Genomic DNA, 53,271 nt, shown 5'->3' on the forward strand with positions numbered 1-53,271 from the left:
CGCTCCTCAATCTGGTGAACGGAATCACCACCGTGCGGGACATGGGCAACGACGACGCCGTGCTCGACAGGCTGGTGGAGCGCATGGAGGCCGGCGAACTGGCCGGGCCGCGCGTCGTCCGCTCGGGCTTCATCGAGGGCAAGAGCAAGACCAATGTGCAAAATGGCGTGGTGGTCGACAACCAGGCGGACGCGGTGAAGGCGGTTGCCGACGCCGCGAAACGCGGCGTCTTCCAGATCAAGATCTACAGCAGCATCGATTCGCAATGGGTGCCGGCGATGATCGCCGAGGCGCACCGGCAGGGGCTGAAGGTGGCGGGGCACATCCCCGCCTTCACCACGACCGACGCCATGCTGGAGGCGGGCTATGACGAGATCACCCACTCCAACCAGATGATGCTGAACTGGGTGCTGAAGCCCGAGGACGACACCCGCACCCTGCTGCGGATCACCGCGCTCAAGCGATTCGCCGACCTCGATCTCGACAGCGCCGCGCCGCAGAAGACGCTGGCGCTGATGGTGCGGCACAAGGCGGCGCACGACCCGACCCTCATCATCATGGAAACCGCGATGCGCGGCCGGCCGGGGCAGCTTCCGCCGGGCGCCGAAGCCTGGGCCGGCCACATGCCGGTCGGCACCCAGCGCGACCTGAAGCAGCCGATGCTGGCCATCGAGACGCCCGAGGACGACGCGGCCTATTCCAAAGCCTTTGACGTGACCCGCGATTTCATGCGCCGCCTGCACGAGGCCGGCGTGCTGATCCTGCCCGGCACCGACATGGGCGGGCATTTCTGGTATCACCGCGAGCTGGAGCTCTACACCGGCATCGGCATGTCCAACGCCGAGGTGCTGAAGCGCGCCACCTACGACAGCGCGAAATATATGAACCGCGACGACCGCTTCGGCGCGGTGAAGCCCGGCCTCGTCGCCGATCTGGTGCTGCTGCCGGGGGATCCGGTCGCCGACATCAACGCCATCCGCCAGGTGGCGATGGTGGTGAAGGACGGCACCGTCTATTTCCCGACCGAGGCCTATGAGCGGCTGGGGATCAAGCCCTTCACCGGCCTTCCCGCCGTTTCCGGCGCGGGCTTCGCCGGCCGCTGATGCAGCGGATCGTCATCCTGACGGGCGCCGGCATTTCGGCCGAATCCGGCGTGCCCACCTTCCGCGGGCCGGACGGGTTGTGGGAAGGCCATCGGGTGGAGGATGTCGCCACGCCCGAAGCCTTCCGCCGCGATCCGGTGCTGGTGCAGCGCTTCTACGACCTGCGCCGCGAAGCGCTCGGCCGGGTGAAGCCGAACGCCGCCCACAAGGCGCTGGCCCGGCTGGACGCCGAATGGCCGGGCGAGCTGCTGCTCGTCACCCAGAATGTCGACGACCTGCACGAGCGCGCCGGCTCGACGCGGATGCTGCACATGCACGGGCAACTGAAATCCGCGCTGTGCCCCGCCTGCGACGGCCGTTTCCGCTGGGAAGCGCCCTTGAGCGGCGAAACCCGCTGCCCGGCGTGCAGCGCTCCGGACACGCTCCGCCCCGACATCGTCTGGTTCGGGGAAATGCCCTACCATATGGACGAGATCGACCGGGCGCTGCTTTGCGCCGATCTTTTCATCAGCATCGGCACTTCGGGCAATGTCTATCCGGCCGCTGGCTTCGTCGATCTGGCGCGCCACGCCGGCGCCCGCTGTCTCGAACTCAACCTCGACCCGTCGATGACCAGCGGCCGCTTCCATGAAAGCCGTCTGGGGAAAGCCGGCGATCTGGTGCCCGAACTGGTGGAGACGCTGCTGGCGGGCTAGGCTGTCTGCCATGATTCGCAATGCCCTTGCCGCAGCCCTGCTGCTGACCGCCGCTCCCGCCTTCGCGCAGGAAACGCCCGCCGTGCCGGTCGCGCCGGAACAGCCCGCGCCCCAGTATCAGACGGCGAAGGTCCGGCTGGAAACCGCCGACGGCCCGATCGTGATCGCCGTGGAGACGGAGCGCGCGCCGGTCACCAGCGCCAATTTCCTGAAATATGTGGAGCAGAAGAAGTTCGACGGAACGAGCTTCTACCGCGCGCTGAACTTCCCCGGCCGCCCCGATCTGGGGCTGGTGCAGGGGGGCGCCAAGTCCGACCCGAAGCGGATGCTGCCGCCGATCGCGCATGAGCCGACGACGAAGACCGGGCTTTCCCACAAGGAAGGCGCGGTTTCGATGGCGCGCGGAGCGCCGGGCAGCGCGCAGGGCGATTTCTTCATCATCCTCGGCGATCTCTCGACGCTGGACGCCAATCCGGCCGCCCAGGGCGACAACGCCGGCTTCGCGGTGTTCGGGCATGTGGTGGAGGGGATGGACGTGGTGAAGAAGATCCTCGCCGCCCCGGTTTCCGCGACCGAAGGCGCGGGGGCGATGAAGGGGCAGATGATCGAGAAGCCGGTTCCCATCCGCTCGGCGCGCCGCCTGCCGGAGTGAGCGACACCGATCCGGGTGCCGCCTTCGAGGATGGCGCCCTCGTCTCGCGCCGCTTCGGGGATGTCTATGCCGCGCGCGCGGGCGCGCTGGCGCAGAGCCGTGCGGTTTTCCTCGCCGGCTGCGGCCTGCCGGAGCGCTGGGCTGGGCGCAAGCATTTCACCGTGGCGGAACTGGGGTTCGGAACGGGCCTCAACATGCTGGCGTTGCTGCACCTCTGGGCGCAGCATAAGCCGGCGGACGCCACGCTGCACCTGTTCTCGGTGGAAGGCTATCCGCTGCGCCGGGAAGAGGCCGCGCAGGCGCTGGCGGCCTTTCCGGAACTGGGCGACCTTGCTGCGCCATTGCTGCGGCAATGGCCGCAACAGCGGCATGGCTGGCACCGCTTCGATTTTCCGGCGCTGGGCGCCACGCTCGATCTGGCGCTGATGGATGTGAGGCCGGCGCTGGCCGGCTGGCAAGGCCGGGCGGACGCCTGGTTCCTGGACGGATTCTCTCCCGCCAAAAACCCCGCCATGTGGACGGACGAGGTGCTGGCGCTGGTGGGCGCGCGGGCGGCTGCAGGCGGGCAGGCGGCAACATGGAGCGCGGCCGGTGCCGTTCGCCGGGGGTTGGCGGCGGCCGGCTTCGCCGTCGAGCGGCTGCCGGGCTTCACCGGCAAGCGGGAGCGGATTGAGGCGCGGATGCCGGGTGCGCCGGCCGATCCGGCAAGCCCGCGTCTGGCCATCGTCGGCGCCGGAATCGCCGGGGCTTCGCTGGCTCGGGCGGCGCGGCGGCTGGGGTTACAGGCGCGCATCTTCGCGCATGGGGCGATGGCCTCCGGCAATCCGGCGGCGCTGGTTTCGCCGCGTCTGGCGGCCGGAAGCGGGGTTCCGGCACGGCTGCACGCGCAGGCCTTTCTCCGCTCCGTCGCGCTGGTCCGCCGGGAAGCGCCGGAGGCCGTCATCGCGGAAGGCGCGATCCGCCGGCTGAAACCGAATGAGATTGCCCGTGCCGAGGCGACCATCGCTTCCGGCCTGTTTCCGCAAGGCTCGCTGCGGTTGCAGGGCGATGCGCTGCACATGGCCGACGCGCTGGTGATTTCACCCGGGCGCCTGCGCGCCATTTGGCTGGGCGAGGTGGAGGAAGGGCCGGTAGAAGCCCCGCGCCACATGTCCGATGGCTGGTGGCTGGGCACGGAGGGCCCTTTCGACGCGCTGCTGCTGGCCGCCGGTTACCCGACCGCCGCGCTTTCTGGCCTGCCGCTGCGGCCGATTCGCGGCCAGGTCAGCACCGCCGCGCTGCCACCGGGCGCGCCGCCGACAAGCTGGGGCGGCTATCTGATCCCCACCGAGGAGGGCCTGCTGTTCGGCGCCACCCATGGGCGCGGAGACGCCGACCCATCCATTCGGGCGGATGATCAGGCCAGCAATCTCGCCGGGCTGGCGCGGGCGATGCCCGATGTCGCGGCGCGGCTGGAGGGTGCGGCATTGGGTGCCGCCGCCGGGGTTCGCGCCGCCGCCGGGGACCATCAGCCGATGGCGGGCACGCTGGGCAGCGGGCGTTTCGCGCTGACAGCGCTGGGCGGGCGCGGCTTCGCGCTGGCGCCCCTGCTCGCCGAGCAGGTGGCGGCATTGGCGGCCGGCGTTGCCCCGCCGCTGGCGGCGGATTGCGCGAAGCTGGTCGACCCGCGCCGATTCGATTCGAATTAGGGCTTGAGGGCGCGCGCCACTTCCGCCCGCGCCAGATCGCGCTGCGCCTGATACACCGGATCGGCCTGCAAACGCGCGAAGGTGGCCGAGGCGATCAGCCGGCCCGCTTCCACATCGCTCTTCCAGTGGACCCGGCAGATCACCCGGCTCTGGCCGAAGTCGTAACCGCGCTGCAGCAGTTCGTTGGTCTTCTGCGGCGCGAGGTCCGTCAGCACCAGCGCGATGATCCAGCCGATGGCGGTGTGGCCGCTCGGGTAGGAACCGTCGTTGCGCAGCGCCGCTTCATCCCCCGGCGTGCAGCTCGGCACATTCTTCAGCGCGAAGGGGCGGACGCGGTTGTAATGGGTTTTCGCCCGGTAGGTGGAAAGCCCGGCGTCGGCCATCGCCCGCTGCAGCAGCATCGCCGTGTGCGGGGTGGTCTGCCCGGACACCGGGGTGCCGAGGATCGCCTCATAGGAAGAAAGGACATGCGGCCAGTGCAGGTCCGCATCGGAAGTGGCCTTCTGGAAGCGGTCGGCGGGGGCTTGCAGGGCGTTCGCCAGCGCTTCCTCGTCGGCCGCGAAGGCGGACGTGCCCGCGGCCGGTGGCGCCGGCAGAAGCGCGAGGCTGTCGGGCAGGGCCTCGGGCGCCAGATAGCCCTTGGCGAAGCCCATGCCGGGGCGAAGCTCGCCCACTTCGGCGAGGCTGGTGGGCGGAGCCGGAACCGCTTTCGGCGCCGGCGAGGAGGCGCAGGCCCCCAACAGTCCCAGTGCCAGAATTGCGCCGAAACCAACCTTGTTCGAAGCCATCCGCCCCTCCGCTTCAATAGAGCACAAGGCCTAAGACCCCGGCGAGCGGGTGACAAGCGTGTGTGGCCCGTTTCGGGGCATGGGCGCGATCAGGCGGTTCCGCTCACTTCTTCTTCGAAGGCCCGTAGCGGCTTTCCAGAAAGCGCCCTTCGGTTTCCAGCGCCCGGATACGCTCGCGGGCGAGGTCGGTCGTCAGCCGCTCCAGCTCGCTGCCCACCACTTGCAGCCCCTCGCGGAAATGCGCCTGCGCCTCGGCCGTCGCCCGGTGCGTCGCCGGCACTTCGGCATAGCTTTTCACCAGCCGCGGCAGATGGTCCGATAGCAGGCGGCGGGCGTCGTCGGCCTCCGCCGTCGCCGGGTCGAGCTGCTTCAGCTCGGGGGCGAGGCGATTGAGCTGCATCATCACCATGTCCACCTCGCGCGCGGCGGGCGCGGGCAGGGCCGGGCGCTGGGCTTCCAGCCAGGTCTCGATCTTGGCGGGCAGGGTTGCGAGCGGCGCTTCGGGCAGCTTTTCCAGCCTGGGGGCCTTCGGCGCCGGCCAGGAGGCGAACAGCACCATCACCCCCAGCACCGCCACCAGCGTCAGCATCAGCCCGACGAAGCCCAGCGGCGCCACCAGATTGCCATAGAGGAAGGCGCCAAGCACCACCGCGAACACGCCGAAGATCATGTTCCTGAGGCGGCGCCCCACGGAGCGGGCCGACCGCTCCAGCCGGCGCGCCTGCGCCGCCATATGGTCGGGCGACTTCACCGTGCGCGCCAGCCAGGCGTCGTAGCGCGCCAGCGCGTCGCGCGTTTCCGGCAGCATGGCCATCACGTCAGGACCCGACCGGCGAAAGCGGCGGCAGCGCCGCCTGGGGCCCGCGCCCTTCGATCTGCGCCATGCCTTCGGCCCGGGCGATATAGCCCTTGGATTTCTCCACTTCCTCGCTCAGCACATTCACCGTGGACTTCATCGATTCCAGCGCCTGCGCCTTGAACTGGTCGATCGAATCCATCGTCTGGTAGATGTTCTGGAAGGCCGATTTCAGCGTCTCGATGGGAATGGTGGAACTGGCCGCCTGCTTGTGGATCTCGCCCGTCTGGGTGCGCAGCATCACCCCGGTCGCCTCGATCACATTGGCCGTCGTGGTGTTGAGGGCGGTGATCTGGTCCAGCACCAGCTTCTGCCCGGTCAGCGCCTGCGCCACCGTCACCGCCGTGCGCAGCGCGGACACGGTGGTGGTGGACGCCCGGTCCACGCCCTTCAGCAGCTCGACATTGTTCTTCTTCACAAGGTCCAGCGCCAGATAGCCCTGCACCGACACCGCCATCTGCGTCAGCAGATCTGTGGTGCGCTGGCGGGTGTAGAACAGCGCCGTCTCGCGGATGGCCTTGGCCTTCATCGGGTCGGCGGTATCGAGCTCGATGGCGGCGGCTTCCAGCTTGCCGTCCAGCAGCTTCGACATGTGGATCATCTGCTCCAGCTTGCCCATCGATTCCCACAGCGCCTTGCGCTCGGTGTCGATCGCCGCATTGTCGCGCAGCAGTTCGTCCTTGCCGTTCGACAGGCTCTTCAGGATCGTCGAGATATGCCCCTGGGCGGACTTGTAGCTGTCGAAATAGTCGCGCGCCTTGTCGCCCCAGGGGATCACCCCGAAGATCTTCTTGCGCGTGGTCAGGCTGCCGCGCTTCGACGGGTCCAGGTCCTCCACCGTGCGGCGAAGCTGGCTGAGGTCAGCGCCGATTCCATTTTCCTTCTCCATCGCCCGCACGGGCCGGTCGAGGAAGCGGTTGGACTGGCCGGCGGCCTCGGCGATCTGCTGCTGGCCGAGATTGGCGAGGCGATCCACCTGCTTGCCGAATTCCGGGCTGTTGGCATCCTGCGCGACGAGGGCGGCGATGAAGCCGTCCACCCGCGTCTCCAGTTCGCTCTTCACACCTTCGGACAGGGGAACAAGACCAGCCGCCGCTTCCGGCGCCACCGCCGCCACCGGCTCGGGCGCGTCCAGCTTCAACTTCGTTTCTGTTGCCATCTCAGCTTTCTCGTCAGCAGGAGGGGTCTCTCTCGCCCACAAGAATGGCCCCGGCACCGCCGCTTCGCAAGGGCAAGCCAGCGGGCTTGCGTGCGCCCACGCGCGCGGGCATGCATTTTTTCATGGCTGAGACACGCGACTTCGCCGGATTCGACGGCACCCGGCTTGCCTGCACCGAGATGGGCGAAGGCCCGGCCATGCTTCTGCTGCACGGGCTGTTCTCCAGCGCCCGGACCAACTGGGTCCGCTATGGCACGGCGAAGCGGCTGGCCGACGCCGGCTACCGCCTGATCCTGCCGGATTTTCGCGGCCATGGCGGCAGCGACACCCCGGCGGACCCCGAAGCCTGGCCGGCCGACGTGCTGGCGCAGGACATCGAGGCGCTGATCGCCCAACTGAACCTCGGCACCGATTTCGTGCTGGGCGGCTATTCGCTGGGCGCCCGCACCTCGCTCCGGCTGCTGGCGCGGGGGCTTCGCCCGCGCGCCCTCATGCTGGGCGGCATGGGGCTGGCCGGAATTACCGGCGGCTCCGAACGCGGGCAATGGTTCATCCGCATGATCGAGGGGCGCGGCACCTGGGCGCGCGGCACCGCGGAATTCACCGCCGAGGCCTTCATGAAGGCCAGCATCGAAAACCCCGACGCGATCGTCCACCTGCTGCAAGGCCAGCAGAGCACGGCGGAGGCGACCCTCGCCGGGCTCGCCCTGCCGACGCTGGTCGTCTGCGGCGCGGACGACCGGGACAATGGCTCGGCCCCCGATCTCGCCGCCCGCATTCCCGGCGCCCGCTACGTGGAGATTCCCGGCAACCATATGTCGGCCGTGACCCGCCCGGAGCTGGGCGAAGCGATGCTGGCTTTTCTTCAGGATTTATAAGGCGCGGAAAGACAGGCCGCACCAGGAGGGGGCATATGCGGAACGGAAAAGGCATCAAGGCTGGCCTGATCGCGGTTCTGGCGCTGCTGGCCGCCTGCAACCGCGGCGATCCCGGGGCTCCACCGCGCGTGGAGGAAAGCGCCGAAGTGCCGGTCGTCACCTCGCGGGTGGTGGTGCCGGTGAAGGCCAGCCTCTCCGATCTGGAAGCCGAGCTGAACCGGGAAATCCCGGCGACGCTCTATTCCATCGACCAGCAGGAAAAAGTCTGCGTTCCGCCGGCCCGCATCACCGTCTGCCTGAAGCATGAACGCCCCTGCAAGGGGGAGGAATGCCGCGACGTGCCCTGCAAGGTGGGGCGGAAGAATGCCGCGATCACCCCTTCGATGAGCTGCCGCATCGTCGGCACCGTCACCCGCGGGCCGATCCGGCTTTCCGGCAACGGCGACATGATCCATCTGCGCATGCCGGTGTCCGGCCATGTCGAGGCGCGCGACGTGGGCCGCGTCCTTTCGGAAAGCGCCGATGCCGATGCCGAGGTGCGGGCGAACATCCGGCTGGGCATGACGCCCGACTGGCAGCCGACCGCGAAGGTGACGATCGATTATGACTGGACGAAGAAGCCCGGAATCGAGCTGCTGGGCAGGCGCTTCACCTTCGCCGGACGCGCCGACCCGGAATTGCACAAGGTCATCGAGCGGCTGGAGGCCTCCATCCCCGGCCACTTGCGCAAGCTGCAGCCGCGCGCGCAACTGGAACAGGCCTGGGCCAAAGGCTTCACCTCGCTGGAGCTGAATGCGAAGAACCCGCCCGTCTGGATGCGGCTGACGCCCAAACAGTTGAGCTATGGCGGCTATCATGTGAACGCCCGCGATCTCGTGCTGCGGCTGGAACTGGAATCCGGCGTCGAGACGTTCGTCGGCAACCGGCCGCCCGACCCGATCGCCACCCCGCTTCCGCCTTCAGGCCGGATCGACGGGCCGACCGGATTCCGCGTGATAGCCCCCGTCATCGCCGATTACGCCCAGCTGGAGCCGGTGCTGGAAAAGGCGCTGACCAGGCTGGCGGCGAAGCCGATCCCGGTGCCGGCCATCGGCGACGTGAAGGCCGGATTCGGCCCGCCCACCATCTACGCCACCGAAGGCGGGCGGCTGGCGATCGGCCTGCCGATCGAGGCGCAAAGCGCGAAGTTCGGCGTGCCCACCAAGGGCAAGGTGTGGCTGACGGGCGTGCCTTGGAACGAGCCAAGCTCCCCCGTCGTAAAGGTGCGGGATCTGCAGGTGGCCGGCAGCGCCGACCGGATGGCGGGCAATCTGGTGCTGGCCGTCGCCCAGTCGCCGGCCGTGATCGCGGAAATCGAAACCGCCCTCACGCAGAATTTCGCCAACGACCTCAACAAGCTCAAAGGCAAGATCGACAAGGCGCTGACCGCCAAGCGGCTGGGCGATTTCGTGATGGACGTCGAGATGACCGGGCTCAGCTACGGCGTGGTGAAGCCGCTGGGGCAAGGCGCCTACCTGCCGGTCGAAGTGACGGGGCACGGCGCATTGCGGTGGCAGCCGGAAATCAAGGAGAAGAAATAGGGTTTTCGCCTCCGGCGGCCAGGGCTTTGCCCCCCCCCGTCGCCGGATGGCCGACACTGAGATGTCCGAAGGGGCTTTGCCCCTTCACCCCAGCAGGGAAATGATTTCCCTGCACCCTCTTTTGGTTTGCGTGAGTGGATTGCACCCGGCCTTGTGCGCGTGATGCCGGGTGACTGCCTGCGGCGCTAGGGAGTGCACGACAAGTCCGCTCCCCACTCCGTCACCCCGGGTCAAGCCCGGGGTGACGGGATAGGGAAGAGCCGCCCGCCTACAGGAAGCGCTTGAACCATTGCGTCGCATCGGCCCAGGCCGCCTTGGCGGAAGCCTCGTGGAAGCTCGGCCGGTAATCGGCCAGGAAGCCATGGTCGGCGCCGGGAAAGACGCGGATATGGCTCTTCGAGCCGGCCGCCTTCAGCGCCGCGTTCATCTTCTCCACGTCCGCCAGCGGAATGCCCTTGTCCAGCTCGCCATAGAGGCCGAGCACCGGCGCCTTCAGATCCGCCACCACGTCGATCGGATGCTTCGGCTGCAGTTCGTTCGGCTGGCCCAGCAGCCGGCCATACCAGGCGACCCCCGCCTTCAGCCCCGGATTGTGCGCGGCGTAAAGCCAGGTGATCCGCCCGCCCCAGCAGAAACCCGTCACCCCCAGCCGCTTCGCATCGCCGCCATCCTTGCCGGCGAAGGCCGCCGCCGCATCCAGATCGGCCATCACCTGCGCGTCCGGCACCTGCGAGACGATGGTCTTGACCAGCGTCTGCACGTCCGGCGCGGTCGTCGGGTCGCCCTGCCGCTGGTACATGTCGGGCGCGATGGCGTAATAGCCCAAGGCAGCGAAGCGGCGCGTCACGTCGCGAATCCATTCGTGCAGGCCGAAAATCTCCTGCACCACCAGGATCACCGGCGGGTTCTTCACCCCCTTCGGCTTCGCGCGATAGGCGTTCATCTGAAATCCGCCCGCGGCCGGGAAGCGGATCATCCCCTCCTCCAGCCCCTCCGCCGGCGTGCGGGTCGCCGCCGCGCTGACCGGCTGCGCCGCCAGCGCATAGCCGAACGCCGCCGCGCCGCCGCCCAGCGCCGCGCGCCGGCTGACGCCCGACATGCGGACCCAATTCTCGGTTTCGGGCAGGCGGTCGGTCATATCGGCTTTCCTTTCACTTGGCGCCACAGGCCGTCGGGCGTTAGGAGCATAGCATGCTGCTCATCCTCGGACAGGGTTATTCCGGAACCTTCATCGCCAACGCCGCCCGGGCCGCCGGCCTTTCCGTCACCGGCGTGACGCGCAGCGGCGGGCCGGGCCTGATCCGCTTCGACAGCCCCGACCTGCCGGACCGCATCGCCGCCGCCACGCACATCCTCTCCTCCGTCCCGCCGGAATCGGAAACCGCGGACGGCGACGACCCGGTTCTCGCCCGCTTCGGCGGGCAATTGCGCGCCCATGAAGGCTGGCTCGGCTATCTCTCCTCGACCGGCGTTTACGGAGACGCCGGCGGCGCCTGGGTCGACGAAAGCGCCCCCGTCGGCCACGGCCGGCGAACCGCCCGCACCGCCGCCGACCTGCGCTGGCAGGAACTGGGCGCGGCGGTGCTGCGCCTGCCCGGCATCTACGGCCCCGGCCGTTCCGCGCTGGAGCAGGTGCGCGCCGGCACCGCCAAGCGCGTGCTCCGCCCCGGCCACCGCTTCAGCCGCGTGCATGTGGAAGACATAGCCGGCGCCACACTGGCCGCCATCGCCGCCGACTGGCGCGGCCCGCTGAACATCGCCGACACGCACCCGGAAGAACCCGCCCGCATCACCGAATACGCCTGCGCCCTGCTCGGCGCCCCACCACCGCCGCTTCTGGCGCTGGACGACGCGGCGCTGTCCCCCATGGCGCGCCGCTTCTGGACGGAGCGCCGCCTCGTCTCCGGCGAGAAGCTGCGCCGCGCGCTCGGCTACCGGCTGCGGCACCCGGACTACAAGGCCGGCCTGACGGCCATCCACGAAAGGACGATCGCCCGATGAACCGCTGGCTGCTGAAATCCGAACCCGACGTCTACAGTTGGGCGCAACTGGTCGCCGAAGGCGAAACCGTCTGGAACGGCGTGCGCAACAACGCGGCCCGCCTGAACCTCCGCGCCATGAAAGTGGGCGACGAAGCCTTCTTCTACCACTCCAACATCGGCAAGGAGGTGGTGGGCATCTGCCGCATCAGCCGCGAAGCCTACCCCGACCCCACCGACGAAAGCGGCAAATGGGTGGCGGTTTCCGTCCAGCCCGTGCGCAAGCTGCCGCAGCCGGTGACGCTGGCGGCCATGAAAGCCGAACCGGCGCTGGCCGACTTCCAGCTGATCCGCCAGTCGCGGCTGTCCGTCGTGCCGGTGCGCGATGCGGAATGGGAGCTGGTGTTGCGGATGGCGGGGTCGGTCTGAGGTTTTTTGTTTTTGCCTCCGGCGGCCAGGGCTTTGCCCCCCCGTCGCCGGATGGCGACACTAAGATGTCCGAAGGGGCTTTGCCCCTTCACCCCAGCAGGGAAATGATTTCCCTGCACCCTCTTTTGGTTTGCCTGGGTGGATCGATTGCGGCGCTGTGCCGATGAAGGGATCGATTGCCTGCGGCGCTTTGGAACTGCTGCATTCGTCACCCCGGGCTTGACCCGGGGTCCAGCTGTTTTTGCCCGCCATTCGGGCATGATCGGCGAACCTTAGCGCGCGCGGAAGCTGGACCCCGGGTCAAGCCCGGGGTGACGGTGGAGATGGCGGTTGAAACTCCATAGAGTCCGCGCCGCAGGCAATGAATCCTGCCCCCAGCCCGACCTCGCCGCCTTTAACCGAGAATCGGGGGTGCAGGGGCGTCACGCCCCTGCTGGGTCCAGGGCAAAGCCCTGGCCGCCGGAGGCAAAACCCCTTACCAGGCCGCTTCCTTCTCCGCCGCCCGCCGGTCCAGCTCCGCGCGGCTTATCTTTTCGGACGAGCTTTTGAGCTGCCCGCAGGCGGCCATGATGTCCCGGCCGCGCGGGCGGCGGATGGGGGCGGAGATGCCGCCCTGGTAGACGATGTCGGAGAAGCGCTGGACCTGCCGCTCGTCCGAGGTTTCGAAGGGGGCGCCGGGCCAGGGGTTCCAGGGGATCAGGTTCACCTTGGCGGGCAGGCGGTATTTCTTGATGAGGCGGACGAGTTCGTGCGCGTCCTCGTCGCGGTCGTTCTTGTCCTTCAGCATCACATATTCGAAGGTGATGCGCCGGGCGTTGTTGGCGCCGGGATAGTCGGCGCAGGCCTGCAGCAGTTCCTCGATGCCATATTTCCGGTTGAGCGGCACGATCTCGTCGCGGACGTCCTTGGTGACGGCGTGCAGCGAGACGGCGAGGTTCACGCCGATCTCTTCCCCGGCGCGCGCCATCATCGGCACGACGCCCGAGGTGGACAGGGTGATGCGCCGCTTGGAAAGGGCGAGGCCGTCGCCGTCCATCACGATCTTCAGCGCGTCGCGGACATGCTCGAAATTGTAGAGCGGCTCACCCATGCCCATCATCACGATGTTGGTCAGCAGCCGGCCATCGGGCTGGGAGGGCCATTCACCCAGGCTGTCGCGCGCCAGCATCACCTGCCCGACGATTTCCGATGGGGTCAGGTTCCGCACCAGCTTCATCGTGCCGGTGAAGCAGAATCGGCAGTTGAGCGTGCAGCCCACCTGCGAGGAGACGCAGAGCGTGCCCCGGTCGGCGTCGGGGATGAACACCATTTCATATTCCTCGCCGGCGGAACGCAGCAGCCATTTGCGCGTGCCGTCCGTCGAGACATGCGCTTCCACCACTTCCGGGCGGCCGACGACGAAATGGTGCGCCAGCCCTTCGCGCAGCGGCTTCGACAGGTCGGACATATGGGCGAAGTCGGTGGCGCCGCGGTTGTAGATCCAGCCCCAGATCTGCTTGGCGCGCATCTTTGCCTGCTTCGGCTCGGCGAGGCCGGCTTCCAGCAGCAGGTCGGCAATGGCGGCGCGCGGCAGGCCGACGAGGTCGGTCAGGCCGTCGGCGCGCGCGGGCGTGTCGCGGGGCACGGGAACCGCTTCCGCGGCGCCCGGAATGGACATCAGTTCGGTGGGCATGGCCGGCCCATAGCCGAAATCGTGGGAAATCGCCAGTTGGCGCGCAGCTTCCGCGTGTAACAGTCGTTCACTCGCCATCGGGGCGATCGCCGGATAAAGCCCCGCTCGCCGCCGTCAGGGTCGGGGCGGCAAAACAGAGGTTCGGTTCGGATGTGGCAATTGGGCTTCGGCGCAACGGTAGGCGCCATGGTGCTTGCAAACCCGGTGCACGCGGCCCCGGTGCACGCGGCAACGTCCCAGACGATGCAAATCGGGGGTTTCGCGATCCTCGCCTTGTTGCTGGCGTCCAGCTTCGCCACCGCCCGCGCCATGCGCCTGCGGCGGCGGCAATTGCGGGTCAAGCGCTGATATCCCCGCTTGGGGGGATATCGGTGTGCAAGGGCGCTGCTACCGGGGGGTGGCGGCGCCCTTCCTGCGTTCAGGCCGCGCGCGGCCCGGAGGCACCACTGCCGATGTGCAGCGCCCGCTCGGCGCCGTCGGCGATCCGGCTGATGCTGCCCTGCGGCAGGTCGGCGGCGATCTCCACGCCGGCATAGGCACGTCCGCCCACCAGCAGGCCGCGCAGCACGCGGGAAGTGATGCCATGGCTGATGACCAGCGCCGGGGCGGCGCCCGCCTGCGCCAGCCAGCCGGAAAGCCGGCCGGCGATGTCGGCATAATGCTCGCCCTCGGGGATCGGCATTCGGAACAGCCGATGCTCCCGGTCCATGATCTCGCCTTCGTCGGCGACGATCGCGGCATAGTCGCGCCCCGTCCAGCGGCCGACTTCGATCTCGCGCAGGCGGGGGTCCTGGCGGATGTCGAAGAAAGTCCGCCCCAGATGCTCGGCGACGATGGAGGCCGTCTGCAAGGTGCGGCCGGCGGGCGAGGCCCAGATCTCGGGCAGCGGCTCGCCGCTTTCGGCGAAGTGCAGGCGCAGCGCCTCGCCCATCGCTTCCGCCTGGGCGATTCCGTCGCGCGTCAGCGGGGTGTGGGCGTCGTTGCCCTGCATGCGCCGGGCGCGGTTGAACACCGTCTCCGCGTGGCGGGCGAGGTAAAGCGGGGAGGGAGTCGTGGCGAACATGCGGATTGCCATGGCAGGCGGAGTTGCAAGAGGCTAGTGGGGGGCTGGAGCCGGAGCGGGTTTCGATATATCTGAAACCCGAATCGCCTTTCAATTTTGGGGAGGTCCAGTGGCGAACAAGGTCTATGAGGATGCGGCGTCCGCGCTAGACGGGTTGCTGTTCGACGGCATGACGATCGTATCGGGCGGCTTCGGTCTGTGCGGCATTCCGGAAAATTCGATCGCGGCCATCCGCGCGGCGGGGGTGAAGAATCTGACGGTGGTTTCCAACAACGCCGGCGTGGACGGCTTCGGCCTCGGCGTGCTGCTGGAAACCCGGCAGGTGAAGAAGATGATCTCCTCCTATGTGGGCGAGAATAAGGAGTTCGAGCGCCAGTATCTGAACGGAGAGCTGGAGCTGGAATTCTGCCCGCAGGGCACGCTCGCCGAGCGGATGCGGGCCGGCGGTGCCGGAATCCCCGGCTTCTACACCCGCACCGGCGTCGGCACGCTGGTGGCCGAGGGCAAGGAGCATAAGGAGTTCGACGGCGACACCTTCATCCTGGAGCGCGGCATCGTCGGCGACCTTGCCATCGTGAAAGCCTGGAAGGCGGACCGCTTCGGCAACCTCGTGTTCCGCAAGACGGCGCGCAACTTCAACCCGATGGCGGCGACCGCCGGCAAGGTGACGGTGGCCGAGGTGGAGGAGATCGTGGAGGACGGGGCGCTGGATCCGGACCTGATCCACACGCCGAGCGTTTTCGTGCAGCGCGTGTTCGTGGGGCAGTTCGAAAAGCGCATCGAGCAGTTGACGGTTCGGAAAAGGGAGGCCGCCTGATGCCCTGGACACGCGATGAAATGGCCGCGCGCGCCGCGCGCGAGCTGAAGGACGGCTTCTATGTGAACCTCGGCATCGGCATGCCGACGCTGGTGGCGAACCACGCCGGCGACCTCGACATCACCTTGCAGTCGGAAAACGGCATGCTGGGGATGGGGCCGTTCCCGTGGGAGGGCGAGGCGGACGCCGACCTCATCAACGCCGGCAAGCAGACCGTGACCGAGCTTCCGCGCACCAGCTATTTCAGCAGCGCCGACAGCTTCGCCATGATCCGCGGCGGCCATATGGATCTGTCCATCCTGGGCGCCATGGAAGTGGCGGAGAATGGCGACCTCGCCAACTGGATGGTGCCGGGCAAGATGGTGAAGGGCATGGGCGGCGCCATGGATCTGGTGGCCGGCACGCCGCGAATCGTCGTGCTGATGGAGCATGTGGACAAGGCCGGGCGGCCGAAGTTCATCCCCCAATGCACCCTGCCGCTGACCGGCCGCAACGTCGTCGACGTCGTCATCACCGACCTCGCCGTGTTCGAGCGGCCGGACCGCAAGGGCAGCCCCTTCCGGCTGGTCGAGACGGCGCCGGGCGTCACGGCCGACGAGGTGAAAGCCAAGACAAGCGCGAACTTCGTATACTGAAGCCTTTCCCTTGCCCTCCCTCGACCTTAGGGTTCCCCGGAATCATAATCGGTCAGGGAGTGGCGAATGAAAAAATTGCTGGGTGCGCTTCTGATCGGACTCTCGGCGCCTGCGCTGGCGCAGGCCGCCGAGAAACCGAAATGGGACGTGATGACCGCCGGCGGCGCGAAGCTGTCGCAGGTGGCCATCGATGTGAACGAGGGAAGCTGGCTCGACCTCGACGTCTCCCCTGACGGCCGCAGCATCGCCTTCGCCCTGCTGGGCGACATCTACACGCTGCCGATCGGCGGCGGCACCGCCACCCGCATCGCCGAGGGGCTCGCCTGGGAAGTGCAGCCGCGCTTCTCGCCGGACGGGCGGCGCATCGCCTTCACTTCCGACCGAGGGGGCGGCGACAATATCTGGGTGATGAACGCCGACGGTTCCGACAAGCGGCAGGTGACGAAGGAGGATTTCCGCCTGCTCTACCAGCCGGACTGGTCGCCGGACGGGCAGTTCATCGCCGCCAAGAAGCATTTCACCACCCAGCGCTCGCTCGGCACCGGGGAGATATGGCTCTACCATGTCTCGGGCGGCGGCGGGCAGTTGCTGGTGAAGCGGGCGTCGGAACAGGCGCAGAAGGAACTGGGGGAGCCAGCCTTCTCCCCCGACGGCCGGCGCATCTATTACACCCGCAACGTCTCGCCGGGGCCGATCTTCGAATATGCGCAGGATTCGAACACCGCGCTGTTCGCGGTCGAGGCTGTGGACATCGCGACCGGCGAAATCTCCACGGTGATTTCCGCCCCCGGCGGCGCGGTGCGGCCGACTCCTTCGCCCGACGGCAGGTCCATCGCCTTCATCCGCCGCGAGCGAACCGCCTCCAGCCTGTTCGTGCGCGACCTCGCCAGCGGACGCGAGACCCGGCTGGTGGCCGATCTCGACCGCGACATGCAGGAAACCTGGGCGGTCACCGGCGTCTATCCCAACATCGCCTGGACTCCGGACAGCCGCTCCATCGTCTTCTGGGGCAATGGCAAGCTGAAGCGGGTGGACGTGACCGGCGCCAATCTCCGGGAAATCCCCTTCCGCGTGACCGACAGCCGCGACGTAGTGGCCCCCCTCCACCCGGAGATCGAAGTCTCGCCCGACCGCTTCACCACGAAGATGGCGCGCTTCGCCAGCGTCTCCCCCGACGGCCGCACGCTGGCGTTCGAAAGCCTTGGCAAGCTGTGGCTGAAGCCCGCCCCCGGCGGCGCGGCGCGGCGGCTGACGAGCGGCAACGACCATGCGCGCGAACTGTTCCCGGCCTGGTCACGCGACGGGCGAAGCCTCGCCTATGTGCGCTGGACGGACAGCGGCCTGGGGCAGATCCATGTGACCGGGCCGGGCGGCGGCGCGGGCAAGACGCTGGTGTCGGCGCCGGGCCATTACGGCCGCCTGGCCTTCTCGCCCGATGGCAAGACCCTCGCCTTTGAAATCCGCAGGGGGGGGGGCCTGACATCTTCCTCCGGCGCGGGCGAGCCGGGCGTCTGGCGGGTGGCCACCGCCGGCGGCACGCCGGTGCGCGTGGCGACGGGCGTGACCGCGCCGCACTTCGGCGCGGAAAACGATCGCCTGTTCGCCAACGGCTCCGCCAGCGGCAAGCAGACCCTCGTCAGCATGGACCTGAACGGCGAAGCCCGCCGCACCCATGCCAGCGGCGAGATGGCGACGGACTTCCGCGCTGCGCCGGACGGCCGCCTGTTTGCCTTCCGCCAAAATTACGAGGCGCATGTGATGCCGCTGCTGCCCGGGCCGCAGGACGTGCCGGCCGACGCCCGCACCAGCGCGATGCCGGTGGTGCGCGCCAGCCGCAACGGCGCCGACTGGCTGGACTGGTCGGCCGACGGCAGGCGCCTCGGCTGGAGCATGGGGCCGAGCTATTATCAGGTCGACAGCGCGGCCCTGTTCCAGAGCGGCCCCACACGCAAGGAAGCCGCCGGCTTCACGCCGCCCACGAGCGGCGTCTCGCTGGCGATGGAGGTGTCTGCCGACAAGCCCGGCGGCACGGTCGCGCTGACCGGCGCCCGAATCCTGACCATGGCCGGCGCCGATGGCGGGGTGATCGAAAACGGCACTCTGCTGGTGCGGGGCGACCGAATCCTCGCCGTCGGCCCGGCAGCCAGCGTTGCCATCCCCGCCGGTGCCACCCGCATCGACGCGACCGGCAAAACCATCATGCCCGGGCTGGTGGACGCCCATGCCCATGGCCCGTTCGGCACCGGCACGGAGCTGATCCCCGAGCAGAACTGGGTGCAGATGCAGGCGCTGGCGCTGGGCACCACCACCATCCACGACCCCTCCAGCCGCGCCAGCGAGGTGTTCGCGGCAAAGGAGTATCAGCAGGCCGGCAAGCTCCTCGCGCCGCGCATCTTTTCCACCGGCGAGATCGTCTATGGCGCTAAGTCCGCCCGGGTGTTCGCCGAGGTGAACGCGCTGGACGACGCGCTGGCGCACGCGCGCCGGCTGAAGGCGCAAGGGGCGCTGTCGATCAAGAACTACAACCAGCCCCGCCGCGAGCAGCGCCAGCAGGTGATCGAGGCCGGCCGGCGCGAGCGGATGCAGGTGGTGGCCGAAGGCGGCTCACTGTTCGGGCTGGGCATCACCCACATCGTCGACGGCAACGCCACCTTCGAGCATAATCTGCCGGTCGAGCGATTCTACGAGGATGTGATGCAGCTCTGGACGGGCTCGAAGGTGAACTACACCCCCACCCTCGTCGTCTCCTTCGGCGGACTGGGGGCCGACCCCTATTGGCGCGCCCACACCGACATCTTCGAGCAGCCGCTGCTGAAGGCCCACACCCCGCCCGGGGTGCTGGCCGAAAGCATCCGCCGCCCCATCGCCCCCGACGACCAGTATTTCGAGCGGATCGCCGCCCGCGAGGCGAAGCGGCTGGCCGACAAGGGCATCCTCGTCTCCATCGGCGCCCATGGCCAGCAGCCCGGAATCGCCGCCCACTGGGAGCTGTGGAGCTTCGTGCGCGGCGGCATGAGCCCGCTGCAGGCGCTGCAGGCCGGCACCATCGTGCCGGCGCGATCGCTGGGCATGGCGAAGGACATCGGCTCGCTGGAGCCGGGCAAGCTCGCCGACCTGATCCTGCTCGACGCCAACCCGCTGGACGACATCCGCAACAGCGAGAAGGTGGCGCAGGTGATGCTCGGCGGCCGCCTCTACGACGCGGCGACGCTGGACGAACTGGCCCCCACCGCCCGCAAGCGCCCCGACCACTGGTGGGCGGACGGGCAAGGCGAAGGTGGCGCCGGCCTCGGCTGGAGCGCCGGGGAAGCCAACACCCATGGGCACTAGGCGCTGACGGGCGAGCCGCCTCCGCCGGGCCGGCCTTCCTCAAGCCGGTTCACCCGCGGGCTGTGGCTCGCGGCCGGGCTGTTCCTGACCGGCCTCGGGCTGGTGGGGGCGGTGGTGCCGCTGCTCCCCACCACCATCTTCCTCATCCTCGCCGCCGGCTGCTTCGCCCGCTCCTCGCCGCGGCTGGAAGCCTGGATCCTGAACCACCCGCGATTCGGCGGCTTCGTCCGCGACTGGCGCGCCCGAGGCGCCATCCCGCTGCGCGGCAAGCTGTTCGCCACCGGCGGCATGGCGGGCGGCTATGCGGTGTTCTTCCTGACCGCCCGGCCGGACTGGCCGCTGGCGCTGGGGGTGGCTAGTGCTATGGCGGCGATCGCCGGGTGGATCTGGACGCGGCCTGTTTGAGGGTGCGCGCTTGCCTCCGGCGGCCAGGGCTTTGCCCTGGACCCAGCAGGGGCGTGACGCCCCTGCACCCCCGATTCTTGGGGTGATGCGGCGAGGTTGGGGTGGATGCAGGGTTTACTGCCTGCGGCGCTGACCTTGTGGATTTTCAACCGACCGCTTTCACCCGTCACCCCGGGCTTGACCCGGGGTCCAGCTGTTTGGCCCGCCATTCGGGCATGATCGGCGAACCTCGGCGCGCGCGCAAGCTGGACCCCGGGTCAAGCCCGGGGTGACGGGGAAGTGGGGTGTAAAGCGCCGCAGGCAATCGATTATCTTCACATGCCCGACCTGGCCGGTTCCGCACTCACCTGAAGAAAAGAGGGTGCAGGGAAATCATTTCCCTGCTGGGGTGAAGGGGCAAAGCCCCTTCGGACTTCTGTATGTCGCCATCCGGCGACGGGGGGCAAAGCCCTGGCCGCCGGAGGCAAAAGCCCCCTCAGGCTGTCCCAGCCAACGCTTCCCCCATCCGCCGCACCGCTGCGATCTTCAGGTCCAGCGCCGACCAGTCGTCGCGGCTGGCGATCGGTTCCCACAGCGCTTCCACCTCGTCGATGAGGAGGGTGGCGGGCTGGGCGTCGCCCCAATAGGCGTGGTCCAAAGCGCCTTCCAGGGGTTCGAAGCCCGCCAGCGCTTCCAGGAATGCGCCGAAGGCCGGGTGCGGCGCGGAGGGTATGCGGCCGCCTCGGAAGGCGAACCAGACGGCGTCCGGCTGGAGGCCGCTTTCCGCCATTCCCACCTCGAAAGCGCGAACGAGCGATTCCTCGGCCTCGGGCGCTGCGCGCTTCAGGCCGAGGCGCCACAGGGCCTGCCGGCGGACGGCTTGCGCCACCAGTTCCGGCCAGCGGTGGAGGGCGGGCAGCAGGCTTTCGGCTTGCGCCACATGGCGCAGCGCTTTTGCCAGTTCGACGAGGTTCCAGTGTAGGGCTTCTGCCTGCCGGCCGAAGGCGTAGAGGCCGAAATGGTCGAAATAGGCGGCGGTGAAGCCGGCTTCCCAGCGCGGCAGGAAGCGCCAGGGGCCGTAGTCGAAGCTTTCGCCGGAGATGTTCATATTGTCGGTGTTGAGGACGCCGTGCACGAAGCCGGCGACATGCCATTCAGCTACCAGCCGCGCGGCGCCTTCCACGGCGTAGTGCATCAGCGTGGCATAGGGGTCCGCGCCGGGGTCGCGGCGGGCGACGTGCTCCAGCGCGTAGAGGGTCAGCTTCTCGAGGTTCGCCGGCTGCTCCAGCGCCGCCAGCCGCTGGAAGCTGCCATAGCGGATGTGGCTGTGCGACAATCGCACCAGCACCGAGGAGCGGGTGGGCGAGGGCTCGTCGCCGCGCTCCAGCGCTTCGCCGGTTTCGATGAGGGAGAAGCTGCGCGAGGTGGTGACGCCCAGCGCCTCCAGCATTTCGGTGGCGAGGATTTCCCGGACCCCGCCCTTCAGCGTCAGCCGGCCGTCGCCGGAGCGCGACCAGGGCGTGCGGCCGGAGCCTTTGGTGCCGAGGTCCATCAGCCGCCGCTCCCCATCCAGCAGTTGCGCGAACAGGAAGCCGCGCCCGTCGCCCAGTTCGGGGTTGTAGGTGCGGAACTGGTGGCCGTGGTAGCGCAGCGCCAATGGCTGGGGCAGGTTGTCGGGCAAGGGCTGGAACCGGCCGAAATACGCGATCCAGTCGGCGTCCGACAGGCCGGCCAGCCCCACGCTGCGCGCGGCGCGGTCGTTGCGGTAGCGCAGGATATGGGCTGGGAAAGGCGCCGGCTCCACCGCGTCGAAGAAATCCGGCCCCAGCTCGAGGATGGCGCGGCTGGCGCGATAGTCGGGGGCGCTCATGCCGGCTGGATCAGGCGGCGGGGTCGTCGGCCAGGCTTTCGCCGGTGGCGGCGGCGCAGAAACGGACGCATTCGGCGCGAATCCGCAGCTTCTGCTCTTCGCTGGTGCCGGGCGCGAAATATTGCCGCATCGCCTCGCCCACCGCCGCGAAGACCAGGGGCGCCGTCACCGCCGTGTCCAGCCCCCGCGAGCCGTGGCGAAGCGCGATCGCATCCAGATGCGCCTTGGTCCAGCCCACCACCATTTCCTTGGCGGCGTGGAAGAAGGGTTCGGATTCCGGACTATGCTTGTGGATCGCCTTGCTCTTGGCGCAGGCATTCTCCTGCCCCACGTCTTCCCACACATTGTTCACTTCGCAGAAGTCGAAGCAGCGCTTCAGGCTGACGGAGAAGCTGAGGCTGTCCAGCGGGTCGTGGGCCTGCATGGCCGCCACCAGCTTCTGGCCGTGCAGCTTGCCGAGCTCCACCAGCAGCGCCCGCTTGGAGCCGAAATGGTAGAAGATGGAACCTTCCGAGACGTCCGCCTGCCCGGCGATGTCGGCGGTGCCGGTGTTGGAATAGCCGCGCGTTCCGAACAGCAGATAGGCGGCTTCCAGAATGCGGGTGCGGGTTTCGGCCGGGTCGTAGCGGCGCGACCGGCTTTCAGCGTCTGCCTTGACGGCGCGTGGCGTGCTTCGCTGCTGCGACCGTGCCCCGCTTTTCGACCCGAGCGGAGCCTTTGCCTTCGTGGCCACCGGAGCCCATTCCTCTCTCGTTCCCCGCCATCCCGCCGCCGCTTATGCGCCAAAACTGAGTGGCAGTCAAAAGTCGGGCAAAAGCCGGGCCGAAATTGCACTCGGCCGTTGCCCGCCTTAAGGACGTCGGGTGGAGCCAGCCTATACCGACCGCTATCTGTGGACGAGCGACAGCGTGCGCCTGCATTACCGCGACTATGCCGGAAGCGCGGAGCGGCCCGCGCTGCTGTGCCTGCCCGGAATCACCCGCAACGTCCGCGACTTCGATGCCTTCGCCGCGCATTTTTCCCCGCGTTTCCGAGTGGTTGCGACCAGCTTCCGCGGCCGCGGCGAATCCGGCTATGCCCATACGCCGCTCAGCTATGTGCCGCTCACCTATCTGCAGGACACGAGCCTGCTGATCGAGGATGCGGGCCTTTCCCGCTTCGTGATCGTCGGCACCTCGCTCGGCGGCCTCGTCGGCCTGCTGCTGGACGTGACGCAGAAGAAGCGAATCGCCGGGCTGGTGCTGAACGACGTCGGCCCGGAAATGGAAGAAGCGGGGCTGGCGCGCGTGCGCGGCCTATTGGGGCGCGGCGGCAACTGGCAGAGCTGGCTGATCGCCGCGCGCGACATCGCCCGCCGGCAGGCGGACATCTACCCGGACTGGACGCTGGAGCAATGGCTGGCGCACGCCAAGCGCCTCTGCCGTGTCAGCCGCGAAGGGCGGATTGTCTGGGACTATGATCCGGAGATCGCCGCGCCCTTCAACCTGCCCAACAACGCCAGCAGCTCCGCCGCTCTGGACCTGTGGCTGGCGCTGGAAAGCTACCGCGACCGGCCGCTGCTGTCGATCCGGGGGGAGCTTTCCGACATACTCTCGGCCGCCGCGCAGGCGCGCATGGCCGAGCGGATGCCGAACCTCTCCACCGTGACGGTGCCGCGCGTCGGCCACGCGCCGACGCTGGGGGAACCGCAGGCAATGGTGGCGCTGGAAGAATTTCTGTCCGCCTTCGGCTGAACCATTTCACCATCAAGTTCGAGGGGCAGGCATGTTGCACGATCGGCTTTCGCTATCGGTTCCGCTGATCCAGGCGCCGATGGCCGGCGTTTCCACCCCGGCGATGGCGGCGGCGGTCTCCGACGCCGGCGGGCTCGGCTCGATCGCGCTGGGCGCGGCCGGAGCCGATTCGGCCCGGGCGATGATCGCGGAAGTGCGCGCCCGCACGCGGCGGCCGTTCAGCGTCAACCTCTTCGCCCACGCCCCCGCAACGCCGGATCCGGCCCGCGAGACGGCCTGGATCGAATGGCTGGCGCCGCTGTTCGAAGCTTTCGGTGCCGAACCGCCGCGCGCGCTCCACGCCGTCTACAAGAGCTTCGTGGAAGATGCGGACATGCTGGCCATGCTGCTGGAGGAGAAGCCGCCGGTCGTCAGCTTCCATTTCGGCCTGCCGCCGGCCCCAGTCCTCGCCGCGCTGAAGCAGGCGGGCCTGTTGCTGCTGGCGAGCGTGACCAGCCCGGCGGAAGCGGAGGCGGCAGAGGCGGCGGGGATCGACCTGCTGGTGGCGCAGGGGATCGAGGCCGGCGGGCATCGCGGCGCCTTCGATGCGGACGCCCCGGACGACGGCCTGGGCACCATGGCGCTCACCCGCCTGCTGGCGCGGCGGGGAAGGTTGCCGGTGGTCGCCGCCGGCGGGATCATGGACGGGGCCGGAATCGCCGCCGCCCTCAGCCTCGGCGCCGTCGCCGCGCAACTGGGCACGGCCTTCATCCTCTGCCCGGAATCCGCCGCCGCCGAAGCCTATCGCCGGGCGCTGGCCGGGCCGGGCGCGGCGCACACGCGGTTGACGGCGCTGGTTTCGGGACGGCTGGCGCGCTCGCTGCCCAACCGCTTCACGGCGCTGGAGGAAAGTGCCGGCGGGCGCCAGCCGCCCGATTATCCGCCCGATTACCCGATCGCCTACGACGCCGGGAAGGCGCTGCACAAGGCGGCCAGCGCCCGTGGGGAATATGGCTTCGGCGCGCAATGGGCGGGCCAGGGCGCGCCGCTGGCCCGCGCCCTTCCGGCCGCCGAACTGGTCGCCCTTCTGCACGCCGAGCTGCTGGCCGCGCGCGGCTAATTCAGCCTTCCGGCCTGCCATGCTCGTCGAAACGGGCGCCGTCCGGCGCTTCGGCGGGCGGCGGCTGCGCCCCCGGCTGGCCGACACGCAGCACGAAGGCGAGGATGGTGGCGACCGCCGCATAGAGGTCGGCGCGGATCGCCATCCCCACCCGGCCGGTGAAATAGAGCGCCCGCGTCACCGAGGGGTAGGACAAGGTTGTAACATCCCGCTCGGCGGCAAGCTCGCGGATGGCTTGCGCCACCACGCCGCGCCCGCGCGCGACGATGACGGGCGCCGCATCCTGTTCCGGCCGGTAGCGCAGAGCGACGGCGAAATGCGTGGGGTTGGTCAGCACCACCGTCGCATCCGCCATGGCGGCGCGGTTGGCGCGCTTCAGCGTGTCGCGCGCGAGGCGGCGCATCGCCTGCTTCATCTCGGGCGAGCCTTCCTGCTGCTTCATCTCCTCCTTCACATCCTGCTTCGTCATCCGCAGCCGCTGCAGCCAGAGGCGGATCTGGATGGGCAGGTCCACGGCGCCGATCAGCGCCAGCCCCAGGATCAGCGCCAGCACCAGCTTCAGCGCCAGCCCGGCGGCGAGATAGGCGCCGCTGTGCCCCGGCATGGCGGAAAGCCCGGCCAGAAGCGGCACGGCGCCCTTCAGCGTCCAGCCGGCGATGGCGAACAGCACCGCCGCCTTCAGCACCGCCTTCATAAGCTCGATGAGGCCGCGGCTGCCGAAGATGCGCTTGAAGCCGGCGGCCGGATTGAGGCGGCTCCAGTTGGGCGCGAGCTGGCCCGGCGTGAAGCCGATGCCGCCGGTGATGCCCTGACCCATCACGGCGGCGACCAGCGCCAGCGCCGCCAGCGCCGCCAGCGGCCCGGCCAGCGGCCACAGCCGGGCGGCGAGCGCGTCGACCGGGCGGAAGTCGCGGATCTCGGCATGGCCGAAGCGCAACCCCTCGAACAAGGCCATGTGCATCGCTTCCCCGAAGGCCGGCGCCACCGCCCACAGCCATAAGGCCCCGGCGGCGCCGGCGAGTGCGGTTGCGAGTTCGCGCGAGGCGAGGCGGTCGCCCTTCTCCCGCGCCTGCTCTCGCCGGCGGGGGGTGGGCGCCTCGGTGCGCTCGTCCTTGGGGGCCTGCTCAGCCAAGCAGCACCTCGGCGGCTTTCGCCTGCATCGCGGCGAGCGCGCCCGACAGGCTGTCGGAAAGCGCCGGCAGGCCGACCGGCAAGGCGGCGAGCCCGATCAGCAGCATCAGCGGAAAGCCGACGGAGAAGAGGTTCAGCTGCGGCGCGGAGCGCGCCGCCACCGCCAGCCCCAGATTGACGAGCAGCAGCGTCGCCCCCAGCGGCAGGGCGGCGATCAGCCCGGAAGCGAAGGCGAATCCGCCCCAGCCGGCGATGGCCCAGAGCCGCTCCGGCTCGAACAGTGCGGCGGCGTTCGGCATGGCGCGGTAGCTTTCGGCGATCAGTTGCAGGAACAGCAGATGCCCGCCGCTCCCCAGAAAGATCGACCAGATAAGGAGGGCGAACAGCGCCGACAGCACCGGTGTCGGCGGCGCGCCGGGATCGACCAGTGTCGCGAAGCCCAGACCCATCGATTGCGCCAGCCAGTCCCCGGCGATCAGCGCGGCGGCGAAGGCGGCGTGGAGGGCAAGGGCGGCGACCGCGCCGATCAGGATTTCCCCGGCGATCGCCGCCAGCCCGGCCAGCGCCAGAAGCTCGGGCGGAACGGCGGGCGGGTGCGGTGTGCCCAGCAGCAGATAGCCGAAGGCCCCCGCCAGCCCGATCCGCACGCGCACCGGGATCAACTGCCCGCCAAGGGCCGGCAAGGCGGCCAGAGCCGCCCCCGGCCGGATGGAGGCGAACAGAAGCTCCAGCAGGAAGCGTTCCGGCTCCGACTCCATCGGAAACTGGGCGAAAGCCGGCTCCATGGGAAGCGGCCTAGCGCGCCATGTCGGGGATGGCGGCCATCGTCTCCCGCGCGAAATCGGCGATCAGCCCGCCGCTGATCCCGCCGAACAGCATCAGCGCCAGGAACACGCCGATCAGCTTCGGCACGAAGGTCAAGGTCGCCTCCTGGATGGAGGTGGCGGCCTGCAGCAGCCCGATCACCAGCCCGATCAGCAAGGCCGGCACCAGCGCCGGCAAGGTCGCCAGCACCAGCACCCAGAGCGCGCGCGCCGCGCTGTCGTAAAGAAGCGCCTCGCCCATGCTCAGCCGGCGAAGCTGCGGGCGAGCGAGGCCATCACCAGCGCCCAGCCGTCTATCGCCACGAACAGCATCAGCTTGAACGGCAGCGAGATCATCACCGGCGAGACCATCATCATCCCCAGCGCCATCAGCACGCTCGCCACCACCAGATCGATGATGAGGAAGGGCAGGAAGATGAGGATGCCGATCTGGAAGGCGGTCTTCAGCTCGGAGGTGGCAAAGGCCGGCATCAGCACCCGCATCGGCACCTCCGCCTCGCTGGCATAGGGCGCGTCGCCGGCCAGCCCGGCGAAGAGGCTCAGGTCCGCCTTGCGTGTGTTCTTCAGCATGAAGCCGTGCAGCACGTCGCCGGCGCGGGTGATCGCCTGCTCGGCCGGCAGTTCGTCGGCGACGAAGGGTTGCAGCGCGCTGTGGTTGATGCGGTCGAGCGTCGGCTGCATCACGAAGAAGGTCAGGAACAGCGCAAGGCCCAGCATCAACTGGTTGGGCGGCGCCTGCTGCAATCCGATCGCCTGCCGCAGGATCGCCAGCACCACGACGATCCGCACGAAGGCGGTCATCATCAGCAGCACCGAGGGCAGCAGCGCCAGCAGCGTCATCAGCAGCAGCACTTGCAGCGACAGGGAGAAGGGCGTGCCCTTCTCGCCGCCGGCCAGATCGATCAGGCCGCCCAAAGCCGAAGGCGCCTGCGCGGTGACAGGCGCGCCGGCCAGCAGCAGGGCGGCGAAACCGGCGGCGAACAGCAGCAGGTGCAGGATGCGGGGAGGGCGCAGGCGAATCGTCATGGCCGGGGCTCCGCTTCGGTCGGTTGGGCGGGGGCGGGAACGAGGGCGGAATCTTCCGCCAGCAGGGAAATGCCGTGGCCCGAAACGCCGATCAGCAGCAGCCGGCCGTGAAAGCGCACCACCGCCAGCCGCGCGGTCGGCGAAAGCGACTTCACCGCCTGTATCTCCAACGCCTCTGCGGCGGCGGGGAGGCGGGCGGAGGGAAAACCGCCAGCGAAGGCGGGCAGGCGGATCCAGCCGCGCTTCACCGCCAGCAGCGCCGCCACCGCCGCCAGGCAGACGAGCGGCAGCGCCACCGCCAGCCGCATGGCGAACTCCCCCAACATCAGCCGACGGCGCCCGGCAGCAGATCGAGCAGCCGCACCCCGAAGCGCTCGCCGATGGCGACCACTTCGCCGCGCGCGAAAGGCCGGCCGTTGACGAGGATGGTGACCGGCTCGCTCGTCATCCGGTCGAGCGCGAACAATTGCCCCGGCTCCACCGAGAGCAGCTCGCGCAAGGGGATCATGCGGCTGCCGACCTCGACCGACAGCGCGACTTCGATGGCGGCGAGCTGCGGCGGCACCGGCGACTGGCCGGCGGCCGGCGCGGCGCCTCCGCCGGCCGCGCGCCCAGAATCTTTCAGAGCATCCTTCAGAGCATCCTTCGGGGCGTCTTTCGGGCGAGGAGCCGTGGCTGGCGCCTCCAGGGGGTCGGCCGGCTCGTCATAGTCGACGGTGACTCGAGCGCCCGCTTCTCCGCCCCGCGCCGCCGCCCGATTGGCGGCGCGTCTGGTCTCGGCCTTCAGGCCGGGCGGGGCTACGGCGTTCATTCGAAATTCTCCTCGGTCGGCTGCGGCGGGGCCAGCCGGCTCGCCGGCAGAGTGGCGAGACGGCGGCCCGCGGCCAGGATTTCCACATGCTCCGGCCGCTCCAGCGGCAGGATGCTTCCGGGCAGCAGCGCCGCCACCTCCGCCACCGGCAGGCGCATTTCCGCCAGCCGCAGCGCCACCGGCAGCGCCAGGTCCAGCGCCCGCTCCCGCGTCTGGTGCCGCCAGACTTCCGGGTCGGTGCGGGCGGGTTCGGGAAGGCCGGCCTCCAGCCCGTCGAAGCGCAGCGCCATCAGCGTCTCCGTCCGGTCGATCTCCAGCCGGAAGCCGAATTGCGGTGGCAGGCCGTCGTGCTCGACGGCGCGCGGCGGAATCTCCGCAGGGCCGGCCGCCGGCCGGCCGATGGCCGCGAGCGCCCGCCCGGCCGAGCCGGCCAGAAACCGGCCCAGCGTCATCCAGGAGGCGCTGTTGGGCGGCAGCACGGGCATGTCGCCCGCCGGGCCGCCGCCGAACAGCAGATCCAGCAAATGGCCGGCTCCGTCCGGCGCCAGCATCAGCGTGAGCGACGCTGGCTCAGCGCCGGCGACCCGCGGCGGCAGGCGCAGCCGCGCCACGACATGGCTGGCGGCCGAAATATCCGCCGCCTCGTCCAGCCGGCGGGCGGCGCACCGCGCGCCGAAAAGGCGGGTCAGTTCCGGGCCGATCGCCGCCGCCAGCCCCGCCGCATCCGGCAGCAGGGGCGCCGGCGGCGCTTCGGCCGGCGGCTCCGGGAAGGTGGCGCTGGGCCAGGGGATGGGGCGGGCCATGGCTATTGCATCAGGAAGCTGGTGAGGAAAACGTCGTCGATCCCGGCGATCCCGCTCTTGCGCTGGAGCACATCGTTGATCGCCACGCGCATCCGCTTCGCCAGCGCCTCGCGGCCGCCGGGGGCGTTGAGATCGGCTTCGCCGGCTTCCGCCAGCACCCCCAGCACGGCGGAGACGATGGCCACCTGGTGGCGCTTCACCGCCTCCACCACCGGCGCGCCGCCCTGGGTCGAAACGGCGATCTTCACCTGCACGAAGCGGCCCGTATCCTTCATGTTGGCGGTGAAGCTGTTCTCGATCTCCACATATTCGAGCGGCGCCACCTTGGGCGCCGGCGGCTTTTCCGGGCCGGCGGCCGGCAGCAGCGCCGGCGCGAACATCGAGCCGGCGACCCCCGCCGCCGCCCCGGCCAGCAGCAGGACGATCGGCAGCAGCAGGCGCTTCACGCCCCCCTTGCGCGGGGCGGCCTCGGCAGTCGTTGCGGATGCGATGGCTTCAGCCATGGGGGAGGTCTTTCGGCGATGGAGAAATGCGGTCAGGCATAACGGTCGATCCGGGTGCTGGCGGAAGGGTTCGCGGCCTCGGCGCCGATGCGCTGGCGAAGCCGCGCGGCGTTTTCGGCCTGTGTCTGCGGCCGCCCCGGCGGCGTGTCGGCGTGTCTCGTCATCCTGTCCCCCTGGCGTCCGCTGGCGTCGCCCGCCGAAGCGGCGGAAAGCCCTTCCGGGCTGCGATCCGTTGGCCTGTCCTGAGGCTTCTCTGGCGCCGGCTCGGGGCGCAGTTCCACACGGATTGCCTCCACTTCGGCGCCAAGCGCCGTCAGTTCCTGGCGAAGCTCCGGCTCGGCGGCCTCCAGCCGTGCGAGGCTGTCCGCCGTGGCGGTGGCGATCGTCACCTCCAGCGCGTCGCCTTCAGCCAGCTCCACCACAATATCCGGCGTGTGCAGGGAAGCTTCTCCCTCCATATCCGGGGTCGGGGGCGGCAGTTGGGCAAGCGGAGGCTGGCTTTCCGGGATAACGGTTTCCATTTGCGGGGCTTGCGGGGCAGAGACGGCCACTTCCATCCGCAATGGCGGCATTTGCGTGGCCGAGGCTGCGACAGGTGCGCTCGCGCGGGGCTGGCGCGGCCGATCGTCCGAGGGGTTGCGCCCGCTCTCCGCGAGACTCGGGGCGATCGGGGCCGCAGTGGCGACGGGTGTCATGATGGAAGGGGCAGCGGTCCGGCCGCTGCCGGGGTTGGGCGCGTTCGCCGCCGGGCCGGCGGGGGCTGGCGCCCCTGTCGCCATGACGGGAATGGGTGCCGCACGCTTCTCCCGCTCCGGCGTCGGCGGCGCGGATTGCATCTGCGGGGCGAGCGGTCGGCCGGTGCCGGATTCGGGCCTTGGGTCCAACCCCGGTTCGGGGGCGGGCTGCTCCAATGCGGCGGCCGTTTCGACAACGACCTCCAGCGGCAACGGCACAGGCAGCCCGGCAATGGCTTCGACAGCCGGCGTCTCGGCCATGTCCACCGAATCCGTTTCCGGCACATCCGCAGCGGTGGCGGCCTGTTCCTCGGGCTCCGGCGGCGGGAGCGTGAAAACCGGCGTGGACTTCGCCGCCGAATGCCGCACGGGCGAGAGGGCGGCCAGAATCGGGGGCGCGGCGAGTGGCGCCGTCGTCGCGGTCATGGGGCTTTCCTTTTGAGGGGTGGCACGCGCTCGGCGCTTTCCATTTCTTCCGCCTGCCGTTCGGCGGCGGCGCGGGCGGCTGCGAAATCGCGCTCGGCGCGGCCGTGGCGGGCGGTGGCGGCGGCAAGCGCCAGTGCCGCCGACTTGCGCGCCCGCTCGGCCTCCTCGGCCTGGCCGATCGCGCTTGCGAGAACCGGGCCGAGCAACGCCCGCAACGAAGCCGCGCCGCGAAGCGCCGAAAGGGCGGTTTCGCCGGGCGGCGTGCCGCTAGCCTCGATCAGCCCGCGCACCTGCCCCAACCGCTGCCCGGCCGTTTCAACCCGCAGCCCGGCCGCCGCCAGCCGCGTTTCGCCCGCGCGCAGAGCCACCTGCCGCACCCCCAGCAGCCGCGCCAGCCGGCGGCTTTTCGCCTGCATCGCCGTCATTCCCCGCCCCATTCGGCGAGCAGCGCCGACAGGCTGTCGGCGAAGCCGAACCGCTCGGCCTGCGCCTGCGCCAGAAAGCTCTCCAGCAGGTCGGCCCGGTCCAGCGCCCGGTCCAGCTTCGGGTCCTGCCCCCGGCTGTAGGCGCCCATCGCCACCAGATCGCGGTTGCCCTCCACCAAAGTCAGTTCGCGGCGGAAGCGGGCGGCGGCGGCCAGATGCGCCGGGTCGGCGCAGTCCGCCATGGTGCGGCTGAGCGATTGCGACAGGTCGATGGCCGGAAAGCGCCCGCGCCCGGCGATGGCGCGGTCGAGAAGGATATGCCCGTCCAGCACGCCGCGCGCGGTGTCCACCACCGGGTCGGAGACCAGATCGTCGCCATCGGCCAGCACTGTCATCAAGGCGGTGATGGCGCCGCCGCCGGCCCGGTCGTTGCCGGCACGCTCGACCAGACGCGGGATCAGGTCCAGCGCGGAGGGCGGATAGCCGCGCCGGCCGGGCGGCTCGCCCGCCGCCAGCCCGATTTCCCGCTGGGCATGGGCGACACGGGTGAGGCTGTCGACGATCAGCAGCACATGCCGGCCTTCCGAGCGCAGCCATTCGGCGATGGCGAAGGCGCGCAGCACCCCGCGCACGCGCAAGGGGGCGGCGGCATCCGCCGGCACCGCCACCACATGCGCGCGCGCCAGGGCGGCGGCGGGAAGCTGGCCGAGGAAAGCGCCGATCTCGCGCCCGCGCTCCCCCACCAGCGCGATCACCACGGAGTCGGCCTCCGCGCCGCGCGCCAGCTGCTGCATCAGCACCGATTTGCCGACACCGCTTCCGGCGATCAGCCCCACCCGCTGGCCGCGCCCCAGAGTCAGCAATGTGTCGATGGCGCGCACGCCGGTGGGCAGCGCCTGCGTCACTTCCGCCCGGTCGAGCGCCGGGAGGGGTCGGCCGGCGAGCGGCCAATTGTCCAGGGTGCGCAACGGGCCGCGCCCGTCCAGCGGCTCGCCGCGCGCGCCGGTCACCCGGCCGAACAGCGCCGGGCCGACCCGCACCCGGTCCGCCCGGCCGCGCAGCCAGGCCGGGGCGCCGGGCGCGACATGCGCCGGCCCCAGCGCCATCAGCAGCAGCCGGTCGGCGCGGAAGCCGATCACTTCGGCTTCGGCGATCGCCAGCCCGTCGCCCAGCTCGATCTCGACCAGCGCGCCGACGGCCGCCTCCAGCCCCTCCACCTGCATGAGCAGCCCCTCGCAGGCGACCACCCGCCCGGCGCGCGAGGGGGCGAAATCCACCCGCGCCAGCCGGGCGCGAATGTCCCCGGCGGCGCGCAGCGCGAAATGCTTCATGGCCGTTCGCCCAGCAGGGCGGACAGCCGGTCGGTCAAGGACTGGCGTTGCAGTGCTGGGCCGGATTCCGCTTCCACCGTGCCGGCCGGCAGACTGTCGCGCGGGGCAAGCGCCCAGCCTTGCGGGCAAAGCGGTCGCGCGCTTTCGAGATCGGCGGGGGCGACATACAGTGTTCCGCCTGCCAGCCCGGAAAGGCAGTCGGCGATCAGCGCCGACAGGGTTTCGAGCGAAACGCCCGGCTCGGTCGCCAGCACCGCCCGCGCGGCCCCATGGGCGAGATCGGCCAGTTCGCGCGCCAGCAGGCTTTCCAGACCCTCGAACAGGCGCAGGGCCAGTGCGCGCACCTCCGCCAGTTCGGCTGCGTGCCGCGCGGCCGACTCCGCAAGCGCCCGCTGCAACGCTTCCAGTTCCGGGCGCGCCTGCGCCAGCGCGGCGGCATGGCCTTCGCGCCAGCCGTCGGCCAGCGGATCGGGCCTGGGGACTGCCTGCATCGGCACCGGCTTCAGCAGCAGCGCCGCCACCGGAACCGCGCGCGCCTGGCGAAGCGAAGGCTCAGACATAGGCCGGCCCCTTGCCGGGCAGGCTGATCGTGCCTTCGGCCGCCAGACGCCGGGCGGCGGCGGCGATTCCCTTCTGCGCGGCGGCGGCTTCGTCCACCTTCACCGGGCCGCGATTGTCCATCTCGTCGCGCAGGGCCTCCGCCGCGCGCTGCGGCATGGCGGCCAGCAGCTTGTCCCGCAGCTCCTCGGGCGCGGCGCGCAAGGCCGGGATCAGCAGCTCCGCGTCCAGCGTCCGCAGCAGATTCTGCAAGCCGCGCGTTTCCAGCGTGGCAAGGTCGGCGAAGGTGAACAGCGTTTCGGACAGGATCTGCGCCGCCCCCGGATCGGCGTCGGAAAGCGCCTTCAGCGCCATGTCCTCGTCCAAGCCTGCAAGGTTGATGAGGTCGGCGGCGCGCTGCATCCCGCCCAGCCCGGTCAGCGGCTGGCGCGGGCGGGCGGTGGCGATTCGCTCGGCCAGCGCCGCGTCCAGCGCCTCGGCGGCGTGCGGCGTGACCGGGCGCAGAGTCGCGATCCGCCGCACCAGATCGGGCTGGCAATCGGCCGGCAGCCGCGCCAGCACCATGGCGGCGCGCGGCCCGGGAAGCTGCGCCAAAATCAGCGCCTGCGCCTGCGGATGCTCGCCTTCCAGCAGGCTGGCGATGGCATAGGGTTCCAGCCATTGCAGCCGCTCGAACAGCGGCGAGCGGGCGTCGTCGCCCAGCCGCTCGATCATGCCGCCGGCGCGCTCCTCGCCCAGCGCCCGGCCGAAGAGGTCGCGCACCGTCGGCGAGCCTTCGCCCACCGCCACCGTGTCGCGGGCGATATCCAGCACTTCGTCCAGCAGGGCGTCGATGGCGGCGGGGCTGGCTTCCGCCACCGAGAGCATGGCGCGGCCGATCGCCTCCACTTCGGCGGGTTCCAGCCGGGCGAGCAGTTGCGCCGCTTCCGGCTCCTCCAGCAGCAGCAGCAGCAGCGCCGTCTTTTCCGCTCCGGACAGCATCAGGCCTTCACCTCCTCAGTTTCGGCGGGAGCGGCCAGCAGGCGGCGGGCGACGGCGGTGGCCCGCGCGCTGTCGGTCGCGGCCAGCAGCCGCGCCTCGGCCAGTTTCGCGCTGTAATCGACGGGAAGGATCGGCTGCGGTTCGGGCAGAAGCTCTGGCGCCGGCAGCGCCGCCGGCCGGGCCGTGCGCTGGAGGAAGCGCCGGGTCAGCGGCCGCAGCACGAAGCCGATCAGCGCCACGGCGACCAGCGCCACCGCCAGCCATTTGGCGCTTTCCACCACCACCGGCTCCTTCCAGAGCGGTACTTCGGTTTCGACGGGCGCGGCGAAGGGGCGGGCGGCAACGGCGATCCGGTCGCCGCGCCCCTCGTCATAGCCGACCGCGCCTTCCACCAGCGCGCGGATGTCCGCCAGCACCTTCGCCTGCCCGGCCGCCGGCCCCAGCGCGTCGGCGCGGATGGCGACCGCCGCCGTCAGCCGCCGCACCTGTCCGCCCGAACGGCTGGTCACTTCCACCGAGCGGCCGAGCTCATAATTGCGGGTGGCGGATTCATTGCCCGTCGTCTGGACCGTCGGCCCGGAGGCCGCCGGCGGCGGAGTGGCCGTCACTGTCGCGGCGGACGGGATGGTGTTGCTGAGCGCGCCGGGTATCCCCATCGCGCGCGGCTCGGAGGAGGTGCTGCGGCTCGACTGTTCGGAGCGCAGCGCGCCCTCCTTATCGTAGCGTTCCTGCGAGGCTTCGCGCGCGGCGAAATCCAGCTCCACCGAGACCTGCGCCGAGACATTCTCCGGCCCGACGACCGGCCCCAGCAGCGCCAGGATCGACTGGCGCGCGCGCGCCTCCATCTCCGCCTGCACCCGCAGCCGCCGGTCGTCGGCGGACATGCGGCCGGCGCCCGGCTCGCCCGCCAGCATCCGCCCCATCTGGTCGGCGATGGCCACATTGTCCGGCGAAAGGCCGGGCACCGCGCCCGCCACCAGATGCACGATGGAGCGCGCCTGCGCGTCGGAGAGGGTGCGGCCCGGCGCCAGCGTCAGCGTGACGGAGGCGGTGACTGGCGCCCGCTCGCGCACGAAGGGGGAGGCTTCCGGCTGGGCGATCAGCACCCGCGCCGCCTCCACCCCCTGCAGCGATTCGATGGACGCGGCGAGGTCGCGTTCCTGCGCGGATTTCAGCCGCGCCCCTTCGATGGCGCGGCTGGTGCCGAGCGGCATGTCGGCCAGCAGTTCGGCGCCTCCGGGCGCGGCGCGGGGCAGGCCCTGCCCGGCCAGCAGCATGCGGGCGCGGGCGTGGTCGTCGGGCGGCAGCAGCACGTCTCCGGTCGCGCGGTCGAGCGCGACCTTCATCCCCGCCTGTTCCAGCGCCGCGACGACCGCCGCCTTGTCGCTTTCCGGCAGTTGCCGGAACAGCGGCGCGCGTTCGGGCGGGGCGAAGATCAGCCAGCCTATCAGCGCCAGCGCGATGGCGGCGGCGGCAAGGGCGGGCAGCGCCGCGCGCGAGGCCAGCGGGCTGGCGCGCAGCTTGTCCAGCGGCCCGGCGAGTGCCGCCGGAAGGGCGGGGCGGTCGGGCAGGGAAGCGGGTGAAACAGCAGCGTCCGCCATCTTACACCGGCATGTTCATGATGTCGCGATAGGCGGTCAGCAGCCGGTTGCGGGCCTGCAAGGTCGCCTCGAAAGCGATGGACGCCTTCTGCCGGCTCAGCATCACCGAGGCGATGTCGTGCGTGTCGCCCCGCTCCCAGGCGGCGCCATCGGCGCTGCTGGTGCTTTGCAGGCCGTTCACGGCTTGCAGAGCCTGCTGCATGGCGGCGCCGAAGCCGCCGAGCTTCGCGGCCTCGGCTGGGCCGCCGATGCGGGCGGCGGAAAGCGCCTGGCTGCGCTCCAGTATCTCGGCCCGCAAGGCCAGCACGCCGGACAGGCCGAGGGAGGGGGAAAGGCCGCTCATGCCATCGCCGCCTGCAAGGGTGGCGCCGCGCGCCGGCGCGGCCGGCCTGCCAGCGCCGCCAGCTTGTAGCGCAGCGCGCGTTCGGAAATGCCCAGCCGCCGCGCCGCCTCACCCTTGCGGCCGGCGCTTTCGGCCAGCGCCACTTCCACATCCCGCGCCTCGCGGTGGCGCTGGCGGTCGGCCAGCGTCAGCGGCTGGGCGGCCGGCAAGGCCAGATGCTCGGGGCCGACCGGGCCGCTGCCGGCCAGGATCGCGGCGCGCTGCAACTGGTTCGAAAGCTCCCGCACATTGCCCGGCCAGTCGTGGCGCAGCAGCGCCTCTAGCGCCGGCTCGGTGAAGCGGGCGCAAAGGCCCAGCCGGCGGACCAGAGTGGCCGCCAGCGGCAATATATCCCCGGGGCGCGCGGCAAGCGGCGTGAGCGCGATGGGAAAGACCGACAGCCGCCAGTAAAGGTCGGCGCGGAAACGCCCCGCCTCCACTTCGGCTTCCAGATCGCGGTTGGTGGCGGCCAGCAGCCGCACATCCACCTTCACCGGGGCCGTGGCGCCCAGCGGCAGCACTTCCCCCTGCTCCACCGCGCGCAGCAGCTTCGCCTGCAAGGTGAGAGGCATTTCGCCCAGTTCGTCCAGGAACAGCGTCCCGCCGTCCGCAGCGCGGAAGAGGCCGGGGGCCGCCCCTTGCGCGCCGGTGAAGGCGCCGCGCTCATGGCCGAACAGCATCGCTTCCAGCATCGCGTCCGGAAGGGCGGCGCAATTGACCGCCAGGAACGGGGCGCCGGCGCGGGGGCTTTCCTCGTGCAGGAAGCGGGCCATCACTTCCTTCCCCGCGCCCGAGGGGCCGGTCACCAGCACCGTCGCCCGGCCGCCCGCCGCGCGGCGGGCGAGGTCGAACAAGGCCCGGCTTGCGGGATCGGCGGCCACCGGTCCGGGCCGGTCCTCCGCCAGAAGCGCCGCGAAGCGCCGGGCCAGCGGCCCCGTTGCATCCTGCCTGTCGTCGGTCATCCAATCCCCCAAGCTCTCGACATGAACGGCACCGGAAGGGGCCCGCCGGGAGGGTCAGGCCCGGCGGGCACGGCCGTGATGCTGGCGTCAGGGCTGCTGAGGGGTCGACGCAAACATTCCGGTAACCGGCCGTTCAGCGGAGGGAGAAGCAAAAGCCGTGCCAACCGCCCGCCCCTGGGCGGCGGCGTGGGATCGGGGCGGAAAGCGCCAATCGGTTGACGCTTCGGAACCGGAAAGCGTCAAAATCCTGACGGCCGGCGATTCAGTCGGCCAGCGCTTAGTCAGCCGTGGGCTTGCCTCGCCCGGACTTCACGCCCGAACGGCGCTTCTTGGAATCCAGCCGCCGGGTCTTGGAACCCATGGTCGGCTTGGTGGGGCGGCGCTTCTTCGGAATCACCGCGGCGGCCGCCAGCAGCTCCATGAGGCGCTGCACGGCATCCTCGCGGTTGGCGCCCTGCGTGCGGAAACGCTCGGCGAAGATCAGGATCTCGCCCGCGTCGGTGAAGCGCGAGCCCGCCAGCTTCGCCGCCCGCGCCTTCAGCGGCGGCGGCAGCGAGGGGGAGCCGGCCAGGTCGAAGCGCAATTCCGCCGCCGTCGACACCTTGTTCACATTCTGCCCGCCCGGCCCGGAAGCGCGGACGAAGCGGAACGCCAGCTCGTCTTCGTGGATGGCGAGGCCGGGCGCGAACTCCAGCCAGCCGGTCATGCGCGGGTCACCCGGTGCAAGGCCCAGGCCGAGCCGGCGAACCCGGCCGCCATCGCCGCCGCCATCGCCAGCGGCCCGGCGGCGGCGAAGGGGGCGGTAAGCGCACCGGCCAGCGCCCCGAAGGCGAAGGCGCCGGCGCCGATCAGCGCCGAAATGGCGCCGGCCCGTTCCGGCATGGCGCCCAGCGCCAGGGCCGAGCTGTTGGCCGAGACGAAGCCGTAGGAGCCCAGACCCAGGAACAGCAGCGCCATGGTCACGCCGAGGCCGGCCTGGCCGAACAGCGCCAGCAGCAGCAGGATCGCCGCGAAGCCCAGCGCCGCCAGCGAGCCGCGCCGCGCCACCACGTCCGGCGGGAAGCGCAGCAGCAGGCGGCGGTTGATCTGGGTGGTGAACACCAGCCCCAGCGCGTTCAGCGCGAAGATCCAGCCGAAGGCGGAAGGCGGCTGGTGGAAATGCTCCATGAAAAGCGCGGGCGAGGCCGCTATATAGGCGAAGAGCGAGGCGCCGTTCAAGGCGCCTGCGCCCACGAACCCCAGCACATGCGGATCCTTCAGCGCCGCCCAATAGCTGCCGAGCGGGCTTTCCCCGGCGGCCTGCGCCGCCGCCTCGGGGCTGAGGCTTTCCGGCAGCCCGAAGAACACCGCCGCGCCGACCGCCAGCCCGAAGGCCACCAGCACCAGGAAGATGGAGTGCCAGCCGAACAGATGCATCAGCCCGGCGCCCAGCGTCGGCGCCAGCATGGGCGCCACCGCCAGCACCAGGAAGGTCAGGCTGAAGAGGCGGGCCGACTCCGTGGTGTCGAACCGGTCGCGGACGACGGCGCGCGAGATCACCACCCCGGCGCAGGCGCCCAGCCCCTGCACGAACCGCCCGGCCGACAGCGTTTCGATGCTGGGCGCGAAGACCAGCGCCAGCGACGCCAGCGTGTAGAGCAATATGCCCGCCAGCAGCGGCAGCCGTCGCCCCACCCGGTCGGACAGCGGGCCGAAGCCGAGCTGGCCGATCGCCATGCCGGCAAGGAAGGCCGACACGGTGAATTGCGCGGCGGCGGCGGTCGCGCCGAAATCCCGGGCGATGCTGGGCAGCGCCGGCAGATAGAGGTCGATCGAGAGCGCGCCGAAAGCGGTCAGCGACCCGGCGAGCAGGATGAAGCCGGTCGTCGGGCGGTTGTCGGCGGGAACGGGCGCGTGCATGCGGGGCGCCTAGCACGCCCGCTTGCCCTTGGCACCTGCCCGCGCCTCAAGTAACGGGGCGGCGTTCAGGGCCGAAAGCCAGAAGCGAAAGCCAGAAGCGAAAGGATGAAAGCGGATGCACGCCGGACCCAAGGCCTTCGCATGACGAAGGTCCTCGCCATTTCCTCGACCGGCGGCCACTGGGTGCAGCTGCTGCGGCTGTCGCCCGCCTGGGACGGGTGCGAGGTGCATTACGCCACCACCACCGGCGACTTCCGCCAGCGCGTCGCCGATCTGGCGGCGGCGCGCGGCCAGAAGGCGCCGGGCTATCACATCTTCACCGACGCCAACCGCTGGCAGAAGGCGCGGCTGGTGAAGCAGATGCTGGAAGTGACGGCGATCCTGATGAAGGTCCGCCCCGATGTCGTCATCAGCACCGGGGCGTCGGCCGGCTATTTCGCGATCCGGGTGGGCAGGATGCTGGGCGCCCGCACCTGCTGGGTGGACAGCATCGCCAACGCCGAAGTCCTGTCGCTGTCCGGGGAAAAGGTGGGCCCGCACGCCGACCTCTGGCTGACGCAATGGCCGCATCTGGCGAAGCCGGGCGGCCCTCTGTGCAAGGGAAGCGTGCTGTGATCTTCCTCACCGTCGGAACGCAGGAACCGTTCGACCGGCTGGTCGCCGCCGTCGACGACTGGGCCGCCGCCCACGACACCCCCATCTTCGGGCAATTGGGCGCGCTGAAGCCGGACAGCTACCGCCCGAAGCATTTCGAATGGCGCGACTTCATCAGCGCCGACGACTATCAGCGGCGGCTGGAGGCGAGCGACCTGCTGGTGGCGCATGTCGGCATGGGCTCGATCATCTCCGCCCTCACCTTCGGCAAGCCGCTGGTGATGATGGCCCGCCGCGCTGCGCTCGGCGAGCATCGCAACGAGCATCAACTGGCGACCGCCGCCCGCTTCGAGGGGCGCGCCGGCCTGCATATCGCCGCCGAAGCAGCGGATGTGGGGCCGCTCATCGACCGGGTGCAGGCCTCTGGCGGCGACGGGGCGGCGGCCGGGCTTTCGCCCTATGCTGCGCCGGAACTGATCGAGACGCTGAAAAGCTTCATCCACGCCGGGCGCTGACCCGGAAACGCTTCATCCACGCCGGGTGCCGACCCGGACAAGCGCCACTTCATCCCAACCGCCCCTTCCCTCGGGGCCAAAGTTCCGGCAAGGCCCCGCGACATGAGCAGCAATCCCCCAAAAGCCGGCCCGCTCAAGGTCGGTCTGGCCGGTCTCGGCACGGTCGGCGCCGGAGTCATCAAACTGCTCGACGCCAACGCCGCCCTCATCGCCCGCCGCGCCGGCCGCCCCATCCTCGTCACCGCCGTCTGCGCCCGGGACCGCACGCGCGAGCGCGGAGTCGATCTCGCCCGCTTCCAGTGGGTGGACGATGCGACGACGCTCGCCGGGCGCGACGATGTGGATGTGGTGGTGGAGCTGGTGGGCGGCGCCGACGGCCCGGCGCTGACGCTCGCCCGCGCGACGCTGGCGGCGAACAAGCCCTTCGTCACCGCCAACAAGGCGATGATCGCCCACCATGGCCTGCTGCTGGCGGAACTGGCCGAGGCGTCCGGCACGCCGCTGAAGTTCGAGGCGGCGGTGGCCGGCGGAATCCCGGTCATCAAGGGCCTGCGCGAAGGCGCCGCCGCCAACGAGCTGAGCCTCGTCACCGGCATCCTGAACGGCACCTGCAACTATATCCTGACCCGGATGGAGAAGGAGGGGCTGGAGTTCGCCGACGTGCTGGCGGACGCCCAGCGCCTCGGCTACGCCGAGGCCGATCCGAGCTTCGACATCGACGGCATCGACGCCGCGCACAAGCTCTCCATCCTCGCCGCCATCGCCTTCGGCTCCCGGCCGGACTTCCACGCCGTCGAAACCTGCGGCATCCGCGACATCCGCCTCGCCGACATCCGCCAGGCGGCGGCGCTGGGCTTCAAGGTCCGCCTCGTCGGGCTGGCGCAGGTGCTCGACGGGCGGCTGGTGCAGCGCGTGCACCCCAGCCTGGTGCCGCTGTCGCATCCGCTGGCGGCGGTCGAGGGGCCGCTGAACGCCGTCGTCGCCGAAGGCAATTTCGTCGGCCGGCTGCTGTTCACCGGCCGGGGCGCGGGCGAAGGCCCGACCGCGTCGGCCGTCGCCGCCGACCTGATCGACATCGCCCGGGGGGAAAACGGCCCGGCCTTCGCCATGCCGGCCGACGCGCTGCACAGCCTGCCGCCGGCCGGCGCCGAAGCGCGCCATGGCCGCGCCTATATCCGCCTGACGGTGGAGGACCGGCCCGGCGTGCTCGCCGATATCACGGCGGCGCTGCGCGACGCCGGCGTCTCCATCGAGAGCCTGATCCAGCCGGCCTCGTCCACGGACGGGATCGCCCTTGTCGTCATGCTGACGCATGAAACCGGCGAGGAAGCCATCCGCAACGCCCTTTCCGCCATGGCCGCGCTTCCCGCCGCCATCGGCACCCCGCTCTTCATGCCCATCCTGCCGCAAGACGGCTGAGCCAACAGGGAATCCGAGATGACCACCGACCGTTCGCAACTGCAGCCCAGCCAGGTCCTCGACCGCGTCCTCGTGCTCGAAATGGTGCGGGTGACGGAATATGCCGCCATCGCCGCCTCGCGCCTCGTCGGCCGGGGGGACGAGAAGGCGGCCGACGCCGCCGCCGTGGAAGCGATGCGCGACGCCCTCAACAAGCTGGCCTTCGACGGCACGGTGGTGATCGGCGAGGGCGAGCGCGACGAGGCGCCGATGCTGTTCATCGGCGAGAAGGTCGGCTCGGCGCAAGGCTCCGGCCCGAAGATCGACATCGCGCTCGACCCGCTGGAAGGCACCACCATCACCGCCAAGGCCGGGCCGAACGCGCTGGCGGTGCTGGCGATCGCCGAAGAGGGCGGGCTGCTCTACGCGCCGGACGTCTACATGGAAAAGCTGGCCATCGGCCCGGGCTACGCGGAAGGAGTCGTCTCGCTGACGAAGACGCCGACCGAGAATGTGCAGGCGCTGGCGGCGGCGAAGGGCGTCGAGCCGCACGAGATCATCGCCTGCGTGCTGGACCGGCCGCGCCACGAGGCGCTGATCAGGGAGCTGCGCGCCATCGGCTGCGGCATCCACCTGATCCCGGACGGCGACGTGGCCGGCGTGATCGCCGTCACCAATCCGGAAACCACCATCGACATCTATCTGGGCTCGGGCGGGGCGCCGGAAGGCGTGCTGGCGGCGGCGGCGCTGCGCTGTGTCGGCGGCCAGTTCGAAGGCAGGCTGATCTTCCGCAACGAGGACGAGAAGGCCCGCGCTCGCAAGACCGGCATCACCGACTTCGACCGGATCTACAAGCTGGAAGACCTTGCCAAGGGCGATGTGATCTTCGCGGCGACCGGGGTGACCGACGGCAGCCTGCTGGAAGGCGTCCGCCGCTGGAAGACGGGGCGCATCACCACCGAAAGCATCGTGATGCGCGCCAGCAGCGGCACGGTGCGGCGGGTGAAGGGCGACCGGCGCGGCGACCCGGCCTGAGGGTTCGAGCAGTGCCCTCCCGCGATTTCCCCGATGGAAGGGATAGCCGGCCGCGCCCATAGTCACGGCCGGCATCAGGGAGAAGGCATGTGGTTCGGAACATGGACTTCAGCAGTTGGGAGGGGATTCTCTCGGCTTTGATCGGTATAGCCCTCTTCACCTTCATCGGCGTCGGCATCCGCCTGGTGATGATGATGACGATCCAGCAGCGACGGGAACGGCTTAACCGGCAGATCAACGAACGGCTGCGCGCCCTGATCGCCGCCTACAAGGTTCTGGGGGGCTCGTTCACCGGCACGCTGACGGTGGATCCCACCCATCTGCGCCAGCTGCGCGAATCCGCCCAGTCGAGCGGAGAAGGCGCCGCCATCGACCTCGGCGGCGGTTCGGAGCGCGCCCGGCGCATACGGGACGCGGTGGAGGCGGCACTTTCCGACATCATCCTTCTGGGCACGGAGGAACAAGTCCGGCTGGCGGTGCGTGCCGCTGCCGAACTGGCCGCCGGGCACCTCGTCCATACGGACGAACTGGTGATCTCGCTCAGGAACTTCATCCGCGAGGCACTGGATCTGGACGAGTTGCCGGCCGGCATCGCCATCCCCCGTCAGGGCCCGGCACGCCAGGCCGGTGGCGGCGGTGGCAGCAAACGGGAGGAAGGCGGCCGGCAAGGTGGCGCTGGGCGCGGCGCTGAAGGCGGCGGCATGGGGGCGGGAATGGGAGCCGGCATGGGCATGGGGGCCGGGGTCGGGATGCGCCGCCTCGGCGGCGGGCAGGAAGGCGACTGACCCATCGGACTTGCTGCTGTCATACGGCCGGGTTCTACTCCGGCGGTCGGCGCTACGACTCGGCAAGCGCCGATCCGCAGGAGACAAAGCCATGGGCGAATTCCTGACCAGCGACGGCGCAAGCATTTTCTATAAGGACTGGGGGCCTAAGGAAGCCCGCCCCCTCGTCTTCCATCACGGCTGGCCGCTCTCGGCCGATGATTGGGACAATCAGCTGCTCTTCTTCCTGGAGAAGGGCTTCCGCGTGATCGCCCATGACCGGCGCGGCCACGGCCGCTCCACCCAGACAGACAGCGGCAACCAGATGGACCGCTACGCCGCCGACGTCGCCGAACTGGCGGACGCGCTCGACCTGACGCGCGCCTTCCATATCGGCCATTCCACCGGCGGCGGGGAAGCGGCCCGCTACGCCGCCCGCGCCCAAGCCGGCCGCGTCGCCGGCGCCGTGCTGATCGGCGCGGTGCCGCCGGTGATGGCCCGGACCGACAGCAACCCGGACGGCCTGCCGATCGAACTGTTCGACGGCTTTCGCGCCTCGCTCGCCGCCAACCGCGCGCAATTCTATCGGGATGTGCCGAGCGGCCCCTTCTACGGCTTCAACCGCCCCGGCGCCGCCGTCTCGCAAGGGCTGATCGACAATTGGTGGCGGCAGGGCATGATGGGCGGCGCCAGGCCGCAATATGATTGCATCAAGGCCTTCAGCGAAACCGACTTCACCGACGATCTGAAAGCCATAGGCGTGCCGGTTCTGCTGCAGCACGGCACCGACGACCAGATCGTGCCCATCGGCAATTCCGCCGAAAAGGCGATCCGCCACCTGAAGATCGGCACCTTGAAGACTTATAAAGGCCTGCCCCACGGCATGTGCCAGACACATGCCGATATTGTGAACGAAGACCTTCTGGCCTTCGTTTCCAGTTAAAGGCTCCGCGTCAGGCGCTGGCCTTGTCCAGCGCCTGACCCAGATCGGCGAGGATATCGTCGATATGCTCCAACCCGATCGACAGGCGCACATAGCCCTCGCTCACCCCGGTCGCCGTCTGCTCTTCGGCGGAAAGCTGACTGTGGGTGGTGGACGCCGGGTGGATGGCAAGGCTGCGCGCATCGCCGATGTTCGCCACATGATAGAATAGCTGCAAAGCGTCGATGAAGCGCCGCCCCGCCTCGCGCCCGCCGGCCAGTTCGAAGCCCAGCAAGCCGCCCAGCCCGCCCGTCAGCACCGCCTTCGCCCGCTCGGCCTGCGCGCCCGTCTGCAGCGACGGATGGATCACCTTCACCACATCCGCGCGGGCCTTCAGATAATCCACCACCTTCAGCGTATTCTCTGAGTGGCGCGGCATCCGCAGCGGCAGCGTTTCCAGCCCCTGCAGGATCTGGAAGGCGTTGAACGGCGACAGCGCCGCCCCCAGGTCGCGCAGCAGCACGGTGCGGGCGCGCAGGATATAGGCGATCGGCCCCAGCGGCTTCGCCGCCTCGCTCCAGACGGCGCCATGGTAGCTGGGGTCGGGCGTGTTCAGAAGTGGCTGCCGCTCCGGGAAGGCGGCCCAGTCGAAATTGCCGCCATCGACGATCAGGCCGCCGATGGAGGTGCCGTGGCCGCCGATATATTTGGTGGTGGAATAGACGATGATCGCCGCGCCATGGTCGAACGGCCGGGCGATCAGCGGCGCCGCCGTGTTGTCGACGATCAGCGGAATGCCCAGCCCCCGGCCCAGGGCGGCGATCTCCGCCATCGGGCAGACGACCAGCTTAGGATTGGGCAGCGTCTCCACATACCAGGCGCGGGTCCGCGAGTCGGAGGCTTTGGCGAAGGCTTGCGGGTCGGCCGGGTCCACGAAGCGGGTTTCGATCCCCATGTCCTTCAGCGAATTGGCGAACAGGTTCCAGGTGCCGCCGTAAAGATCGGTGCCGGACACGATATTGTCGCCCGCCCGCGCCAGATTCTGCACCGCATAGGCGGACGCCGCCTGCCCGGAGGCGACCGCCAGCGCCGCCGCGCCGCCTTCCAGCGCCGCCACCCGCTGCTCCAATATGTCGGTCGTCGGGTTGCCCAGCCGGGTGTAGATATTCCCCAGTTCCTTCAGCGCGAACAGGTTGGCGGCATGCTCGGCGTCGCGGAACTGGTAGGAGGTCGTCTGGAAGATCGGCGGCGCGACGGCCCCGGTCGCGGGGTCGGCCCGCCAGCCGGCATGCAGGGCCAGCGTTTCCGGGTGCAGCGGGCGATTCGTCATGCTCGATCCTCCTTCGGCGTTTGCGGGGGTGCATAAGCGATTCCGGCGCCTTTGGAAGATGGAGAATCCCCCCGCTCAGCCCAGCAGCCGCTGCATCTCCGCCTCCGCCGCGGCGTGCAGCGCCCAGAAGTCGGCCACCCCTTCGCCCCGAACCCGCCGCTCCAGCGCCGCGAGATGCGAATGCCAGCCGCCGCCGAAATTCGCCGCATCCGCCCGGCCCCTGAGGCCCGAATGGGTGAGGATCAGCCGCGTCTTCCCTTCCTGCGCGTGCAATTCGAACGTCACTTCGCCGGCCGCGCCATCCTCCCAACCGATCGTCAACAGGTGCGGCGCTTCGCAGCGGATGATCCGCTCCTCCCAGCTTTGCCCCAGATAAGGGCGGTAGCGCTCCGGTGTCGGCACGGTCTCATCCGAAAGACGGTCGTGGTGCATCGTCATGGTGATGCGCCCACCCGGTCGCGCCTCGGTCGGCCCGCCCATGAACCAGCGGCCGCGCAGGTCCGGATCGACCAGGAACTGCCACACTTTCTCCACCGGCGCGTCCAGCAGCCGTTCGAAGCGGAGGCTTTGCGCCGTCACCACATCAGCCATCGCCCATCTCCCTCAAAGCCGTTTCCAGCGCATCCAGGCGCCCGTTCCAGAAATCTTCCCATTGCAGCAGCCAGTCGCTGGCTTCGCGCAGGCGTTCGCCCTTCAGCCGGCAAAGCCGCTGCCGCCCCGCCTTGCGCTGCTCGACCAGCCCGGCGCGGGTCAGCACGCCCAGATGCTTGGAAGCGCCCGCCAGGCTCATCCGGTGCGGGGCCGCCAGTTCGCCCACCGTCTTCTCGCCGCCTTTGAGATCAGCCAGCATGCCGCGCCGGGTCGGGTCCGACAGCGCGAGAAACAGCGTATCGAGTCGATTATCAACCATAAGGTTTAATATCATGTTTCCATAAACAATCAACCGACGAGTTGAATATGGCGCATCTTGACAGCCATGTTCCCACGCGCGACCTGCGAGCGTTCCATGGCTGATCCCGTCTTCAACGTTTCCCGCTCGGCCACCGCCCGGGCCTGGCACTGGCGCGCGCAACCGCTGCCGCTGGGCGCCGCCGAAAGGCTGGGCGTGGACGAACTGGCCGCGCAGATTCTTCTGTCGCGCGGCTGCGCGCCGGCCGATGTGCATCGCACGCTGAAGCCTGCCCTGCGCGACTGGCTGCCCGATCCATCCCTGTTCCAGGACATGGATCGGGTCGCCGGCCGCCTCGCCGACGCCGTGGAGCGGGGCGAGAAGATCATCCTCTTCGCCGACTATGATGTGGACGGCGCCACCTCGGCCGCCTTCCTCCTGCGCCACCTGAGGGCGCTGGGCGCCGACGCAGCGCCCTATATCCCCGACCGGATCCTGGAAGGCTATGGGCCGTCCGCCGCCGCCCTCCTCGAATTGCAAAGACGGGGTGCGCAGCTCGTGCTGCTGCTCGATTGCGGCACGCAGGCCTTCCAGCCGCTCGAAGCCGCGCGGGAGGCGAAGCTGGACCTGATGGTGGTGGACCACCACAAGGCCTCCACCGCGCTGCCGCCGGCGCTGGGGATCGTGAACCCCAACCGCCTCGACGAATCGCCCGAAGCGGCGGTGCACGGCACGCTCTGCACGGCCGGGCTGGCTTTCCTGCTGGGGGTGGCGCTGAACCGCGAACTGCGCAGGCGCGGCCGTTTCAACGCCGCGCCGGAGCCGAATCTGGCGCAGTGGCTGGACATCGTGGCGCTGGGCACGGTGGCGGACGTGGTGCCGCTGACCGGTCTCAACCGCGCTTTCGTGGCGCTCGGTCTGCGCCGCATGGCGCAGCGCCAGTCGGCGGGCCTTTCGGCGCTCGCCGACATCGCCCGGCTGGACCGCGCCCCCCGCGCCGACGATCTGGGTTTCCATCTCGGCCCCCGAATCAACGCCGGCGGACGCGTGGGGCAGGCCGACCTCGGCGTCCGCCTGCTGGCCAGCGAAGATGCCGACGAGGCTGCCTTCCTCGCGCAGGAACTGGATCGCTTCAACCAGGAGCGCCGCGCCATCGAGGCCGCCGTCACCGCCGAAGCGCTGGCGGCTGCCGAAGCCCAGGCGAACAGCCCGGTCGCGGTGGTGGCCGGCGTCGGCTGGCACCCCGGCGTGGTCGGGATCGCCGCCGCGCGCGTGAAAGAGCGGCTGCAACGCCCGGCGCTGGTGCTGTCGCTGGGCGAGGACGGCACCGCCAAGGGCTCCGGCCGCTCGATTCCGGGGGTCGATCTGGGCGCCGCCATTCTGGCCGCCAAGGCACATGGCCTGATCCGCGAAGGCGGCGGCCACGCCATGGCCTGCGGCGTGACAGTCGAAGCCGCGCAGTTGGACCGTTTCACCCGATGGCTCGCGGAGCATCTGGCGGAGCCGGTGGCGGCGGCCGGGGGCGAACGCATCCTGTCGATAGACCTTGCCGTCACCCCCCGAGCGATCACCCCCGATCTGGCGCAGGCGCTGGAAGCCTGCGGCCCCTATGGCCAGTCCTGGCCCTCTCCCCGGGTCGCGGTGGGCCCGGTGCGGCTGGTGAAATGCGACCCTGTCGGCCGGACGGAACCCAAAACCCATCTGCGCTTCGTCGCCTCCGGTCCGGACGGCGGCCGCGTGGAAGGCATCGCCTTTCGCGCGCTGGAGGGCGATCTCGGCCAGATGCTGATGGCGGCCGGCAGCGAGCAGCTTCACCTGGCCGGGCGGGTGACTGCAGACGAATGGCAGGGCCGCGCAAGGGCGCAACTGCAACTGGACGACGCGGCCCGCGCCCACTGAGACGCAAGGGCAGGGGCGGGATCGCCGAGGAAATCTGCGGCCATATTGCCCGACAGAAGCCGAAGTTTCTCGCGCAAGGCATTTGGATACGGCAGTGAGGCCTTGACGTGCTGCCATGCGCCCGCTAATCGGCCGCCTCCCGCAAGTGCGGCCCCTTCGTCTAGCGGTCTAGGACGTCGCCCTTTCACGGCGAAAACACGGGTTCGAGTCCCGTAGGGGTCACCAAAATCCTCTCCCAGAGGGTTCCAGAAGATGCCATAACTGGCTGATTTCTGCGGTTTTTTGTGGTATAGGTATCCCATACGGAGCGGCCGAGTGCCACCGGATACCACCATCTTGATGGTATATTTGATGGCAGCGCGGTCCTCCCCCAAAAGGAGATACCATCATGGCGCTTACCGCTGTTTCGATCAAAAACGCCAAGGGCCGTGCAAAGCCCTATAAACTCACCGATGGCGACGGGCTGTTTCTGTATGTGACCCCCAATGGCGGGCGCTATTGGCGCATGAACTACCGCCACCTTGGCAAGCAAAAGACGCTTGCCTTTGGCGTCTATCCCGACACCGGCCTTGCAGAAGCCCGCGAGCAGCGCGACGCGGCCCGCAAGATATTGGCGCGCGGCGACGATCCGGCCGAGCGGATCAAGCTGGAAAAGATCGCGGCGGCGGTCGCCGCATCCAACAGCTTCAAGGCCGTTGCCGACGAATGGCTTGTGAAGGTCGAGCGTGAAGGCCGCTCCGCCGTCACCATGAAGAAACTGCGTTGGCTGCTGGACTTCATCAACGAGTCCATCGGCAAGCGCCCTATCGCCTCCATTTCCGCGCAAGAGCTTCTTGTCATGCTTCGCAAGATGGAGGGCAAAGGCCGCTACGAGACGGCGAAGCGGCTTCGCAGCACGTGCAGCCAGATATTCTGCTATGCCATCGCAACGGCCCGCGCCGAACGTGACGTTGCCGCCGATCTTCGCGGCGCGCTCATTGCACCCCAGCCTGTTCACCGTGCAGCGATCACGAACGCCAATGCAGCGGGGGGCCTGCTCCGCGCCATAGAGGTGTTCGAGGGGCACCCGAACACCAAGGCGGCGCTACGCCTCTTGCCCCATGTCTTTGTGCGCCCCGGCGAACTTCGCTTTGCCGAATGGACCGACTTCGATTTCGACAAGGCGCTTTGGACGATCCCCCCGCACAAGACCAAAATGCGGCGCATCCACAGCATCCCCCTGTCCCGGCAGGCGCTGGCGATCCTCGAAACCATCGAGCATGACGCGGACTATAGCTCCTATCTGTTCCCGTCGCTGCGTTCAGTTGATCGGCCCATGTCTGAAAATACGATCAACGCGGCGCTGCGTCGCATGGGCTTTGCCCAGGACGAGATGACCGGCCACGGCTTCCGGGCGATGGCGGCGACGCTCTTGAACGAAATGGGCCTATGGCACCCCGACGCCATCGAGCGGCAGCTTGCCCATTGCGATAACAACGCGGTGCGCCGCGCATACACGCGGGGCGAGTATTGGGATGAGCGAGTCCGCATGATGCAACATTGGTCGGATCATCTCGATTTCCTCCGCGATGGCGCGAAGGTCATCAAAGGTGATTTCAAGAAAGCGAAGGCCGGGGAGTAACCCGGCCTTGCCTCACTCGGCGCGGTCCTCGCGGAAGGCGGCGGGGTTGGCGATCCAGCGATCCACGGCGGACTCGTGCCAGCCGGTGCCGTGGACGCTGATCGGTAATTGCCGGGGGAAGCTGCCTTCCGCGATCTTGCGATAGAGGGTGGAGCGGGAAAGGCCGGTGCGTTGCAGCACCGTCTTTAGGCGAATAATCCTTTCAGGGTTGGGCATTGAGGTAACTTTCGGTTGGTAGCGGTTGACAAAGCTCCCCTGCGAATAGAATTGGCGACCTTTATGCTGCCCGCAAGAGCATCGCGGTAGCGATGTGGTGAAGATGTGGCTTACGGCAGTATAAACGTAGGTAGATGCGGCGAACGGCGGCGTATTGCGGCATACTGCGGCGAACGGCGGTGGACTGCGGCGAAGGACGGTATTCGTCCCTCTAGTCTTACACGTTTCTTTGCCGACCGTGACAAATAAGCCACGGAACCAGCCGGTTTGCGGTGAGAAGAAGCGGCCGGATGAACCCGGCCCGATTCCGATTCGCACGACATGGCGGACCTTTCAAAACGCCCAGTCCGTCCGCCACATTTCCATGCTGTATCGCTTTGCCCCGCCGCGCAAGAGGGGGAGGCACTACAGTGCCGCTTGCAGCCAACTTAGTCGTAGATGCGCCAACATAGTCGCTTTCGGCAGTCAGCAGAATTGCAATTGGCAGCCTGTTGCATTACATTGTCATGCAGAAAGGAAATCGACATGGCCGCGAACGCACTTGTCCAGACCCGAATCGACGGAGCCGTGAAGGAGGAAGCCGCAACCGTGCTGGCGGCAATGGGGCTTACCGTCTCCGATGCCGTGCGCCTGATGCTGACCCGCGTTGCGCGGGAGAAGGCACTGCCGTTCGAGCCGCTGACCCCGAACGAAACGACGATTGCCGCGATGAAGGAAGCCCGCGAAGGCAAGGTGAAGCGCTCCGCCACGATTGCCGATCTGATGGCCGACCTGAATGCGGACGATTGAGCGCACCGGGCAATTCAAGCGCGACTACAAGCGAGAGAAAAAGGGACAGCACGCAAAGACGCTGGACGCCGTGTTGCTTCCCGTCATCGAGGCGCTGGCAAATGACGAGCCGCTTGAACCGCGCCACCGCGACCATACGCTAACCGGCGACTGGCGCGACCATCGGGACTGTCACGTCAAACCTGACTTGGTGCTAATCTACCGCAAGCCCGACGATGACACCTTGCAGCTTGTGCGCTTGGGATCACATGCCGAATTGGGGTGGTGACGTGGCATCTAATGGCCCGCTGGAAACCCCTATTCCTTGGACGAGTCCGGCCTTTCGCGGCGCTGCAATTCGTTCTCAACCGCCTCTCGGATGAACAGAGCAAGACGCCGGTTGCCGACCAGCGCCTCAATACGGCGGATCGTGTCGGCTGATAGCCTGATTGTCGTCGGCTTCATTCCAAGCGGCGGGCGTCCCATCAGCCCGTCGCTATCGGCCATGCCTGCTATCTCCAAGCCAAACACGTTGACGCCACCGTTTATTTGAATATACGCCATCGTTTATATGATAAACGGTATCGTATATTGCTGCAATGGCCCTCCCTCCATCGGGTCAACCGGCAATCCGACGGCCCGAATCGCGTGGGAGTGTCGGGACCGTGCCGCATCCGTCCCGTTGCTTTCGTCCTACCGCCAAGGATGCGGAACGGAGGTGCATATGGGCCATGCCGCCCCTACCACGTCGCGCCGCGCGCTCTTGGGCGCGTTGACCGCCGCGCCCGTTGCGGCGCTTGCCGTGCCCTCGCCCTGGGGCGAGGCGCTGGCGTCACTCTACGCGGATTATGGAGACGATCCGACCGCTATCACCCGAACGAAGGAGGGGCGGGCTTTGAGCCGCCGCCGCTATCATGTCGCGGAGGGGTTCTTTCCTGCCGAGCGCGAGCGGACGGGCTGGCACGGCTACCTGTATCGGGCGGGGATAACCGCCCAACTCGCCCTGTCCTCTCACTTGCTGGACATGGGCTTTGCCGATGACTGGTGCGCCCGTCATATCGGCCTGCGTGTCGCCAAGTCGCTTTCCTATGCCAATGCGACGGGATTGGGCCATGACTGCCCCGACATGGCGCGGCTGGCGGCGATCCTCACGCCCTATTGCCGATGGAACCAAGTCCGCCTGTTCGGGGAGCCGGAACCCGATGACGGCGGACTGACACTCTCGCAGATCCATGCGCTGCTCCGCGCCCTGTTGGACCGTGTGCATGACGTGACCGGCCATCCTCGCCCGCGCGGATGGCGCAGTTGACGGCATAGCCATGACGGAGGACCGGCGCGGCAGGAAGGAGGTGGTCGGTCCCCTGTTGATTTCGGTGCTGGCGCACGTTGCGCTATTGGTGCCGCTCTCCATTCCCGGTTGCTCGGTTTCGGAGCCATCGGAGGACCAGCCCGAACGGTCGAAAGGGACCGACACTTTGATGGTCGATATATTGGACGAGCTTCCGCCTCCGCCTAGCAAGCCACCCCGTCTTGCAGATGAGATATGCGACCCGAACGCTCCGTCCGAATATTATCATTTCGACATAAGGCCCGGCCCGTCATTGGACCGGATATATCGCGCCGCGCGCGCCCACTTTAGCGAGATAATGATGGTGACGGATTCCTTGGCGGGAAAGCGATCACGCGCCTTGCGCGGCTGGTTCAGGCCGTTTGATGCCGTGCGCCTGTTGGCTGGTGATGCGGGTCTATGCGCCGTCGATTTGAGGGAAGGGATTGCCGTCAATTACTGCCACGGACCAGACGCGCCTTTCAGCAGATCAAACGAGGCTTGGGTGCGGCAGGCATGGGAGCCACCGGATTGCACGACACCAAAGTCTGCTCCGATGCCCGATCCGACCGCCGCCTAACGCGGTTTCTCGCGGGCTTCCTGTTCCGCCTCGAACGCGCGCTTGCCCTTGCGCTGCCATAGGGCAAGCGCGTTGGTTCGTTCTTCGCCTCGCAGCTTGTCCGCGACCGTGAGGAACGCGCCGTAGAGCGTGGCGCGATCATCGTCCGTCAGATCGACCAGTCCCGCCTTGACGACGAGGCCGCCCAATTCGATCAGTTGCCGCGTGCGCTCGCGGCGCTTCACAACCCATTCCCGCATGTCGGTTCGCGCCTTTCGTGCCTCAATGCGATGCCGCGCCGCCTTCGAGCGGTAGAGCGCCTTCCGGCTGGCGTTCAGATCGCGGCGCAGGCTTGCGTTGCTTGCTGCGAAAGAAGGCCGCACCCGCTTTACGCCAGCCCTCCCTTGTCGCGGCATCTTTGCTGGCAACGGCATCGAGCAGCATGCCCGCGAGCAGATCGGCGTCAAGCGCATCGGCACCCGTCGCGGCGACCAGTTCACCAAGCTGGCGCACACGCCGCTCCTTGAGCGCCTTCGCCTTGTCAGCGAGCGCCTTCAATTCCAAATCAAAGTCGCGGGGTTTACGCATCACAGTCTCCATTCTTTGCGAATGGAATAATTCTAGGCT

At 69.3% G+C, this 53,271-nt stretch carries 59 protein-coding genes and 1 tRNA gene (1 of these 60 running past the window's edge); 27 read left to right on the top strand and 33 right to left on the bottom strand.

All coding sequences use genetic code 11. The features are described 5' to 3' along the window. The 4 genes in view from L6Q21_RS13155 to mnmC2 are tightly spaced (at most 10 nt apart) and all read left to right on the top strand, a layout consistent with a single transcriptional unit that may run on beyond the window. Positions 1-1,103, top strand: partial view of an amidohydrolase family protein gene (locus L6Q21_RS13155; RefSeq protein ID WP_237831224.1) — the 3' portion only. The gene continues 919 nt to the left of window position 1, outside the view; 1,103 of the gene's 2,022 nt are visible here — the last part of the coding sequence; its start codon lies beyond the left edge, outside the window; its stop codon occupies positions 1,101-1,103. Beyond that, on the top strand, positions 1,103-1,798 hold the full coding sequence (locus tag L6Q21_RS13160) for an NAD-dependent deacylase (protein ID WP_237831225.1): 696 nt from the start codon (positions 1,103-1,105) through the stop codon (positions 1,796-1,798). The genes L6Q21_RS13155 and L6Q21_RS13160 overlap by 1 nt, the downstream gene beginning before the upstream one ends. 10 nt (positions 1,799-1,808) lie before the next feature. After that, positions 1,809-2,450 (top strand): peptidylprolyl isomerase, encoded by a 642-nt coding sequence (locus L6Q21_RS13165; protein WP_237831226.1) that lies wholly within the window; start codon positions 1,809-1,811, stop codon positions 2,448-2,450. Further along, the gene (mnmC2, locus tag L6Q21_RS18145) at positions 2,447-4,138 is read left to right on the top strand and encodes a tRNA (5-methylaminomethyl-2-thiouridine)(34)-methyltransferase MnmC2 (RefSeq protein WP_237831227.1); all 1,692 of its coding nucleotides are present in this window, start codon (positions 2,447-2,449) and stop codon (positions 4,136-4,138) included. Before L6Q21_RS13165 ends, mnmC2 begins: the two co-directional genes overlap by 4 nt. Here the strand turns inward: mnmC2 and L6Q21_RS13175 are convergent. The 3 genes from L6Q21_RS13175 to L6Q21_RS13185 all read right to left on the bottom strand — a co-directional run bounded on the left by L6Q21_RS13175 (position 4,135) and on the right by L6Q21_RS13185 (position 6,941). After that, a complete protein-coding gene (locus L6Q21_RS13175) occupies positions 4,135-4,926 on the bottom strand; it encodes an acid phosphatase (protein WP_237831228.1) in 792 nt (263 codons plus the stop codon). The genes mnmC2 and L6Q21_RS13175 overlap by 4 nt on opposite strands. A gap of 103 nt (positions 4,927-5,029) precedes the next feature. Further along, positions 5,030-5,743: a hypothetical protein gene (locus L6Q21_RS13180; protein WP_237831229.1), complete on the bottom strand. Its 714-nt coding sequence runs from the start codon at positions 5,741-5,743 to the stop codon at positions 5,030-5,032. 1 nt (position 5,744) lies between these two features. Next, the gene (locus L6Q21_RS13185; protein ID WP_237831230.1) at positions 5,745-6,941 is read right to left on the bottom strand and encodes a toxic anion resistance protein; all 1,197 of its coding nucleotides are present in this window, start codon (positions 6,939-6,941) and stop codon (positions 5,745-5,747) included. Positions 6,942-7,063: 122 nt separating this feature from the next. Here L6Q21_RS13185 and L6Q21_RS13190 point away from each other — a divergent pair, with 122 nt between their 5' ends. Beyond that, the gene (locus tag L6Q21_RS13190; protein WP_237831231.1) at positions 7,064-7,819 is read left to right on the top strand and encodes an alpha/beta fold hydrolase; all 756 of its coding nucleotides are present in this window, start codon (positions 7,064-7,066) and stop codon (positions 7,817-7,819) included. Between the two features lie 35 nt (positions 7,820-7,854). Beyond that, the gene (locus tag L6Q21_RS13195) at positions 7,855-9,399 is read left to right on the top strand and encodes a DUF4403 family protein (RefSeq protein WP_237831232.1); all 1,545 of its coding nucleotides are present in this window, start codon (positions 7,855-7,857) and stop codon (positions 9,397-9,399) included. A 268-nt stretch (positions 9,400-9,667) separates the two neighbouring features. On the opposite strand, the gene L6Q21_RS13200 is transcribed toward L6Q21_RS13195, so the two are convergent. Further along, on the bottom strand, positions 9,668-10,537 hold the full coding sequence (locus tag L6Q21_RS13200; protein WP_237831233.1) for a dienelactone hydrolase family protein: 870 nt from the start codon (positions 10,535-10,537) through the stop codon (positions 9,668-9,670). 53 nt (positions 10,538-10,590) lie between these two features. Between L6Q21_RS13200 and L6Q21_RS13205 the strand changes: the two genes are divergently transcribed. Both L6Q21_RS13205 and L6Q21_RS13210 read left to right on the top strand, forming a co-directional pair. Continuing rightward, entirely contained in the window at positions 10,591-11,400 is an 810-nt protein-coding gene (locus tag L6Q21_RS13205; RefSeq protein WP_237831234.1) for a Rossmann-fold NAD(P)-binding domain-containing protein, read from the top strand. Next, the gene (locus L6Q21_RS13210) at positions 11,397-11,807 is read left to right on the top strand and encodes an EVE domain-containing protein (RefSeq protein WP_237831235.1); all 411 of its coding nucleotides are present in this window, start codon (positions 11,397-11,399) and stop codon (positions 11,805-11,807) included. Before L6Q21_RS13205 ends, L6Q21_RS13210 begins: the two co-directional genes overlap by 4 nt. Before the next feature lie 475 nt (positions 11,808-12,282). Here the strand turns inward: L6Q21_RS13210 and rlmN are convergent, their stop codons facing one another. Together rlmN and L6Q21_RS13220 are read right to left on the bottom strand one after the other, a co-directional pair. After that, a complete protein-coding gene (gene rlmN, locus L6Q21_RS13215; protein WP_237831305.1) occupies positions 12,283-13,464 on the bottom strand; it encodes a dual-specificity RNA methyltransferase RlmN in 1,182 nt (393 codons plus the stop codon). A gap of 433 nt (positions 13,465-13,897) precedes the next feature. Beyond that, a complete protein-coding gene (locus tag L6Q21_RS13220) occupies positions 13,898-14,554 on the bottom strand; it encodes a histidine phosphatase family protein (protein WP_237831236.1) in 657 nt (218 codons plus the stop codon). A 97-nt stretch (positions 14,555-14,651) separates the two neighbouring features. On the opposite strand from L6Q21_RS13220, the gene L6Q21_RS13225 reads away from it, so the two are divergent. The 4 genes from L6Q21_RS13225 (at position 14,652) to L6Q21_RS13240 (ending at position 19,729) form a co-directional block, all read left to right on the top strand. After that, positions 14,652-15,359, top strand: coding sequence for a CoA transferase subunit A (locus L6Q21_RS13225; protein ID WP_237831237.1), 708 nt, complete (start codon positions 14,652-14,654; stop codon positions 15,357-15,359). Continuing rightward, positions 15,359-15,994 carry a 3-oxoacid CoA-transferase subunit B gene (locus L6Q21_RS13230; protein ID WP_237831238.1) on the top strand — a complete coding sequence of 212 codons (636 nt, stop codon included), beginning with the start codon at positions 15,359-15,361 and terminating at the stop codon, positions 15,992-15,994. Before L6Q21_RS13225 ends, L6Q21_RS13230 begins: the two co-directional genes overlap by 1 nt. Positions 15,995-16,060: 66 nt before the next feature. Continuing rightward, positions 16,061-19,324: an amidohydrolase family protein gene (locus L6Q21_RS13235; RefSeq protein WP_237831239.1), complete on the top strand. Its 3,264-nt coding sequence runs from the start codon at positions 16,061-16,063 to the stop codon at positions 19,322-19,324. Between the two features lie 60 nt (positions 19,325-19,384). After that, complete coding sequence (locus tag L6Q21_RS13240) at positions 19,385-19,729, top strand: YbaN family protein (RefSeq protein ID WP_237831306.1); 345 nt, start codon at positions 19,385-19,387, stop codon at positions 19,727-19,729. Positions 19,730-20,204: 475 nt separating this feature from the next. Here L6Q21_RS13240 and L6Q21_RS13245 read toward each other — a convergent pair whose 3' ends face one another. Both L6Q21_RS13245 and L6Q21_RS13250 read right to left on the bottom strand, forming a co-directional pair. Beyond that, positions 20,205-21,578: a protein adenylyltransferase SelO family protein gene (locus tag L6Q21_RS13245; RefSeq protein ID WP_237831240.1), complete on the bottom strand. Its 1,374-nt coding sequence runs from the start codon at positions 21,576-21,578 to the stop codon at positions 20,205-20,207. Positions 21,579-21,588: 10 nt separating this feature from the next. Then, positions 21,589-22,311, bottom strand: a complete 723-nt coding sequence (locus tag L6Q21_RS13250; RefSeq protein WP_237831241.1) for a TetR/AcrR family transcriptional regulator — start codon at positions 22,309-22,311, stop codon at positions 21,589-21,591. Between the two features lie 130 nt (positions 22,312-22,441). Here L6Q21_RS13250 and L6Q21_RS13255 point away from each other — a divergent pair, with 130 nt between their 5' ends. After that, positions 22,442-23,311, top strand: a complete 870-nt coding sequence (locus tag L6Q21_RS13255; RefSeq protein WP_237831242.1) for an alpha/beta fold hydrolase — start codon at positions 22,442-22,444, stop codon at positions 23,309-23,311. A gap of 31 nt (positions 23,312-23,342) precedes the next feature. After that, on the top strand, positions 23,343-24,410 hold the full coding sequence (locus L6Q21_RS13260; protein WP_237831243.1) for an NAD(P)H-dependent flavin oxidoreductase: 1,068 nt from the start codon (positions 23,343-23,345) through the stop codon (positions 24,408-24,410). A 1-nt stretch (position 24,411) separates the two neighbouring features. Here the strand turns inward: L6Q21_RS13260 and L6Q21_RS13265 are convergent, their stop codons facing one another. From L6Q21_RS13265 to L6Q21_RS13350, 18 genes are all read right to left on the bottom strand, one after another. Continuing rightward, positions 24,412-25,542: an EscU/YscU/HrcU family type III secretion system export apparatus switch protein gene (locus tag L6Q21_RS13265; protein ID WP_237831244.1), complete on the bottom strand. Its 1,131-nt coding sequence runs from the start codon at positions 25,540-25,542 to the stop codon at positions 24,412-24,414. After that, positions 25,535-26,326, bottom strand: a complete 792-nt coding sequence (locus tag L6Q21_RS13270) for a flagellar biosynthetic protein FliR (RefSeq protein ID WP_237831245.1) — start codon at positions 26,324-26,326, stop codon at positions 25,535-25,537. Before L6Q21_RS13270 ends, L6Q21_RS13265 begins: the two co-directional genes overlap by 8 nt. A 10-nt stretch (positions 26,327-26,336) precedes the next feature. Continuing rightward, positions 26,337-26,606: a flagellar biosynthetic protein FliQ gene (locus L6Q21_RS13275; RefSeq protein ID WP_237831246.1), complete on the bottom strand. Its 270-nt coding sequence runs from the start codon at positions 26,604-26,606 to the stop codon at positions 26,337-26,339. A 2-nt stretch (positions 26,607-26,608) separates the two neighbouring features. Beyond that, a complete protein-coding gene (fliP, locus tag L6Q21_RS13280; protein WP_237831247.1) occupies positions 26,609-27,391 on the bottom strand; it encodes a flagellar type III secretion system pore protein FliP in 783 nt (260 codons plus the stop codon). Beyond that, the gene (locus L6Q21_RS13285; RefSeq protein WP_237831248.1) at positions 27,388-27,717 is read right to left on the bottom strand and encodes a flagellar biosynthetic protein FliO; all 330 of its coding nucleotides are present in this window, start codon (positions 27,715-27,717) and stop codon (positions 27,388-27,390) included. Before L6Q21_RS13285 ends, fliP begins: the two co-directional genes overlap by 4 nt. Further along, positions 27,717-28,202: a FliM/FliN family flagellar motor switch protein gene (locus tag L6Q21_RS13290; RefSeq protein ID WP_237831249.1), complete on the bottom strand. Its 486-nt coding sequence runs from the start codon at positions 28,200-28,202 to the stop codon at positions 27,717-27,719. Before L6Q21_RS13290 ends, L6Q21_RS13285 begins: the two co-directional genes overlap by 1 nt. Beyond that, a complete protein-coding gene (locus L6Q21_RS13295) occupies positions 28,199-29,005 on the bottom strand; it encodes a FliM/FliN family flagellar motor C-terminal domain-containing protein (protein ID WP_237831250.1) in 807 nt (268 codons plus the stop codon). The genes L6Q21_RS13290 and L6Q21_RS13295 overlap by 4 nt, the downstream gene beginning before the upstream one ends. Before the next feature lie 2 nt (positions 29,006-29,007). Beyond that, positions 29,008-29,508 (bottom strand): flagellar basal body-associated FliL family protein, encoded by a 501-nt coding sequence (locus tag L6Q21_RS13300; RefSeq protein ID WP_237831251.1) that lies wholly within the window; start codon positions 29,506-29,508, stop codon positions 29,008-29,010. A gap of 32 nt (positions 29,509-29,540) precedes the next feature. Continuing rightward, positions 29,541-30,668 carry a flagellar hook-length control protein FliK gene (fliK, locus tag L6Q21_RS13305; RefSeq protein WP_237831252.1) on the bottom strand — a complete coding sequence of 376 codons (1,128 nt, stop codon included), beginning with the start codon at positions 30,666-30,668 and terminating at the stop codon, positions 29,541-29,543. Continuing rightward, a complete protein-coding gene (locus L6Q21_RS13310) occupies positions 30,665-31,093 on the bottom strand; it encodes a hypothetical protein (RefSeq protein WP_237831253.1) in 429 nt (142 codons plus the stop codon). The genes fliK and L6Q21_RS13310 overlap by 4 nt, the downstream gene beginning before the upstream one ends. Further along, positions 31,090-32,424, bottom strand: coding sequence for a FliI/YscN family ATPase (locus L6Q21_RS13315; RefSeq protein ID WP_237831254.1), 1,335 nt, complete (start codon positions 32,422-32,424; stop codon positions 31,090-31,092). Before L6Q21_RS13315 ends, L6Q21_RS13310 begins: the two co-directional genes overlap by 4 nt. Then, positions 32,421-32,984, bottom strand: coding sequence for a FliH/SctL family protein (locus tag L6Q21_RS13320; RefSeq protein WP_237831255.1), 564 nt, complete (start codon positions 32,982-32,984; stop codon positions 32,421-32,423). The genes L6Q21_RS13315 and L6Q21_RS13320 overlap by 4 nt, the downstream gene beginning before the upstream one ends. Further along, complete coding sequence (locus L6Q21_RS13325) at positions 32,977-33,963, bottom strand: flagellar motor switch protein FliG (protein ID WP_237831256.1); 987 nt, start codon at positions 33,961-33,963, stop codon at positions 32,977-32,979. The genes L6Q21_RS13320 and L6Q21_RS13325 overlap by 8 nt, the downstream gene beginning before the upstream one ends. Next, positions 33,963-35,564 (bottom strand): flagellar basal-body MS-ring/collar protein FliF, encoded by a 1,602-nt coding sequence (gene fliF / locus L6Q21_RS13330; protein WP_237831257.1) that lies wholly within the window; start codon positions 35,562-35,564, stop codon positions 33,963-33,965. Before fliF ends, L6Q21_RS13325 begins: the two co-directional genes overlap by 1 nt. A gap of 1 nt (position 35,565) precedes the next feature. Next, the gene (gene fliE / locus L6Q21_RS13335; RefSeq protein WP_237831258.1) at positions 35,566-35,907 is read right to left on the bottom strand and encodes a flagellar hook-basal body complex protein FliE; all 342 of its coding nucleotides are present in this window, start codon (positions 35,905-35,907) and stop codon (positions 35,566-35,568) included. Next, positions 35,904-36,908 carry a sigma-54 interaction domain-containing protein gene (locus tag L6Q21_RS13340; RefSeq protein WP_237831259.1) on the bottom strand — a complete coding sequence of 335 codons (1,005 nt, stop codon included), beginning with the start codon at positions 36,906-36,908 and terminating at the stop codon, positions 35,904-35,906. Before L6Q21_RS13340 ends, fliE begins: the two co-directional genes overlap by 4 nt. A gap of 277 nt (positions 36,909-37,185) precedes the next feature. Then, positions 37,186-37,614, bottom strand: a complete 429-nt coding sequence (arfB, locus tag L6Q21_RS13345; RefSeq protein ID WP_237831260.1) for an alternative ribosome rescue aminoacyl-tRNA hydrolase ArfB — start codon at positions 37,612-37,614, stop codon at positions 37,186-37,188. Beyond that, positions 37,611-38,807 (bottom strand): multidrug effflux MFS transporter, encoded by a 1,197-nt coding sequence (locus L6Q21_RS13350; protein WP_237831261.1) that lies wholly within the window; start codon positions 38,805-38,807, stop codon positions 37,611-37,613. The genes arfB and L6Q21_RS13350 overlap by 4 nt, the downstream gene beginning before the upstream one ends. A gap of 141 nt (positions 38,808-38,948) precedes the next feature. On the opposite strand from L6Q21_RS13350, the gene L6Q21_RS13355 reads away from it, so the two are divergent. From L6Q21_RS13355 to L6Q21_RS13380, 6 genes are all read left to right on the top strand, one after another. Then, positions 38,949-39,422 carry a glycosyltransferase family protein gene (locus L6Q21_RS13355; protein ID WP_237831262.1) on the top strand — a complete coding sequence of 158 codons (474 nt, stop codon included), beginning with the start codon at positions 38,949-38,951 and terminating at the stop codon, positions 39,420-39,422. Further along, on the top strand, positions 39,419-39,916 hold the full coding sequence (locus tag L6Q21_RS13360; protein ID WP_237831263.1) for a glycosyltransferase: 498 nt from the start codon (positions 39,419-39,421) through the stop codon (positions 39,914-39,916). Before L6Q21_RS13355 ends, L6Q21_RS13360 begins: the two co-directional genes overlap by 4 nt. A gap of 102 nt (positions 39,917-40,018) precedes the next feature. Next, the gene (locus tag L6Q21_RS13365; protein ID WP_237831264.1) at positions 40,019-41,335 is read left to right on the top strand and encodes a homoserine dehydrogenase; all 1,317 of its coding nucleotides are present in this window, start codon (positions 40,019-40,021) and stop codon (positions 41,333-41,335) included. Between the two features lie 18 nt (positions 41,336-41,353). Continuing rightward, the gene (glpX, locus tag L6Q21_RS13370; RefSeq protein WP_237831265.1) at positions 41,354-42,349 is read left to right on the top strand and encodes a class II fructose-bisphosphatase; all 996 of its coding nucleotides are present in this window, start codon (positions 41,354-41,356) and stop codon (positions 42,347-42,349) included. 89 nt (positions 42,350-42,438) lie between these two features. Further along, a complete protein-coding gene (locus L6Q21_RS13375; protein ID WP_237831266.1) occupies positions 42,439-43,134 on the top strand; it encodes a hypothetical protein in 696 nt (231 codons plus the stop codon). A gap of 91 nt (positions 43,135-43,225) precedes the next feature. After that, a complete protein-coding gene (locus L6Q21_RS13380) occupies positions 43,226-44,056 on the top strand; it encodes an alpha/beta fold hydrolase (RefSeq protein ID WP_237831267.1) in 831 nt (276 codons plus the stop codon). 10 nt (positions 44,057-44,066) lie between these two features. Here the strand turns inward: L6Q21_RS13380 and L6Q21_RS13385 are convergent, their stop codons facing one another. The 3 genes from L6Q21_RS13385 to L6Q21_RS13395 all read right to left on the bottom strand — a co-directional run bounded on the left by L6Q21_RS13385 (position 44,067) and on the right by L6Q21_RS13395 (position 46,275). Further along, on the bottom strand, positions 44,067-45,365 hold the full coding sequence (locus L6Q21_RS13385; RefSeq protein ID WP_237831268.1) for an O-acetylhomoserine aminocarboxypropyltransferase/cysteine synthase family protein: 1,299 nt from the start codon (positions 45,363-45,365) through the stop codon (positions 44,067-44,069). 75 nt (positions 45,366-45,440) lie between these two features. Further along, complete coding sequence (locus L6Q21_RS13390) at positions 45,441-45,956, bottom strand: SRPBCC family protein (RefSeq protein WP_237831269.1); 516 nt, start codon at positions 45,954-45,956, stop codon at positions 45,441-45,443. Beyond that, the gene (locus L6Q21_RS13395) at positions 45,949-46,275 is read right to left on the bottom strand and encodes an ArsR/SmtB family transcription factor (RefSeq protein ID WP_237831270.1); all 327 of its coding nucleotides are present in this window, start codon (positions 46,273-46,275) and stop codon (positions 45,949-45,951) included. The genes L6Q21_RS13390 and L6Q21_RS13395 overlap by 8 nt, the downstream gene beginning before the upstream one ends. 96 nt (positions 46,276-46,371) lie before the next feature. Between L6Q21_RS13395 and recJ the strand changes: the two genes are divergently transcribed. The 3 genes from recJ (at position 46,372) to L6Q21_RS13410 (ending at position 49,774) form a co-directional block, all read left to right on the top strand. Beyond that, positions 46,372-48,153, top strand: coding sequence for a single-stranded-DNA-specific exonuclease RecJ (gene recJ, locus L6Q21_RS13400; RefSeq protein ID WP_237831271.1), 1,782 nt, complete (start codon positions 46,372-46,374; stop codon positions 48,151-48,153). Between the two features lie 149 nt (positions 48,154-48,302). Continuing rightward, positions 48,303-48,378 (top strand) — tRNA-Glu (locus L6Q21_RS13405). A 163-nt stretch (positions 48,379-48,541) separates the two neighbouring features. Further along, positions 48,542-49,774, top strand: coding sequence for a tyrosine-type recombinase/integrase (locus L6Q21_RS13410; protein WP_237831272.1), 1,233 nt, complete (start codon positions 48,542-48,544; stop codon positions 49,772-49,774). A gap of 12 nt (positions 49,775-49,786) precedes the next feature. Here the strand turns inward: L6Q21_RS13410 and L6Q21_RS13415 are convergent, their stop codons facing one another. Next, on the bottom strand, positions 49,787-49,990 hold the full coding sequence (locus L6Q21_RS13415; protein ID WP_237831273.1) for a helix-turn-helix transcriptional regulator: 204 nt from the start codon (positions 49,988-49,990) through the stop codon (positions 49,787-49,789). Between the two features lie 525 nt (positions 49,991-50,515). On the opposite strand from L6Q21_RS13415, the gene L6Q21_RS13420 reads away from it, so the two are divergent. Further along, on the top strand, positions 50,516-50,779 hold the full coding sequence (locus L6Q21_RS13420) for a type II toxin-antitoxin system RelB/DinJ family antitoxin (protein WP_237831274.1): 264 nt from the start codon (positions 50,516-50,518) through the stop codon (positions 50,777-50,779). After that, the gene (locus tag L6Q21_RS13425) at positions 50,766-51,047 is read left to right on the top strand and encodes a type II toxin-antitoxin system YafQ family toxin (RefSeq protein ID WP_237831275.1); all 282 of its coding nucleotides are present in this window, start codon (positions 50,766-50,768) and stop codon (positions 51,045-51,047) included. The genes L6Q21_RS13420 and L6Q21_RS13425 overlap by 14 nt, the downstream gene beginning before the upstream one ends. A 29-nt stretch (positions 51,048-51,076) precedes the next feature. Here the strand turns inward: L6Q21_RS13425 and L6Q21_RS13430 are convergent, their stop codons facing one another. Next, positions 51,077-51,322 (bottom strand): hypothetical protein, encoded by a 246-nt coding sequence (locus L6Q21_RS13430; RefSeq protein WP_237831276.1) that lies wholly within the window; start codon positions 51,320-51,322, stop codon positions 51,077-51,079. A gap of 160 nt (positions 51,323-51,482) precedes the next feature. Between L6Q21_RS13430 and L6Q21_RS13435 the strand changes: the two genes are divergently transcribed. Further along, complete coding sequence (locus L6Q21_RS13435; protein WP_237831277.1) at positions 51,483-52,067, top strand: hypothetical protein; 585 nt, start codon at positions 51,483-51,485, stop codon at positions 52,065-52,067. A 10-nt stretch (positions 52,068-52,077) separates the two neighbouring features. Further along, positions 52,078-52,665 (top strand): hypothetical protein, encoded by a 588-nt coding sequence (locus L6Q21_RS13440; protein WP_237831278.1) that lies wholly within the window; start codon positions 52,078-52,080, stop codon positions 52,663-52,665. On the opposite strand, the gene L6Q21_RS13445 is transcribed toward L6Q21_RS13440, so the two are convergent. Next, positions 52,662-52,904, bottom strand: a complete 243-nt coding sequence (locus L6Q21_RS13445) for a conjugal transfer protein TraD (protein ID WP_237831279.1) — start codon at positions 52,902-52,904, stop codon at positions 52,662-52,664. The two genes, L6Q21_RS13440 and L6Q21_RS13445, sit on opposite strands and share 4 nt — an antisense overlap. Before the next feature lie 22 nt (positions 52,905-52,926). Continuing rightward, complete coding sequence (locus L6Q21_RS13450) at positions 52,927-53,232, bottom strand: conjugal transfer protein TraD (protein WP_237831280.1); 306 nt, start codon at positions 53,230-53,232, stop codon at positions 52,927-52,929. Positions 53,233-53,271 lie beyond the last annotated feature (39 nt).

Origin of the sequence: Sandaracinobacteroides sayramensis, assembly GCF_022014495.1 — a bacterium.
GTDB classification, from domain to species: domain Bacteria; phylum Pseudomonadota; class Alphaproteobacteria; order Sphingomonadales; family Sphingomonadaceae; genus Sandaracinobacteroides; species Sandaracinobacteroides sayramense.

What these genes read in the sequence shown, in the direction of transcription:
- L6Q21_RS13160 (WP_237831225.1), top strand. Translation starts at nt 1,103, where the DNA reads ATGCAGCGGATCGTCATCCTGACGGGCGCCGGCATTTCGGCCGAATCC.
- L6Q21_RS13165 (WP_237831226.1), top strand. Translation starts at nt 1,809, where the DNA reads ATGATTCGCAATGCCCTTGCCGCAGCCCTGCTGCTGACCGCCGCTCCC.
- L6Q21_RS13175 (WP_237831228.1), bottom strand. Translation starts at nt 4,926, where the DNA reads ATGGCTTCGAACAAGGTTGGTTTCGGCGCAATTCTGGCACTGGGACTG.
- L6Q21_RS13185 (WP_237831230.1), bottom strand. Translation starts at nt 6,941, where the DNA reads ATGGCAACAGAAACGAAGTTGAAGCTGGACGCGCCCGAGCCGGTGGCG.
- L6Q21_RS13190 (WP_237831231.1), top strand. Translation starts at nt 7,064, where the DNA reads ATGGCTGAGACACGCGACTTCGCCGGATTCGACGGCACCCGGCTTGCC.
- L6Q21_RS13195 (WP_237831232.1), top strand. Translation starts at nt 7,855, where the DNA reads ATGCGGAACGGAAAAGGCATCAAGGCTGGCCTGATCGCGGTTCTGGCG.
- L6Q21_RS13200 (WP_237831233.1), bottom strand. Translation starts at nt 10,537, where the DNA reads ATGACCGACCGCCTGCCCGAAACCGAGAATTGGGTCCGCATGTCGGGC.
- L6Q21_RS13205 (WP_237831234.1), top strand. Translation starts at nt 10,591, where the DNA reads ATGCTGCTCATCCTCGGACAGGGTTATTCCGGAACCTTCATCGCCAAC.
- L6Q21_RS13210 (WP_237831235.1), top strand. Translation starts at nt 11,397, where the DNA reads ATGAACCGCTGGCTGCTGAAATCCGAACCCGACGTCTACAGTTGGGCG.
- rlmN (WP_237831305.1), bottom strand. Translation starts at nt 13,464, where the DNA reads ATGTCCATTCCGGGCGCCGCGGAAGCGGTTCCCGTGCCCCGCGACACG.
- L6Q21_RS13220 (WP_237831236.1), bottom strand. Translation starts at nt 14,554, where the DNA reads ATGGCAATCCGCATGTTCGCCACGACTCCCTCCCCGCTTTACCTCGCC.
- L6Q21_RS13230 (WP_237831238.1), top strand. Translation starts at nt 15,359, where the DNA reads ATGCCCTGGACACGCGATGAAATGGCCGCGCGCGCCGCGCGCGAGCTG.
- L6Q21_RS13235 (WP_237831239.1), top strand. Translation starts at nt 16,061, where the DNA reads ATGAAAAAATTGCTGGGTGCGCTTCTGATCGGACTCTCGGCGCCTGCG.
- L6Q21_RS13245 (WP_237831240.1), bottom strand. Translation starts at nt 21,578, where the DNA reads ATGAGCGCCCCCGACTATCGCGCCAGCCGCGCCATCCTCGAGCTGGGG.
- L6Q21_RS13260 (WP_237831243.1), top strand. Translation starts at nt 23,343, where the DNA reads ATGTTGCACGATCGGCTTTCGCTATCGGTTCCGCTGATCCAGGCGCCG.
- L6Q21_RS13270 (WP_237831245.1), bottom strand. Translation starts at nt 26,326, where the DNA reads ATGGAGCCGGCTTTCGCCCAGTTTCCGATGGAGTCGGAGCCGGAACGC.
- L6Q21_RS13275 (WP_237831246.1), bottom strand. Translation starts at nt 26,606, where the DNA reads ATGGGCGAGGCGCTTCTTTACGACAGCGCGGCGCGCGCGCTCTGGGTG.
- fliP (WP_237831247.1), bottom strand. Translation starts at nt 27,391, where the DNA reads ATGACGATTCGCCTGCGCCCTCCCCGCATCCTGCACCTGCTGCTGTTC.
- L6Q21_RS13285 (WP_237831248.1), bottom strand. Translation starts at nt 27,717, where the DNA reads ATGTTGGGGGAGTTCGCCATGCGGCTGGCGGTGGCGCTGCCGCTCGTC.
- L6Q21_RS13290 (WP_237831249.1), bottom strand. Translation starts at nt 28,202, where the DNA reads ATGAACGCCGTAGCCCCGCCCGGCCTGAAGGCCGAGACCAGACGCGCC.
- L6Q21_RS13295 (WP_237831250.1), bottom strand. Translation starts at nt 29,005, where the DNA reads ATGGCCCGCCCCATCCCCTGGCCCAGCGCCACCTTCCCGGAGCCGCCG.
- L6Q21_RS13300 (WP_237831251.1), bottom strand. Translation starts at nt 29,508, where the DNA reads ATGGCTGAAGCCATCGCATCCGCAACGACTGCCGAGGCCGCCCCGCGC.
- fliK (WP_237831252.1), bottom strand. Translation starts at nt 30,668, where the DNA reads ATGACCGCGACGACGGCGCCACTCGCCGCGCCCCCGATTCTGGCCGCC.
- L6Q21_RS13310 (WP_237831253.1), bottom strand. Translation starts at nt 31,093, where the DNA reads ATGACGGCGATGCAGGCGAAAAGCCGCCGGCTGGCGCGGCTGCTGGGG.
- L6Q21_RS13315 (WP_237831254.1), bottom strand. Translation starts at nt 32,424, where the DNA reads ATGAAGCATTTCGCGCTGCGCGCCGCCGGGGACATTCGCGCCCGGCTG.
- L6Q21_RS13320 (WP_237831255.1), bottom strand. Translation starts at nt 32,984, where the DNA reads ATGTCTGAGCCTTCGCTTCGCCAGGCGCGCGCGGTTCCGGTGGCGGCG.
- L6Q21_RS13325 (WP_237831256.1), bottom strand. Translation starts at nt 33,963, where the DNA reads ATGCTGTCCGGAGCGGAAAAGACGGCGCTGCTGCTGCTGCTGCTGGAG.
- fliF (WP_237831257.1), bottom strand. Translation starts at nt 35,564, where the DNA reads ATGGCGGACGCTGCTGTTTCACCCGCTTCCCTGCCCGACCGCCCCGCC.
- fliE (WP_237831258.1), bottom strand. Translation starts at nt 35,907, where the DNA reads ATGAGCGGCCTTTCCCCCTCCCTCGGCCTGTCCGGCGTGCTGGCCTTG.
- L6Q21_RS13340 (WP_237831259.1), bottom strand. Translation starts at nt 36,908, where the DNA reads ATGACCGACGACAGGCAGGATGCAACGGGGCCGCTGGCCCGGCGCTTC.
- arfB (WP_237831260.1), bottom strand. Translation starts at nt 37,614, where the DNA reads ATGACCGGCTGGCTGGAGTTCGCGCCCGGCCTCGCCATCCACGAAGAC.
- L6Q21_RS13350 (WP_237831261.1), bottom strand. Translation starts at nt 38,807, where the DNA reads ATGCACGCGCCCGTTCCCGCCGACAACCGCCCGACGACCGGCTTCATC.
- L6Q21_RS13355 (WP_237831262.1), top strand. Translation starts at nt 38,949, where the DNA reads ATGACGAAGGTCCTCGCCATTTCCTCGACCGGCGGCCACTGGGTGCAG.
- L6Q21_RS13365 (WP_237831264.1), top strand. Translation starts at nt 40,019, where the DNA reads ATGAGCAGCAATCCCCCAAAAGCCGGCCCGCTCAAGGTCGGTCTGGCC.
- glpX (WP_237831265.1), top strand. Translation starts at nt 41,354, where the DNA reads ATGACCACCGACCGTTCGCAACTGCAGCCCAGCCAGGTCCTCGACCGC.
- L6Q21_RS13380 (WP_237831267.1), top strand. Translation starts at nt 43,226, where the DNA reads ATGGGCGAATTCCTGACCAGCGACGGCGCAAGCATTTTCTATAAGGAC.
- L6Q21_RS13385 (WP_237831268.1), bottom strand. Translation starts at nt 45,365, where the DNA reads ATGACGAATCGCCCGCTGCACCCGGAAACGCTGGCCCTGCATGCCGGC.
- L6Q21_RS13390 (WP_237831269.1), bottom strand. Translation starts at nt 45,956, where the DNA reads ATGGCTGATGTGGTGACGGCGCAAAGCCTCCGCTTCGAACGGCTGCTG.
- L6Q21_RS13395 (WP_237831270.1), bottom strand. Translation starts at nt 46,275, where the DNA reads ATGGTTGATAATCGACTCGATACGCTGTTTCTCGCGCTGTCGGACCCG.
- recJ (WP_237831271.1), top strand. Translation starts at nt 46,372, where the DNA reads ATGGCTGATCCCGTCTTCAACGTTTCCCGCTCGGCCACCGCCCGGGCC.
- L6Q21_RS13410 (WP_237831272.1), top strand. Translation starts at nt 48,542, where the DNA reads ATGGCGCTTACCGCTGTTTCGATCAAAAACGCCAAGGGCCGTGCAAAG.
- L6Q21_RS13415 (WP_237831273.1), bottom strand. Translation starts at nt 49,990, where the DNA reads ATGCCCAACCCTGAAAGGATTATTCGCCTAAAGACGGTGCTGCAACGC.
- L6Q21_RS13420 (WP_237831274.1), top strand. Translation starts at nt 50,516, where the DNA reads ATGGCCGCGAACGCACTTGTCCAGACCCGAATCGACGGAGCCGTGAAG.
- L6Q21_RS13425 (WP_237831275.1), top strand. Translation starts at nt 50,766, where the DNA reads ATGCGGACGATTGAGCGCACCGGGCAATTCAAGCGCGACTACAAGCGA.
- L6Q21_RS13430 (WP_237831276.1), bottom strand. Translation starts at nt 51,322, where the DNA reads ATGGCGTATATTCAAATAAACGGTGGCGTCAACGTGTTTGGCTTGGAG.
- L6Q21_RS13435 (WP_237831277.1), top strand. Translation starts at nt 51,483, where the DNA reads ATGGGCCATGCCGCCCCTACCACGTCGCGCCGCGCGCTCTTGGGCGCG.
- L6Q21_RS13440 (WP_237831278.1), top strand. Translation starts at nt 52,078, where the DNA reads ATGACGGAGGACCGGCGCGGCAGGAAGGAGGTGGTCGGTCCCCTGTTG.
- L6Q21_RS13445 (WP_237831279.1), bottom strand. Translation starts at nt 52,904, where the DNA reads ATGCGGGAATGGGTTGTGAAGCGCCGCGAGCGCACGCGGCAACTGATC.
- L6Q21_RS13450 (WP_237831280.1), bottom strand. Translation starts at nt 53,232, where the DNA reads ATGCGTAAACCCCGCGACTTTGATTTGGAATTGAAGGCGCTCGCTGAC.